The organism is Polynucleobacter sp. AP-Sving-400A-A2 (assembly GCF_018688155.1).
GTDB lineage: Bacteria > Pseudomonadota > Gammaproteobacteria > Burkholderiales > Burkholderiaceae > Polynucleobacter.
The window spans coordinates 684,936-742,606 of sequence record NZ_CP061312.1 but is presented as its reverse complement, the minus strand read 5'-3'; the positions used below and the strand labels follow the sequence as shown (position 1 = coordinate 742,606).

At 46.1% G+C, this 57,671-nt stretch carries 58 protein-coding genes and 2 tRNA genes (2 of these 60 cut by a window edge); 28 read left to right on the top strand and 32 right to left on the bottom strand.

Features of this window, described 5'->3' with window-relative positions:
* The 3 genes from pnp to C2758_RS03915 form a co-directional block, all read right to left on the bottom strand.
* A protein-coding gene (pnp, locus tag C2758_RS03925) for a polyribonucleotide nucleotidyltransferase (RefSeq protein WP_215329685.1) crosses the window boundary here: on the bottom strand, positions 1 to 2,061 show its 5' portion. Its footprint begins 93 nt before the window's first position; the window shows 2,061 of its 2,154 coding nt (coding positions 1-2,061); its start codon is at positions 2,059 to 2,061; its stop codon lies off the left edge, out of view.
* A gap of 271 nt (positions 2,062 to 2,332) precedes the next feature.
* Positions 2,333 to 2,602 (bottom strand): 30S ribosomal protein S15, encoded by a 270-nt coding sequence (gene rpsO, locus C2758_RS03920; RefSeq protein WP_112204355.1) that lies wholly within the window; start codon positions 2,600 to 2,602, stop codon positions 2,333 to 2,335.
* A gap of 226 nt (positions 2,603 to 2,828) precedes the next feature.
* On the bottom strand, positions 2,829 to 4,034 hold the full coding sequence (locus C2758_RS03915; protein WP_215329684.1) for a patatin-like phospholipase family protein: 1,206 nt from the start codon (positions 4,032 to 4,034) through the stop codon (positions 2,829 to 2,831).
* A gap of 85 nt (positions 4,035 to 4,119) precedes the next feature.
* On the opposite strand from C2758_RS03915, the gene C2758_RS03910 reads away from it, so the two are divergent.
* The gene (locus C2758_RS03910; RefSeq protein WP_215329683.1) at positions 4,120 to 4,713 is read left to right on the top strand and encodes a YSC84-related protein; all 594 of its coding nucleotides are present in this window, start codon (positions 4,120 to 4,122) and stop codon (positions 4,711 to 4,713) included.
* A gap of 40 nt (positions 4,714 to 4,753) precedes the next feature.
* Here the strand turns inward: C2758_RS03910 and C2758_RS03905 are convergent, their stop codons facing one another.
* The 6 genes from C2758_RS03905 to C2758_RS03880 form a co-directional block, all read right to left on the bottom strand.
* Positions 4,754 to 6,301, bottom strand: coding sequence for a 2-isopropylmalate synthase (locus C2758_RS03905; RefSeq protein ID WP_215329682.1), 1,548 nt, complete (start codon positions 6,299 to 6,301; stop codon positions 4,754 to 4,756).
* A 251-nt stretch (positions 6,302 to 6,552) separates the two neighbouring features.
* The gene (pssA, locus tag C2758_RS03900) at positions 6,553 to 7,416 is read right to left on the bottom strand and encodes a CDP-diacylglycerol--serine O-phosphatidyltransferase (protein WP_215329681.1); all 864 of its coding nucleotides are present in this window, start codon (positions 7,414 to 7,416) and stop codon (positions 6,553 to 6,555) included.
* Positions 7,417 to 7,443: 27 nt separating this feature from the next.
* The gene (locus C2758_RS03895; RefSeq protein ID WP_215329680.1) at positions 7,444 to 8,091 is read right to left on the bottom strand and encodes a phosphatidylserine decarboxylase; all 648 of its coding nucleotides are present in this window, start codon (positions 8,089 to 8,091) and stop codon (positions 7,444 to 7,446) included.
* Positions 8,092 to 8,143: 52 nt separating this feature from the next.
* The gene (ilvC, locus tag C2758_RS03890) at positions 8,144 to 9,160 is read right to left on the bottom strand and encodes a ketol-acid reductoisomerase (RefSeq protein WP_215329679.1); all 1,017 of its coding nucleotides are present in this window, start codon (positions 9,158 to 9,160) and stop codon (positions 8,144 to 8,146) included.
* 51 nt (positions 9,161 to 9,211) lie between these two features.
* On the bottom strand, positions 9,212 to 9,703 hold the full coding sequence (gene ilvN / locus C2758_RS03885; protein WP_046329932.1) for an acetolactate synthase small subunit: 492 nt from the start codon (positions 9,701 to 9,703) through the stop codon (positions 9,212 to 9,214).
* Complete coding sequence (locus C2758_RS03880; RefSeq protein WP_215329678.1) at positions 9,703 to 11,490, bottom strand: acetolactate synthase 3 catalytic subunit; 1,788 nt, start codon at positions 11,488 to 11,490, stop codon at positions 9,703 to 9,705. Before C2758_RS03880 ends, ilvN begins: the two co-directional genes overlap by 1 nt.
* 193 nt (positions 11,491 to 11,683) lie before the next feature.
* Here C2758_RS03880 and C2758_RS03875 point away from each other — a divergent pair, with 193 nt between their 5' ends.
* Genes C2758_RS03875 through C2758_RS03860 form a run of 4 tightly spaced genes read left to right on the top strand, consistent with a single transcriptional unit; the run spans position 11,684 to position 13,916 of the window.
* Positions 11,684 to 12,253 carry an RNA polymerase sigma factor gene (locus C2758_RS03875; RefSeq protein ID WP_215329677.1) on the top strand — a complete coding sequence of 190 codons (570 nt, stop codon included), beginning with the start codon at positions 11,684 to 11,686 and terminating at the stop codon, positions 12,251 to 12,253.
* Positions 12,250 to 12,714, top strand: a complete 465-nt coding sequence (locus C2758_RS03870; protein WP_215329676.1) for a DUF3619 family protein — start codon at positions 12,250 to 12,252, stop codon at positions 12,712 to 12,714. Before C2758_RS03875 ends, C2758_RS03870 begins: the two co-directional genes overlap by 4 nt.
* Positions 12,715 to 12,740: 26 nt before the next feature.
* A complete protein-coding gene (locus tag C2758_RS03865; protein WP_215329675.1) occupies positions 12,741 to 13,373 on the top strand; it encodes a DUF3106 domain-containing protein in 633 nt (210 codons plus the stop codon).
* 3 nt (positions 13,374 to 13,376) lie between these two features.
* Positions 13,377 to 13,916 carry an RDD family protein gene (locus C2758_RS03860; protein WP_251369254.1) on the top strand — a complete coding sequence of 180 codons (540 nt, stop codon included), beginning with the start codon at positions 13,377 to 13,379 and terminating at the stop codon, positions 13,914 to 13,916.
* Here C2758_RS03860 and C2758_RS03855 read toward each other — a convergent pair.
* From C2758_RS03855 to C2758_RS03825, 7 genes are all read right to left on the bottom strand, one after another.
* Positions 13,913 to 16,390: an ABC transporter permease gene (locus C2758_RS03855; protein ID WP_251369253.1), complete on the bottom strand. Its 2,478-nt coding sequence runs from the start codon at positions 16,388 to 16,390 to the stop codon at positions 13,913 to 13,915. The genes C2758_RS03860 and C2758_RS03855 overlap by 4 nt on opposite strands.
* Positions 16,391 to 16,394: 4 nt before the next feature.
* A complete protein-coding gene (locus tag C2758_RS03850; RefSeq protein WP_215329673.1) occupies positions 16,395 to 17,180 on the bottom strand; it encodes an SDR family oxidoreductase in 786 nt (261 codons plus the stop codon).
* Between the two features lie 42 nt (positions 17,181 to 17,222).
* The gene (locus tag C2758_RS03845) at positions 17,223 to 17,879 is read right to left on the bottom strand and encodes an ABC-type transport auxiliary lipoprotein family protein (RefSeq protein WP_251369252.1); all 657 of its coding nucleotides are present in this window, start codon (positions 17,877 to 17,879) and stop codon (positions 17,223 to 17,225) included.
* On the bottom strand, positions 17,876 to 18,790 hold the full coding sequence (locus tag C2758_RS03840) for an MlaD family protein (protein ID WP_215329672.1): 915 nt from the start codon (positions 18,788 to 18,790) through the stop codon (positions 17,876 to 17,878). Before C2758_RS03840 ends, C2758_RS03845 begins: the two co-directional genes overlap by 4 nt.
* Positions 18,787 to 19,554, bottom strand: a complete 768-nt coding sequence (locus C2758_RS03835) for an ABC transporter ATP-binding protein (protein ID WP_215329671.1) — start codon at positions 19,552 to 19,554, stop codon at positions 18,787 to 18,789. The genes C2758_RS03840 and C2758_RS03835 overlap by 4 nt, the downstream gene beginning before the upstream one ends.
* A complete protein-coding gene (locus C2758_RS03830; protein WP_215329670.1) occupies positions 19,554 to 20,726 on the bottom strand; it encodes an ABC transporter permease in 1,173 nt (390 codons plus the stop codon). The genes C2758_RS03835 and C2758_RS03830 overlap by 1 nt, the downstream gene beginning before the upstream one ends.
* A gap of 89 nt (positions 20,727 to 20,815) precedes the next feature.
* A tRNA-Arg gene (locus tag C2758_RS03825) sits at positions 20,816 to 20,892 on the bottom strand.
* Between the two features lie 18 nt (positions 20,893 to 20,910).
* On the opposite strand from C2758_RS03825, the gene greB reads away from it, so the two are divergent.
* The gene (greB, locus tag C2758_RS03820) at positions 20,911 to 21,411 is read left to right on the top strand and encodes a transcription elongation factor GreB (protein WP_215329669.1); all 501 of its coding nucleotides are present in this window, start codon (positions 20,911 to 20,913) and stop codon (positions 21,409 to 21,411) included.
* Between the two features lie 17 nt (positions 21,412 to 21,428).
* On the opposite strand, the gene C2758_RS03815 is transcribed toward greB, so the two are convergent.
* The 4 genes from C2758_RS03815 to C2758_RS03800 form a co-directional block, all read right to left on the bottom strand.
* The gene (locus tag C2758_RS03815; protein ID WP_371817715.1) at positions 21,429 to 23,726 is read right to left on the bottom strand and encodes a bifunctional (p)ppGpp synthetase/guanosine-3',5'-bis(diphosphate) 3'-pyrophosphohydrolase; all 2,298 of its coding nucleotides are present in this window, start codon (positions 23,724 to 23,726) and stop codon (positions 21,429 to 21,431) included.
* 63 nt (positions 23,727 to 23,789) lie between these two features.
* Positions 23,790 to 23,993, bottom strand: a complete 204-nt coding sequence (rpoZ, locus tag C2758_RS03810) for a DNA-directed RNA polymerase subunit omega (protein WP_011902918.1) — start codon at positions 23,991 to 23,993, stop codon at positions 23,790 to 23,792.
* Positions 23,994 to 24,038: 45 nt separating this feature from the next.
* A complete protein-coding gene (gmk, locus tag C2758_RS03805; RefSeq protein ID WP_215329667.1) occupies positions 24,039 to 24,689 on the bottom strand; it encodes a guanylate kinase in 651 nt (216 codons plus the stop codon).
* Between the two features lie 21 nt (positions 24,690 to 24,710).
* A complete protein-coding gene (locus tag C2758_RS03800) occupies positions 24,711 to 25,649 on the bottom strand; it encodes a YicC/YloC family endoribonuclease (protein ID WP_215329666.1) in 939 nt (312 codons plus the stop codon).
* A 32-nt stretch (positions 25,650 to 25,681) separates the two neighbouring features.
* Here C2758_RS03800 and rph point away from each other — a divergent pair, with 32 nt between their 5' ends.
* From rph to hemW, 3 genes are read left to right on the top strand one after another with little or no spacing between them, the layout of a single operon-like run.
* Positions 25,682 to 26,413: a ribonuclease PH gene (gene rph, locus C2758_RS03795; protein WP_215329665.1), complete on the top strand. Its 732-nt coding sequence runs from the start codon at positions 25,682 to 25,684 to the stop codon at positions 26,411 to 26,413.
* Positions 26,414 to 26,430: 17 nt separating this feature from the next.
* Positions 26,431 to 27,030: an RdgB/HAM1 family non-canonical purine NTP pyrophosphatase gene (gene rdgB / locus C2758_RS03790; RefSeq protein WP_215330074.1), complete on the top strand. Its 600-nt coding sequence runs from the start codon at positions 26,431 to 26,433 to the stop codon at positions 27,028 to 27,030.
* Entirely contained in the window at positions 26,987 to 28,204 is a 1,218-nt protein-coding gene (hemW, locus tag C2758_RS03785; RefSeq protein WP_371817710.1) for a radical SAM family heme chaperone HemW, read from the top strand. Before rdgB ends, hemW begins: the two co-directional genes overlap by 44 nt.
* 26 nt (positions 28,205 to 28,230) lie before the next feature.
* Here the strand turns inward: hemW and C2758_RS03780 are convergent, their stop codons facing one another.
* Positions 28,231 to 29,034, bottom strand: a complete 804-nt coding sequence (locus tag C2758_RS03780) for an enoyl-CoA hydratase/isomerase family protein (protein WP_215329664.1) — start codon at positions 29,032 to 29,034, stop codon at positions 28,231 to 28,233.
* 74 nt (positions 29,035 to 29,108) lie between these two features.
* Positions 29,109 to 30,107, bottom strand: a complete 999-nt coding sequence (locus tag C2758_RS03775) for a tripartite tricarboxylate transporter substrate binding protein (protein ID WP_215329663.1) — start codon at positions 30,105 to 30,107, stop codon at positions 29,109 to 29,111.
* Positions 30,108 to 30,187: 80 nt separating this feature from the next.
* Between C2758_RS03775 and C2758_RS03770 the strand changes: the two genes are divergently transcribed.
* Positions 30,188 to 31,402: a CaiB/BaiF CoA transferase family protein gene (locus tag C2758_RS03770; RefSeq protein ID WP_371817714.1), complete on the top strand. Its 1,215-nt coding sequence runs from the start codon at positions 30,188 to 30,190 to the stop codon at positions 31,400 to 31,402.
* Positions 31,403 to 31,578: 176 nt separating this feature from the next.
* Positions 31,579 to 31,887, top strand: a complete 309-nt coding sequence (locus tag C2758_RS03765) for a chorismate mutase (protein WP_215329661.1) — start codon at positions 31,579 to 31,581, stop codon at positions 31,885 to 31,887.
* Between the two features lie 185 nt (positions 31,888 to 32,072).
* On the opposite strand, the gene C2758_RS03760 is transcribed toward C2758_RS03765, so the two are convergent.
* The 3 genes from C2758_RS03760 to C2758_RS03750 form a co-directional block, all read right to left on the bottom strand.
* Complete coding sequence (locus C2758_RS03760; RefSeq protein ID WP_215329660.1) at positions 32,073 to 34,175, bottom strand: alkyl/aryl-sulfatase; 2,103 nt, start codon at positions 34,173 to 34,175, stop codon at positions 32,073 to 32,075.
* A gap of 94 nt (positions 34,176 to 34,269) precedes the next feature.
* A complete protein-coding gene (locus C2758_RS03755; protein WP_215329659.1) occupies positions 34,270 to 35,709 on the bottom strand; it encodes a sensor histidine kinase in 1,440 nt (479 codons plus the stop codon).
* A gap of 47 nt (positions 35,710 to 35,756) precedes the next feature.
* Positions 35,757 to 36,431 (bottom strand): cytochrome b/b6 domain-containing protein, encoded by a 675-nt coding sequence (locus tag C2758_RS03750; protein WP_215329658.1) that lies wholly within the window; start codon positions 36,429 to 36,431, stop codon positions 35,757 to 35,759.
* Positions 36,432 to 36,734: 303 nt separating this feature from the next.
* Between C2758_RS03750 and C2758_RS03745 the strand changes: the two genes are divergently transcribed.
* The 6 genes from C2758_RS03745 (at position 36,735) to C2758_RS03720 (ending at position 40,699) form a co-directional block, all read left to right on the top strand.
* Complete coding sequence (locus tag C2758_RS03745) at positions 36,735 to 37,316, top strand: hypothetical protein (RefSeq protein ID WP_215329657.1); 582 nt, start codon at positions 36,735 to 36,737, stop codon at positions 37,314 to 37,316.
* Positions 37,317 to 37,610: 294 nt separating this feature from the next.
* A complete protein-coding gene (locus tag C2758_RS03740; RefSeq protein WP_215329656.1) occupies positions 37,611 to 38,822 on the top strand; it encodes an integrase arm-type DNA-binding domain-containing protein in 1,212 nt (403 codons plus the stop codon).
* Between the two features lie 25 nt (positions 38,823 to 38,847).
* Complete coding sequence (locus tag C2758_RS03735) at positions 38,848 to 39,408, top strand: hypothetical protein (RefSeq protein WP_215329655.1); 561 nt, start codon at positions 38,848 to 38,850, stop codon at positions 39,406 to 39,408.
* Between the two features lie 86 nt (positions 39,409 to 39,494).
* Positions 39,495 to 39,716, top strand: coding sequence for an AlpA family transcriptional regulator (locus C2758_RS03730; RefSeq protein ID WP_215329654.1), 222 nt, complete (start codon positions 39,495 to 39,497; stop codon positions 39,714 to 39,716).
* 58 nt (positions 39,717 to 39,774) lie between these two features.
* Positions 39,775 to 40,140: a hypothetical protein gene (locus tag C2758_RS03725; protein ID WP_215329653.1), complete on the top strand. Its 366-nt coding sequence runs from the start codon at positions 39,775 to 39,777 to the stop codon at positions 40,138 to 40,140.
* 364 nt (positions 40,141 to 40,504) lie between these two features.
* Complete coding sequence (locus C2758_RS03720; protein WP_215329652.1) at positions 40,505 to 40,699, top strand: hypothetical protein; 195 nt, start codon at positions 40,505 to 40,507, stop codon at positions 40,697 to 40,699.
* A gap of 94 nt (positions 40,700 to 40,793) precedes the next feature.
* On the opposite strand, the gene C2758_RS03715 is transcribed toward C2758_RS03720, so the two are convergent.
* Both C2758_RS03715 and C2758_RS03710 read right to left on the bottom strand, forming a co-directional pair.
* Complete coding sequence (locus tag C2758_RS03715) at positions 40,794 to 41,519, bottom strand: bifunctional 2-polyprenyl-6-hydroxyphenol methylase/3-demethylubiquinol 3-O-methyltransferase UbiG (protein WP_215329651.1); 726 nt, start codon at positions 41,517 to 41,519, stop codon at positions 40,794 to 40,796.
* A gap of 192 nt (positions 41,520 to 41,711) precedes the next feature.
* A tRNA-Ser gene (locus C2758_RS03710) sits at positions 41,712 to 41,801 on the bottom strand.
* 165 nt (positions 41,802 to 41,966) lie between these two features.
* Here C2758_RS03710 and C2758_RS03705 point away from each other — a divergent pair.
* Both C2758_RS03705 and C2758_RS03700 read left to right on the top strand, forming a co-directional pair.
* Positions 41,967 to 42,227 carry a type II toxin-antitoxin system Phd/YefM family antitoxin gene (locus C2758_RS03705; protein ID WP_215329650.1) on the top strand — a complete coding sequence of 87 codons (261 nt, stop codon included), beginning with the start codon at positions 41,967 to 41,969 and terminating at the stop codon, positions 42,225 to 42,227.
* 8 nt (positions 42,228 to 42,235) lie between these two features.
* The gene (locus tag C2758_RS03700) at positions 42,236 to 42,646 is read left to right on the top strand and encodes a type II toxin-antitoxin system VapC family toxin (protein ID WP_215329649.1); all 411 of its coding nucleotides are present in this window, start codon (positions 42,236 to 42,238) and stop codon (positions 42,644 to 42,646) included.
* A gap of 6 nt (positions 42,647 to 42,652) precedes the next feature.
* Here the strand turns inward: C2758_RS03700 and C2758_RS03695 are convergent, their stop codons facing one another.
* The gene (locus C2758_RS03695; RefSeq protein WP_215329648.1) at positions 42,653 to 43,789 is read right to left on the bottom strand and encodes an NAD(P)/FAD-dependent oxidoreductase; all 1,137 of its coding nucleotides are present in this window, start codon (positions 43,787 to 43,789) and stop codon (positions 42,653 to 42,655) included.
* 139 nt (positions 43,790 to 43,928) lie between these two features.
* Here C2758_RS03695 and pgi point away from each other — a divergent pair, with 139 nt between their 5' ends.
* From pgi to C2758_RS03655, 8 genes are all read left to right on the top strand, one after another.
* On the top strand, positions 43,929 to 45,419 hold the full coding sequence (gene pgi / locus C2758_RS03690; protein WP_215329647.1) for a glucose-6-phosphate isomerase: 1,491 nt from the start codon (positions 43,929 to 43,931) through the stop codon (positions 45,417 to 45,419).
* A gap of 85 nt (positions 45,420 to 45,504) precedes the next feature.
* Positions 45,505 to 45,765, top strand: coding sequence for a PbsX family transcriptional regulator (locus tag C2758_RS03685; protein ID WP_215329646.1), 261 nt, complete (start codon positions 45,505 to 45,507; stop codon positions 45,763 to 45,765).
* Entirely contained in the window at positions 45,765 to 46,133 is a 369-nt protein-coding gene (locus tag C2758_RS03680; RefSeq protein WP_215329645.1) for a type II toxin-antitoxin system PemK/MazF family toxin, read from the top strand. The genes C2758_RS03685 and C2758_RS03680 overlap by 1 nt, the downstream gene beginning before the upstream one ends.
* Before the next feature lie 17 nt (positions 46,134 to 46,150).
* On the top strand, positions 46,151 to 47,536 hold the full coding sequence (locus C2758_RS03675; protein WP_215329644.1) for a phosphomannomutase/phosphoglucomutase: 1,386 nt from the start codon (positions 46,151 to 46,153) through the stop codon (positions 47,534 to 47,536).
* A gap of 50 nt (positions 47,537 to 47,586) precedes the next feature.
* Complete coding sequence (gene nadA / locus C2758_RS03670) at positions 47,587 to 48,714, top strand: quinolinate synthase NadA (protein WP_215329643.1); 1,128 nt, start codon at positions 47,587 to 47,589, stop codon at positions 48,712 to 48,714.
* A 45-nt stretch (positions 48,715 to 48,759) separates the two neighbouring features.
* Positions 48,760 to 49,614: a carboxylating nicotinate-nucleotide diphosphorylase gene (gene nadC, locus C2758_RS03665; protein WP_215329642.1), complete on the top strand. Its 855-nt coding sequence runs from the start codon at positions 48,760 to 48,762 to the stop codon at positions 49,612 to 49,614.
* Between the two features lie 234 nt (positions 49,615 to 49,848).
* Positions 49,849 to 50,061, top strand: a complete 213-nt coding sequence (locus tag C2758_RS03660) for a BrnT family toxin (RefSeq protein ID WP_251369282.1) — start codon at positions 49,849 to 49,851, stop codon at positions 50,059 to 50,061.
* A complete protein-coding gene (locus tag C2758_RS03655; protein WP_215329640.1) occupies positions 50,021 to 50,293 on the top strand; it encodes a BrnA antitoxin family protein in 273 nt (90 codons plus the stop codon). Before C2758_RS03660 ends, C2758_RS03655 begins: the two co-directional genes overlap by 41 nt.
* Positions 50,294 to 50,298: 5 nt before the next feature.
* On the opposite strand, the gene nadB is transcribed toward C2758_RS03655, so the two are convergent.
* From nadB to C2758_RS03635, 4 genes are all read right to left on the bottom strand, one after another.
* On the bottom strand, positions 50,299 to 51,960 hold the full coding sequence (nadB, locus tag C2758_RS03650) for an L-aspartate oxidase (RefSeq protein ID WP_215329639.1): 1,662 nt from the start codon (positions 51,958 to 51,960) through the stop codon (positions 50,299 to 50,301).
* A 95-nt stretch (positions 51,961 to 52,055) separates the two neighbouring features.
* Positions 52,056 to 54,950, bottom strand: a complete 2,895-nt coding sequence (gene fdhF / locus C2758_RS03645; protein WP_215329638.1) for a formate dehydrogenase subunit alpha — start codon at positions 54,948 to 54,950, stop codon at positions 52,056 to 52,058.
* Between the two features lie 37 nt (positions 54,951 to 54,987).
* Positions 54,988 to 56,790, bottom strand: coding sequence for an NADH-ubiquinone oxidoreductase-F iron-sulfur binding region domain-containing protein (locus C2758_RS03640; RefSeq protein ID WP_215329637.1), 1,803 nt, complete (start codon positions 56,788 to 56,790; stop codon positions 54,988 to 54,990).
* A 199-nt stretch (positions 56,791 to 56,989) separates the two neighbouring features.
* Positions 56,990 to 57,214: a hypothetical protein gene (locus tag C2758_RS03635; RefSeq protein WP_215329636.1), complete on the bottom strand. Its 225-nt coding sequence runs from the start codon at positions 57,212 to 57,214 to the stop codon at positions 56,990 to 56,992.
* A 130-nt stretch (positions 57,215 to 57,344) separates the two neighbouring features.
* Between C2758_RS03635 and C2758_RS03630 the strand changes: the two genes are divergently transcribed.
* Positions 57,345 to 57,671, top strand: partial view of a DUF1080 domain-containing protein gene (locus tag C2758_RS03630; protein WP_215329635.1) — the 5' portion only. The gene runs 267 nt beyond the window's last position; the window shows 327 of its 594 coding nt (coding positions 1-327); its start codon is at positions 57,345 to 57,347; the stop codon falls past the right edge of the window.

Here is a 57,671-nt window from a genome sequence, read left to right as displayed (position 1 = left end):
ACGTAAACGACCACGCTCATCAGCAGCTAACAACTTCACGCGCACAACTTGGCCTTCCGCTAAATAATCTTTAACTTCTTTTACACGCTCATTAGAGATTTCTGAGATGTGCAAGAGACCGTCTTTACCTGGAAGAATATTTACTAAAGCACCGAACTCAAGCAATTTCACCACTGGGCCTTCGTAGATCTTGCCTACTTCAGCTTCTGCAGTAATGCCTTCGATACGTGCTTTGGCTTCAGCCATGCCTTCAGCAGAAGTAGAAGCGATTGTTACGGTGCCATCATCTTTAATGTCGATGCTGCAACCAGTTTCTTTAGTCAAGGCTTGAATTGTTGCGCCGCCCTTACCGATGACTTCACGAATCTTATCTGGATGAATCTTGAAAGAAACCATGCGCGGAGCATGTGCAGACAATTCAGTACGAACTGAACCCATCGCCTCTTGCATCTTGCTCAAAATGTGCAAGCGACCTTCTTTGGCTTGAGCCAATGCAACTTGCATAATTTCTTTAGTGATGCCTTGAACTTTAATGTCCATTTGCAAAGCAGTAATGCCGTTAGCAGTACCTGCAACTTTAAAGTCCATATCACCTAAGTGATCTTCATCACCCAAGATGTCTGTCAACACAGCAAAACGGTTGCCATCCAAAATCAATCCCATCGCAACACCAGCAACGTGTGCTTTAACTGGAACACCAGCGTCCATCATTGCCAAACAGCCGCCGCAAACGGAAGCCATCGATGAAGAGCCATTAGACTCAGTGATTTCTGAAACCACACGAATGCTGTATGCAAAATCTTCTGCACTTGGCAATACCGGAATCAATGCACGTTTAGCTAAACGACCATGACCAATTTCACGACGCTTAGGGCTACCTACACGACCAGTTTCGCCAGTAGCAAACGGAGGCATGTTGTAGTGGAACATGAAGCGATCACGGTACTCACCTTCGAGCGCATCAATGATCTGCTCATCACGTGCAGTACCTAAAGTAGCTACTACGAGAGCTTGTGTCTCACCACGGGTAAACAATGCTGAACCGTGTGTACGTGGCAATACACCATTGCGAATTTCAATCGGACGAACAGTGCGTGTATCACGACCATCAATACGTGGCTCGCCATTCAAAATCTGACTACGCACAATCTTCGCTTCGATTTCAAACAAGATGTCGTTAACGGCAACAGCGTCAACATCACCCTCTTCAGCAAGCTTAGCAATTACTGCTTTAGTAGTTTCTTTAAGCTTGTCTGAACGAGCGCCTTTTTGACGAATCTGATATGCCTCGCGCAATGGCGCTTCAGCCAATGCAGTGACCTTAGCAATGAATGGCTCATCTTTAGGAGCAGCAGTCCAATCCCACTCTGGCTTGCCAGCTTCGGTTACCAATTCATTAATTGCGTTGATTGCAGTTTGCATTTGGTCATGACCATATACAACTGCACCCAACATAATTTCTTCAGACAGCTGATTGGCTTCTGATTCCACCATCAATACAGCAGCTTGTGTACCAGCAACAATTAAATCCATTTCGCTAGTAGCTTGCTCTGTACGAGTTGGATTCAAGAGATATTGGCCGTTAGCGTAACCAACACGGGCTGCGCCAACTGGACCGGCAAATGGGATGCCTGAAACAGCTAAGGCTGCAGAAGCCGCAATTAACGCAGGAATATCAGCAGGAACATCCGGGTTGATAGACAACACATGAATGACTACCTGAACTTCGTTCAAGAAACCTTCAGGGAATAATGGACGCAATGGACGATCGATTAAACGGGAGATCAATGTCTCACCTTCGGATGGACGACCTTCACGACGGAAGAAACCACCAGGAATTTTTCCTGCGGCGTAAGTTTTCTCTAAGTAATCAACAGTCAACGGGAAAAATGACTGGCCTGGCTTAGCGGATTTAGAGGCAACTACTGTGCCCATCACCACTGTGTCATCCACGTTAACGATAACAGCACCACCAGATTGACGAGCAATCTCGCCTGTCTCCATAACTACCTGATGATTGCCCCATTGAAACGTCTTTACTGCTTTTTTAAACATAGTCATTCTGATCTTCTCCAAATTGTTCACGCAAAAGCCACATGGATTTCACGCTTGTCGTGGGATAAAGCAGTGTCACGACAACACTGGAGCGTTTGAAGATCACAAGGGATGCCATTCCAGGGAGACACTGGATTTCACAACCCAGAAACTCATTGGAATGACACGATCCCCTACACAAATAATCTTGAAGCGCCCAAAAAACATGCCATCTGCTTAAGACTGATTCGGTGAGGAAACAACCCTAAGATAGATGGCATTGCAATACCGATAAGAATTACTTACGGAGACCTAATTTCTCGATCAATGCGCGATAGCGACCCAGATCCTTGCCCTTGAGGTAATCCAAAAGGCGGCGGCGGCGTGAAACCATCTTCAACAAACCACGACGGCTGTGATGATCTTTAGCGTTAGCTTTGAAATGGGGGGTTAATTCATTGATGCGGGCTGTTAGCAATGAAACTTGAACTTCAGGGCTACCCGTATCGTTTGCGCTGCGCGCGTTGTCTTTGACGATTTCCGCCGTTTTAATATCAGCAACTGCCATTTTCATACTCCTTACTTGCGAACACCTGAGCTTTCACCCAACTTGTGTCGTGCATTTATTAATCAAATAAAACAAAAAAGCTTTAAGAATCAAAGCCATCGAATTGTAGCAGATTCACCTTAAATCCATGGCCGAGGGGCTAGGCGCTCAATTTAGGGCTGAGCGGTGAATATTCTAGCAAGCCCTTGATTTATATCGGAATGATGATGGAAACACTTATAAATGCCTATTTTTTAGGCAATTCCATATCAAACCCCCGCCTATAGCCTGGAGGGTACTTTTGCCACTCCTTGCCGCCAAGGCCCTGTTTGTAGCCGTAATCAAAAAGAGCCTGCATATAGGCAGTATCAAACTCCGTCTGATGCGGAAACTTGAAGTCTGGCCCAATAAAAGCCAGGTTGAAGCTGACTCCATCAAGCTGAGTAGTGTGATAAATGCGGTACAAATCCCCAATACCCTGGGTCTGAATCATGCTGGAGATTGCCCTCTGGATGATGCTTAGGGTGCCCCGCTGGGTCTCGCGCCACTCAGGATCTAAGCGTGCATTGCGAATAATGTAAGCATTGCGTTCCTTTTGCAGCTTGACATTAAGCTCTTTTCCCCTTTGGGATAAGGCGCTGGGATATAGGAATACTTGGGTAATAGCACCGCCATCGACATGCATCTCCTGAAAGCTTTGGCCAGAAACCTCAAAATCAAACATCACCGGAGAAAAGGCCCCAGGAATGGATGCCGAGGCCAGCATGACTTTTCTAAAAAGCTCTAAAGCCTCTGGAGTGGCAATACTGGCAATCTTGCCCATGTTCCAGACTACGGGTACGCCTGCGTCTAGGTTCGTTGTCCCAATCAAAAGCCAGCGGTTTTTGGTGGTGTACTCATGTGCCACCTTCTTCAGAAAATCTTGATCGATGTATTTTGAAATCAGTTGAAACAAGGGGGTCGTGTCGGATAAGCCATCACTCAAAATGCCAGAGATCAATCCGCGCTCAATGAAGATATCTTGGGGGCCATATTTTGTATAAACATCGCGCAAGACGGGATCATATTCTTTTCCCATATAGGCAAAGGGAGCAATTAATGCGCCAGTACTGATACCGGTGACTAAGTTAAATTGTGGGCGATCGCCGCGCTCAGCCCATCCGATCAATAATCCCGCGCCATATGCACCATCATCGCCACCACCTGAGAGCGATAGGTAATTGGCTGGTGCATTTAAGGTTTTTTCATCCCTCACCTTAAATCCCGCCTGAATATCTGCGGCCATTTGATCGATACTGGGCTGACTGGCCACCATATATCGCGCACTACTGAGGCCCGCTATTTGAGCCTGTCCCATCTGCTGCGATGGCACTGCCGCTTTGCGCTGCAAGCTGCTACAGCCTATCAATGACAGTATGAAGAGAGTAAAGATGCAGCGAGTTAAGAGAGTCATATTGGATCGTTATTGGACAAAAGGGCTTGTTGGAGTATAAGGATGGAATTCATTCATTGCGAAAATGCAGCAAAGGAAAAAATCCATGCGAACTAAATTTGTCCAAGCATTAGCCTATAGTTTATTAGCTCTATCCCCATCACTGAGTTTTGCGCAATTTTCAAATCCATTTGCTGCTGAACAAACAATTGCCCAGCAACGCCAGGACATTCTCAAAAAGAGCGAAGGTACTCTAAAGGCACTCTACCAAGCTCAACCCAAGGCAAAAGAGTTAATTGAGAAATCCGTTGGCTACGCGACCTTCAGCAACTTTGGTATGAAGATATTGATTGCTGGTGGAGGCACAGGAAGCGGTGTCGTTATCCAAAAAGATGGTGCTAAACCGATCTATATGAATATGGCAGAGATTCAGGCCGGCTTAGGCCTTGGAATTAAGTCCTTCCAAAATATTTTTGTTTTTCAAACACAAGCCGCACTGAATGACTTCATAAATTCTGGATGGACATTTGGCGGTCAAGTTACGGCAGCAGCCAAATATGGAAAGGATGGTGATGCCTACCAAGATTCAGTGGTCGTGGCGCCAGGGGTATTGATGTACCAGCTCACAGACTCAGGCATTGCGGCAGAAATCACTGGCAAGGGCACTAAGTACTACAAGAGCTCAGACCTGAATAAATAAGAGGCGCATTGCAAAAGCTGCAGATGTCGCCAAGAATTTCTTAAGGCGTCATCTGCGCATTGAGCTTAGCTTGGCTAGGATCATGTAATTTATTTAAGGCTGATAAATAGGCTTTCGCTGAAGCCGCAATGATGTCCGGATCAGTACCGACGCCATTAACAATACGTCCACCCTTTGCAAGCCTGACAGTAACTTCGCCCTGAGATTGCGTACCTGAGGTAATGGCATTTACAGAGTAAAGTAATTGCTCTACCCCGCTCTTCACGATCTGCTCAATAGCGTTCAAGCTCGCATCAACCGGGCCGTTACCCTCAGCCTCAGAGCTGGCCTCTTTGTCGCCCACCCGGAAAGTCACTCTAGACTTTGGTCGCTCACCCGTTTCAGAATGCTGACTCAAGGATATGAACTTATAAAATTCACCTTCTTCAGCTGCAGCAGAGTCTGACATGATGGCAATAATATCTTCATCAAAGATTTCTGACTTTTGATCAGCCAGCGTCTTGAAGCGGACAAAAGCTTCATTCAAATCTGCTTCGGCTTCAATCGCAATACCTAACTCTTGCAAACGCTGTTTAAAAGCATTGCGACCAGATAACTTGCCGAGCACAATCTTATTAGCAGACCAACCTACATCTTCTGCACGCATGATCTCGTAGGTATCACGGTTCTTTAAGATGCCGTCTTGATGTATTCCTGAAGTGTGAGCAAACGCGTTGGCGCCTACAACTGCCTTGTTGGGCTGAACAACAAAACCAGTAATTTGCGAGACCAACTTTGATGCAGGAACAATTTGAGTCGCATCAATACCGCACACCATATCAAAATAATCTTTGCGCGTGCGCAAGGCCATGACAATTTCTTCTAATGCTGTATTACCAGCACGTTCACCCAAGCCGTTAACAGTGCACTCAATTTGACGCGCACCACCAATTTTGACACCAGCTAAAGAGTTGGCGACAGCCATACCCAAGTCATTATGGCAATGTACAGACCACACAGCTTTATCAGAGTTAGGAACTCGGGTACGCAAGGTCTTGATGAACTCACCATATAACTCAGGGGTAGCGTAGCCTACGGTATCCGGAATGTTGATGGTGGTAGCACCCTCATTAATGACGCCTTCAACTACCCTGCACAAGAAATCCATTTCTGAGCGATAGCCGTCCTCTGCTGAGAACTCCACATCCTCAGCTAAGTTTCTTGCAAAACGAATAGAACGTTTAGCCTGCTCTAAAACCTCTTCTGGAGACATGCGCAATTTCACGGCCATATGTAATGGACTGGTTGCCAAGAACGCATGGATTCGTTTTGCATTAGCGGCTTTCAACGCATCAGCGGCCCGAGTAATGTCTTTATCGTTAGCGCGTGCGAGTGAGCAGACAATGGAATCCTTCACGGCTGCTGCTACTGCAGAGATAGCCTGGAAGTCACCTTCGGAGCTCGCCGCAAATCCAGCCTCGATCACATCAACCTTGAGGCGCTCTAACTGGCGAGCGATACGAACCTTCTCATCCTTGGTCATAGAAGCGCCAGGTGATTGTTCACCATCGCGTAAGGTGGTATCAAAAATGATTACTTTGTCGCTCATCACTACTCTCCGGTTCAATATTACTTAATTATGCTGACTGCTGATTCGTGCTGACTAATTATCAATTGCTAAGCCTAAAAACAAAAAACCCCAGCAATTTGCTGGGGCTGGTATGTCGTGGCTAATGAATTACTTTAATCTCATTAGCTTAGGCCTTACCTGCCCCAAGCTGTAGGCTTAGTGCGAGTAGAAGCAATTTAGAGAGGGGGAAATTCATCAACATGGATTAAATATAACCTAAATATTGCAAATTAGCTAAAACGACGGCCGCTTAGATGCTCCCAAGCCCAAATCACATAACCCGAGATGGAATACACCACAAAGAGACCAAACAGGGTTAAAGGCGGATTAGAAGAAATCAGAACAAAGGTCAGAATCATCAGAACCATGACGCCAAAAGGTACGCGGTAGCGCACATCCAAAGCCTTGCCACTGTAAAAGCGAGCATTAGATACCATGGTCAAGCCAGCATAAACAGCTAAAAAGAAAGTGATCCAAGGGATGGCACTGTCGCGTACTGGAATTTTATTGTCATCAGCCAGCCATATAAAACCGGCCATTAAAGAGCCAGCGGCTGGACTAGGTAGGCCCTGGAAAAACTTCTTATCTACCACGCCAGTATTAACGTTGAAGCGCGCCAGACGCAAAGCTGCTCCTGCACAGTAGGTAAAGGCAGCCAACCAACCCCACTTACCTAAGTCTTTTAAAGCCCATTCGTAAGCAACTAAGGCTGGCGCCACACCAAATGAAACCATGTCAGCCAAAGAATCGTACTGCTCACCGAAAGCACTTTGGGTATTCGTCATACGAGCAACGCGACCATCCATGCCATCCAAAACTAAAGATGCAAAGATGGCAATAGCAGCCATCTCAAACTGGTGGTTCATCGCATTAACGATGGCAAAGAAACCGCAGAATAAGGCTGCGGTAGTAAATGCATTGGGAAGTAAGTAAATGCCTTTGCTACGTTTACGTGGCTTATCTACGTGCAACTCTTCCACTTCAAAATCAATCCCATCTCCCAAGTCCTCTGCCCACTCACCCTGAGTGCGATCAGTACGGGAGTTCGCTAGGCGACTGCGATCGATACGGCCACGACGGCGAAATGTAGGCAAAGAATATTCCTAGTTAGAGCGGCTTAATTAATCTAAGCCGGGTACACGAGCTAATGCGGTGTTCGTAGCGAAAACTTTATCGCCAACGCTGACTAAAGGCTCAGCTGTTAAAGGTAAATATACATCGACACGGGAGCCAAAGCGAATAAAGCCATAACGCTCTCCCGCTTTAAGTTTATCGCCAACATGGATATAACAAAGAATGCGGCGAGCAATCAGACCTGCAACCTGAACCAGAGTCACGATTTGGCCATTGGCATCAATCACAACGGCATTACGTTCATTCTCAGTAGAGGCTTTATCTAAATCGGCATTGACAAACTTGCCAGGGAAATACTGAATCTCTTTTACCGTACCGTTGACTGCACTACGGTTGGAGTGAACGTTAAATACGTTCATAAAAACACTAATCTTCAAAGCTTCACGACCCGCATAAGGATCGTTTGCTTTTTCTACTACGACGATACGACCATCAGCAGGAGATAAAACTAGATCACGACCTATGGCAGCAATACGCTGCGGATCGCGGAAGAACTGCAGAACAAAGATAAAGATGATCCACAAAGGCCATGACCATGCAATGCCACCAAGATAGTGGACCAGCAAAGTAACAGCCCCCACTAATGCCAAATACGGCCAACCTTCTTTCGCAATAATGGGGTGCGGATACATCATCTTTGTTCTGAGCCTTTTTAATTACTGCTATTAGTTTCTAACTACTATTTACTTAGTTCTTTGTTTGATCAACTAGCTTGTTCTTTGCGATCCAAGGCATCATGGCGCGCAACTTAGCGCCAACTACCTCGATGTCATGCTCAGCATTCAAGCGACGACGTGAAATCAAAGTAGGCGCACCTGCTTTGTTTTCCAAGATGAAGCTCTTAGCGTACTCACCAGTCTGAATATCTTTCAAGCACTGACGCATTGCGTTCTTAGTATCTTCTGTAACAATACGCGGACCAGTGACATACTCACCATACTCAGCATTGTTAGAGATAGAGTAGTTCATGTTGGCGATACCACCTTCGTAGATCAAGTCCACAATCAACTTGAGCTCATGCAAGCACTCAAAGTAAGCCATCTCAGGAGCGTAGCCAGCCTCAACCAAAGTTTCGAAACCGGCTTTGATCAACTCTACTGCGCCACCACAGAGAACAGCCTGCTCACCGAATAAGTCAGTTTCAGTTTCTTCGCGGAAGTTGGTTTCAATGATGCCGGCACGGCCGCCGCCGTTAGCTGTTGCATATGACAAAGCAACATCACGCGCTGAACCAGATTTATCTTGGTACACAGCGATCAAATGGGGAACACCGCCGCCTTGAGCGTAAGTACCACGCACAGTGTGGCCTGGTGCTTTAGGAGCAATCATGATCACGTCTAAGTCAGCGCGTGGCTGAACTTGACCGTAGTGAACGTTAAAGCCGTGAGCAAATGCCAATGCAGCGCCCTGCTTGATATTGCCATGAACTTCTTTGCTATATACTTCGGCGATTTGCTCGTCAGGCAAGAGCATCATCACTACGTCAGCATCTTTAACTGCTGCGCCAACTTCTTTTACTGTCAAGCCAGCATTTGCGGCTTTGCTCCAGGAAGCGCCATCTTTACGCAAACCAACAGTCACGTTACAGCCTGAATCTTTCAGATTCAAAGCGTGTGCGTGGCCCTGTGAACCGTAACCAATGATGGTTACTTTTTTGCCTTTAATGAGGGACAAATCGGCGTCTTTATCGTAAAAAACTTTCATGCTCTTTCCTTGTTTTGAAAATGTAGTTAATGCAGTAATTAGTTAAAAAAATTAAACCTTCAGAATGCGTTCACCGCGCCCAATACCAGAACCACCCGAACGGACAGTTTCTAAAATCGATGCACGATCAATCGAATCAATGAAGGCATCTAATTTGGCGCCATCACCAGTTAATTCAATGGTGTAACTCTTATCAGTCACATCAATGATGCGACCACGGAAGATATCCGTTGTACGTTTCAATTCTTCACGCTCTTTACCTACTGCGCGCACTTTGATCATCATGAGCTCACGCTCAATATGAGGACCTTCAGTCAAATCAAACACCTTCACCACCTCAACTAAGCGATTCAAGTGTTTAGTGATTTGCTCAATCACATCCTCAGAGCCAAGAGTGACAATTGTCATGCGGGACAAGGATGGATCTTCGGTTGGTGCAACGCTCAAGGCTTCAATGTTGTAACCACGCGCAGAAAATAAACCGACCACACGAGATAGTGCCCCCGGCTCGTTCTCTATCAATACAGAAATAATGTGTCGCATTAGAGATCCTCGCTGCCCAAAAGCATTTCAGTAATACCTTTGCCTGCCTGAACCATCGGCCAAACGTTTTCTTCTGGGTCTGTCTGGAAATCCATAAATACGGTGCGATCTTTTAAACGAATAGCTTCTTTGAGAGCACCTTCAACATCAGACTTCTTTTCGATGCGCATACCCACATGCCCAAAGGCCTCTGCCAACTTCACGAAGTCCGGCAATGAATCCATGTATGAACTGGAATAACGCTTGTTATAAGTTAGCTCTTGCCATTGGCGAACCATACCGAGGTAACGATTATTCAAAGACACAATCTTCACGGGTGTGTTGTATTGCTTGCAAGTGGAAAGCTCTTGAATACACATCTGGATAGAGCCTTCGCCAGTGATAGCGAATACATCGTTATCTGGGAATGCTTTCTTAATACCCATGGCATATGGCAAACCTACACCCATGGTGCCTAGACCGCCGGAGTTAATCCAACGACGTGGCTTATCGAACTTGTAGAACTGTGCAGCCCACATTTGATGCTGACCAACGTCAGAAGTAATGAATGCATCACCACCAGTGAGTTCCCACAGCTTCTGAACAACATACTGTGGCTTGACGATTTGGGAAGCTTCGTCATATTTCAAGCAATCTTTTTTACGCCACTCATTAATCTGCGCCCACCATGCCGCCAGCTTAGCGTCATTCTTACGTGGGCCGGCAGCTTTGAGCTGAGTAGTCATCTCCTGTAGTACTTCCTTGAGATTACCAACAATAGGTACATCCACTTTCACCCGCTTCGAAATCACGGATGGATCGATGTCAATATGAATAATCTTGCGTGGATGACTTGCGAAGTGCGCAGTATTACCAATCACACGATCATCAAAACGTGCGCCAACTGCAATCAACACATCGCTGTGCTGCATCGCCATATTAGCTTCATACGTACCGTGCATACCAAGCATGCCCACAAACTGAGGGCTAGTGCCTGGGAAGCCGCCAAGACCCATTAAGGTATTGGTAACGGGATAACCCAGCAAGTCAGCAAACTCTTTTAATTCTGGAGCGGCATCAGCCAAAATTACGCCACCACCGGTATAAATGAATGGGCGCTCAGCTTCTTGCAATAAAGAAACCGCTTTACGAATTTGTCCACTATGGCCCTTGACTACTGGGTTGTATGAACGCATCTCCAATGTTTCTGGGTAGACGAATGGTCCTTTGGCTGCAGATACATCCTTAGGGATATCAATCAATACTGGACCTGGACGACCTGTCTGCGCAATATGGAAAGCCTTCTTAATCACTAAAGGGAGGTCTTTCACATCTTTTACCAAGAAGTTGTGTTTAACCACTGGGCGAGTAATACCCACGGTATCGGCCTCTTGGAAAGCATCTTCACCAATCGCGTATGTTGGTACGTTACCGCTGATGACCACCATCGGGATTGAATCAGTGTAAGCAGTCGCAATTCCGGTAACCGCATTGGTTACTCCAGGACCTGAAGTTACTAGGGCAACTCCAACCTTACCGGTTGCGCGCGCATAGCCATCAGCCGCATGAACAGCTGCTTGCTCATGACGAACCAGAATGTGCTCAAACTTGTCCTGCTTAAAAATTTCATCGTAGATAAAGAGAACGGAACCACCTGGGTAACCCCAAACGTATTCAACACCCTCTTTGTGCAAGGCCTTCACCAACATCTCGGCACCAATCATTTCTGGTGGAGTTGCTGCGGGATTTGTATTTGTTGTGTCTTGGTTAGCTTTAGAAGCTAAAAATTCGGCGCTGCTTGTATTCATTTTCTTTCGTCCTTTGCAATTTTCGGCAAAAAATTGTTTGGTCTGTTCTGTCTCTTGCTTGTGGCCCGAGTTCGAACGGCGCTGCTACCGGAAAAAACCACTTCTTGAATGAGATTCTAGGTAGTAAGCCCTATATTCTATAGCAATCCCCTAAAATGGATGAATTCTCTCTGATTCAGGTCTAATCTACTGAATGGCTTCACCCCAAGAACTTTCTGACTTTCTGAGCAGTGTTGAGCAGCGCGCTTTCAAGCAAGCGGTCTATGCTGTGCGAGATGACGATGCGGCCTTAGATATTGTTCAGGATGCCATGATCAAACTGGCTGAAAAGTATGGCGATCGACCTGCCGCTGAATTACCTCTAGTTTTCACCAGAATTCTCCAAAACCGCATTCACGACTGGTTTAGGCGTCAAAAAGTTCGTAATACTTGGGTCACCCTGTTCTCGAATATGGGTAAGAAATCCGATGAAAGTGACGATTTTGACCCCCTGGAGTCACTTTCAGCTCCAGATGATAGTGAAATTCACCAAGATGGTGCATTTAAGCTTGAACGGAGTCAGCTATTAAAGGCCTTAGAGTCAGAAATATCAAAATTGCCTGCCCGTCAACGAGAAGCCTTCCTGATGCGTTATTGGGATGAGCTGAGCATTACTGAAACTGCCCTTGCGATGAGATGTAGCGAGGGAAGCGTCAAAACCCACTGCTCAAGAGCCACTCAGGCTCTAGCTAAAGCATTGAAATTAAAAGGAATTACCCTGTGAACCGCAACGAAGACATCCTTAGCACAACAGAATCAGATCAATTTGGTCTGAATGCTGCCGCCCTGCTCCGCCAAGGATCCCAATCCCTGCCAGCCGGGATCAAAGATCGCCTTTATTCAGCACGCCTTAAAGCCCTTTCTGTGAAAAAACCAGAGAAAGTGCGTATTGCGCAGCATGTTTTGGCGAGCTCTAGCGGGAACTGGTCTTATGGTTCACGCTCATTCTGGGATAACGTGGGTTGGGTTGCCCCATTGGCCGTTCTAGTATTCGGTCTCATCGGCATCGCCCAATGGCAGCAAGATTCCCGCATCAACGATATTGCTGAGCTCGATGTCGCTCTCTTAACTGACGATGTCCCACCTGATGCTTATGCTGATAGCGGCTTTTTGGGCTTTCTCAAAAACGGTCCTTTGGCGGAATCAGATCAAGATAGCCTCAGCTCAGCCAAGACTCCGTCCTAACTGTCATAGCGAGCTACAGTTAGCGCATGCTAAAAAATCTACGGTCCTTGAGCGCTTCACTGAGCATCAGCATGATGCTAGTGATTGGCGCCCTAGGATCGGCACCAAGCTCAGACGCATTTGCCCAAACATCGGCAGCAGGCCATGGAAAAACTACTGGCATCCCAGAGAAAAAACCAGATGGCACTTGGGAGAGCCTTAAACCAGGGCAACAAAAAATCCTCGCTCCACTGGAAGACGATTGGGACTACATGCTCCCAGACAGTCGTAAAAAATGGATACAAGTTGCTAATCTGTATCCTAAGATGAGTGAAGCTGATCAACAGCGACTGCAGTCCCGCATGACGGGCTGGTCTAAGCTCTCTCAAAAAGACCGCCGCATTGCACGCGAAAACTATTTAAGCAGTCTCAAGTTCCCCGCTGAAAAAAAAGCTGAGGCTTGGAGTGCCTATCAAAAACTGAGTGATGAGCAAAAGAAGAAGCTAGCTCAAGCAGAGGTCAATAAGAAAAAGCCTACGGCTGTAAGTGCACCTACATTGCAACAGCATCCGATTAAACAACAATCGAACTTAGCACCGCCTCCAACAGCCAGCAGCGCTCCTGCTTCAGAGCCTCCTGCAACGAACAGTAGCCCCGATAGCGGCTTAAGCAATCCGTAAGTCGTGATTAGCCCCGCTGAATTAAACCTACTCCCTGCTCCCCAGTTTTGGCGACGGGTCTCTTGCATTCTGTATGAGCAATTGGTTTTGTTGGGCGTCATCGCTCTCACCTTCCTGCTTCCCAATTTGGGATTGGGTATTCTGTTTGGTGTATCCCTCCCCAGTTGGCTTACCTTCCTTTATCTCTATGCTGTTCTAGGCGTTTACTTTATTTGGTACTGGACTAAGTCGGGGCAGACCCTGGCAATGCAAACATGGCGAGTGCGCATGGTTGGTCCAGGCGGCTATAGCCTAACTCGTAAGCAAGCGATTTGGCGTTATTTTTTTGGATCTTTGTGGCTGGTGCCTTGCGTGATTTTGCAGTGGCTGTTCGATCTGCAAAGATGGCAAATTATTGAAATGCTATTTGCGGTGGCTTTATTTTTGTGGCCACTGAGTATTTACTTGGATCGCGTTAAACCTTCAATGCGTCAAAGTCTGCCAGACCGCTTTAGTGGAACGCGCTTAGTGGAATTACCGAAAAACTTAGTTAAACTGAACTAAGTTTCACGTAAACATTCCATTGCAGTAGCAGTTTGAATTCTTCTCTGAAAGCGATAACCCGCTAGCAGGCAAGCAGTTACCCCAAAGCCGATACCCATCGCTAGAGACTGCCCAAATGCATTGAACTCAATCTCCAGCACAAAACGGCCAAGCGCCCATGCTGCAATTCCAGCAGCGAGTCCAGCTAAAGCTCCTGCCAGCACTCCAATAATCAGCAGCTCAGATAATGCAATCTTCCCCAGTAGATAGCGCGACGCACCCACTGCCTTTAACAAGGCCGCGCTCCTGAAACGCTCATCTTGTGTTGCCGCTATCGCAGCTACTAAAACTAAAATCGCTGCCGCAATCGTGAAGGCAAACAAGAGACCTAATACAGAAGACAGTCGATCTAGTACATCTTGTATCTGCTTTAGCGATGTCCCCACATCCACGATGGTGAGATTAGGATAGGCCTGTGCAAGTTGATAATCCAAACCTTCAATTGCGGTGCCTTGGTAATACGAGGTAATCCAAGACTGGGGCATCTCTGCGAGCATTGCAGGCGGCATGATGACAAAGAAATTCACTTTCATCGAGCTCCAATCCAACTTACGTAAAGAAGTAATGGGCGCTGTGACTTTTTCACCGGCAAGCTCAAAGGTCATTTGATCGCCCAGCTTTAACTTCAAAGTCTTTGCAATTCCCACCTCCAAGGAAACTTGCGGCGTACTCCCTTCAAGCCACTTGCCGGAAGTAATCCGATTACCTTCAGGCAACTGCTCGGTGTATGAGAGATTAAATTCTCGATCAACTAAGCGGCGTGCATTTTCATCAATGTAGTCATTGGGTCCAATAGACTTTCCATTGACTTCCACTAAGCGCGCACGAACCATCGGGCTAAAGCTCGGCTTTGCTACTCCCGCATCCAGCAGTGAGCGAGTGATGCTAGGCTTTTGATCTTCCTGAACGTTAATCATGAAGCGATTGGGCGCATCGACTGGGATATTACCCTGCCAGGTAGCCAATAAATCTTGTCGGAGCAATAGGATAAGTAATAAGGCCATCAAAGCAATACCTAGCGCCGTAATTTGCATGACTGCGAAGCCAGAGCGACGTGCTTGTACTGTCAGTGCAAAACGTAATGCGAAGCTGTGACTACTCCACCTTGTAAATACGATTTTAAGTAAGCTTAGGCACAACCAAGAAACTACGGCAAAGACCACAATAGCTGAGCCAAAGCTTGCGGCAACCCAAGAGGCCAGCTTCCAATCTTGAGCTGCAAACGCGATCAAGACAAGACAAGTACTCAATCCAAAAAGTGCAACCCACAACACCTTGATGTTTACCGAACCCAACTCTTTACGAATCAGTCGTACCGGTGAAATCATGACTAAACTAAATAGGGGCGGACCAGCAAAACCAATTAATAGGCACGAGGAAAACAAAATACTCCAGACTAAGGGCCAGAGTGAGAGTGCGGGTAGATTGGCAACTAGTAAATTACCCAAGATCCCAATCAATATCTCTTGAACGCCATAAGCAATCGCAGCGCCCATCACAGCAGCCGATATACACAGAGCACCCAATATCTTGACTTGGTTTACTAGGATAGTCTTTTGGCTTGCGCCAAGGCATTTCATAACAGCGCAAACATCAGCCTGCTTTAAGACATAGCGACGCGCTGACAAGGCAATTGCTACCGCAGCCACCATGGCTGTCAGTAAGGCAACCAATGATAAGAAGCGCTCTGCCCGCTCGAGAGTTTTACGCATGACAGGCTGAGCATTCTCCAAAGTCTCGATACGTAATCCCCTAAGCCCTTCGGATTGAATCGATTGCGCAGCCCATTGCTCATAGTCAGAGATCGCTGAATCATTTCCGGCTAAAAGAAGTCGATAGGTCACGCGGCTGCCCAGACCAATCAGGCCGGTAGCTGGTAAATCGTCCAGCGACATCATGACGCGGGGTGCGAAGTTCATAAAGCCAGCGCCTCGGTCAAGTTCGCGCTCCAAGATACCGCTAATGAGGAATGTCTTATCACCCAATAACATCGGATCACCGACTTTTGCCTTTAGCGCACTGAGCATTGCCGGATCCACCCAGACCGAACCTGCTGGTGGAGTTGAGCTAACTGATGAAGGTGATACCTGTAAAGAGCCTCTCAGGGGATAGGAAGAACTTACCGCTTTAAGGGAAGCCAGCTTACTTTGCGACCCTACCGTGGCCATACTCGGAAAGACAATCGTTTGAGCTGAGCTCAGCTGGAGTCTCTTGGCTTGCTGAATGAAGCGCTCAGGCAGAGCTTGATCAGCAACGAGCAACAGATCCGCAGCAAGCAGCTGGCGAGCATCGAACTGAAAGGCCCGCTGCATTCGGTCGGCTAAGAAGCTGACGCTCGATAAGGCAGCTACAGAGAGCGTCAGCGCGACCAATAGTGTTACTAGCTCACTAGAGCGTAGGTCTCGCTGAATGGCCCGTAGAAAGCTACTTAACACTGCTTTAGATCGCCTGAATCTGACCGCCATCCACACGAATCACTGACCCAGTGATGAAGGAGGCATTTTGACTGGCCAGAAAGGCTGCAGTATCTCCATACTCCTGTGGATCACCATAACGTCCCATCGGAATTTGTCTCAAGCTAGCTTGAACAACCGAGTCATAGCTCACATTTTCACGTTGGGCACGTGCTTCGTCCAACTGTCGGAGGCGATCGGTTGCCACACGACCCGGCATGATTACATTCACAGTAATGCCATCGGCTGCCACTTCTGCCGCCAAGGTTTTAGACCAAGCTAGTAATGCGGCACGCAAGGTGTTGGAGATCGCTAGATTTTTAATCGGGGCAATGGCACCTGAAGTGGTACTCGTAATAATGCGACCCCATTTACGTTGACGCATTCCTGGCAGAACTCGATCGGTAATGCTGATGAGTGATAGCACCATATCGTTAAAACTCTTTTGCCACAAAGCGGGATCTTGTCCTGCCGCTAATGTCGGTGGAGGTCCACCGGTGTTGTTTACCAAGATATCAATCGGGCCCAGTTCTTTCTCCACCTTACTCACCAAGCTATCGATCAGGGATGTATCAGAAAGATCCCAGCTCAAAGCTAAGGCTTTTCCACCCGCAGCCTCAATCATTTCAACCGATTTTTTTAATCCCTCCGGATTACGGCCAGTCACCGCCACTTTGACGCCCTCACGCGCCAAGGAAACGGCCATCGCCTGACCTAAACCCCGGCTAGATGCCATCACTAATGCAACCTTACCTTTGAGCCCTAAATCCATGTCTTCTCCAATATTTTTATAGATGTTGTCATTCTAAATTGCCTACTGCCCTAAAGGTGGAGGCAGATTACCAGCGTACTTATAAAGTACCACCTCATACTCTTTCAAAATTTGTGCCAAGGCTTCCTGCTGGCCTTGCACCAATGCCTGAGGAGTGCTGTCTTTAAGTGCAACTCTCTTGGTATAACGGTTTTTACCAATCACCGGATTGCGCTTTTGGGGATCAGTTGCAGTAAGGAAAAATTCAATCGTAACAACAGCCTCTGGACGAACCCGGTAATCACCGTAGAACTCTTCTATCGATGTCTGCAAAATGTAATACGGAAAGAAACTATTACCCTGACCTACGGTCATAGAGAAGATCTGGGCATTATTCAACCACTGACGTGTTGCGTTACCGACCATTTCATTTGGTAAAGCAGAATACGTATTATAAAAATCCTTTTCATAGCGCTGATCACCCAAGCGATAAACCAAAGACTTACCATCAAAAGGTGGCGTTGTAGATGATGAACCCATCTTGAGCCACAAATCACTTCGCGGCTTATAGGGGGCGCCAGTACGCTCTGGGGCGAGCATCCAACTGCTGGTCTCTAATGCTGGTCTTTTGGGTAATGAGCATGCGCTTAAGGCTGTAATGATTAGTAATAAAGCAGCAAGCTTAGTGAGGCGTAAATTCTTCATCATCTGCATTCTCATTTTTGGACTCCATTCATTGGAGGCGTAATACGTGCAGGTGGCTCACCCCAAATCAGAGTAGACGGTGATTGACTGGCAACACGGGTAAATTCATTTAACTGTTCACTAGCCTGACGCAGATTCTCCAAGGTTGCAGTGGTGTCACCCTGAACGCTAGTGACGGTTTGACGCAAAGAAACCATAGTGGCAACTAATTCACGCATCAGAATATTAAGTTGATCTTTATCGGTGACTTTAGCAATTCGATCCAACAAGATATTGAGGTCTTGAACTGAATTAATCAGACCCGCATTATTTTTACCATCGCCACCTATTAATTGATTCAGATTACCCAATAAGGCATCAAACTTCTTCTGAGTTCCCTCAACATCCAAACCGTTAAGAGCACCAATCAACTTTTGAACACCTGAAATAATTTCATCCGCCTGATTGGGCATTGAAGGGACAACTGCATACTCGGGCGTCCATGGGTAAGGCAAGGCGGTGTATTGGGTAGCACTTGGATAAAAATCTAGCTCAACATAATTTACACCGGTAATGCCCATCGACCGTATGCGCGCACGTAAGTTATCTTTAATAAATGTTTCAAGGTGACTTTTCTCAATAGCATCACCATAGATTTGCATTCTCACAACGACATACTCTTGCTTCTGCACCATCGGGACTTCCTTTTCGTACAAGTCACCCGATAGAGCAATCATCGTCACCTGCCCAATCTTGACACCCCGAAAGCGGACTGCTGCACCAGCATCTAAGCCCGTCACTGATTGCTTGACATAGGTTTCGACTATGAATGATTTTTTAAAAAACTGCCCTGAGCCAAAGATCAAGATCACGGTGAGTAATGCACCGATTGCCGCGAGAACAAAAATGCCAAGACGAAAGTAATTTGGGTTGGAGTTATTACTCATGCTGCGTCCTTGCTCATGATGCGATTAAAAAATTGATGCACTCGAGGGTCTTTGCTGCTATCTCTTAATACCTTAGGATCGCCTTCGGCAATAATGCCCTTAGCATCCTTATCCAACATAATGACTTTGTCGGCGATGGAATAAATACTGGCTAGCTCGTGAGAGACGATCACAAAGGTAAATCCTAAGTTTTTTGAAAGATCTAAAATCGTACTATCGAGATCAGCTGAGGTAATCGGATCAAGACCCGCTGAAGGCTCATCCAAAAATAATATTTTAGGATCTAAAGCCATCGCCCGTGCGATTGCAGCCCGCTTTTGCATGCCACCGCTAATCTCGCTAGGCATATACGTTTCATAGGGAAGTAAGCCCACCAAGTCCAGTTTGCATCGGGCTAATAAATTCATCTGATCCCTAGTTAGCTGGGTGTACTCTTCCATAAAGAGTGTCACGTTATCCAGCAGATTCATGGAGCCGAATAAAGCACCCTGCTGATACATGACCCCAAAGCTCGTCATGATTTTTTGACGCTCAGCACCTTGGGCGGTAGTGATATTTTGACCCTCAATCAGAACTTCGCCAGCAAGCGGTTGATATAGGCCGAATAAATTCTTTAAGAGGCTCGATTTACCACAACCCGATCCACCCAAAATCACAAAAATCTCGCCGCTCTGGACAGAGAAGTTCAGGTTCTGTAGCAACACTTTTGAGCCATAGCCCACAGTGAGGTTTTGCACGTCAATCGATTTACCCAGTGCATCCATCAGAAACCTGTCCTGTAAGAGATGTAAGCAAAGATGCCGTCTACCAACACGATCATCACAATGCTACTCACCACTGCCCGAGTTGCAGAAATGCCTACAGCCGCTGCACCAGTGCCAGTTTGCATACCCCGTAAACAACCCATTGCAGAAATAACCACGCCGAAGAGCGTGGCCTTAATAAGACCTGATAAAACATCCTCAACACCGACTGCAGCTAACATACCGTTGTAGAAATTAATAAAGGGAATGCCATAAATTTGCATTGTCAGCATGGAAGAAAAAATACTGACGACATCGGCAAATAAGGTCAATATTGGCGCCACCAATATTCCGGCCAATACTCTTGGCACAACTAGGAAGCGGATCGGACTTAAGCCGCCAGTGACTAATGCATCAACTTCACTATTTACAGTCATCGTACCAATCTCAGCTGCAAATGCTGCCGATGAGCGGCCGGCAAGCAAGATCGCAGTAATCAGTGGGCCCATCTCCCTGACGATACCTAGCGCAGCGAGTGGCCCAACAAATGAGACGGCGCCAAATTGTTCCATACCAATCGCAGCCTGAAAGGACAGAATGACGCCAATCAAAAATGCAACTAGGCCAACAATAGGTAGTGCAGCAATACCTGCCTCTACAGCAGCGTTCACAAAGTCACCCCAGCGAACTTGCCTGATATTTCGGATTGACCAAGCTAAATCTGCTGACAGGTGGCCGGTAAATGTCACCAGGCCGCGGGCATCATCCATCAAATTTTGTGCAGCCATGCCGATACTCGCCACAAAACTTCTTTTTTGTTTTGCAGCAGGTGCTGGGAATAATTTATTAATTGGATCGAATTCACGTAAAAGCGGCTGATACTTGGGATCTAAACCTTGAATAGCAAACTGTCCGCCTGCTTTGTTCTGCGCCTCTTGCATATCAATTAAAAATGCAAATGCCGATCCATCTAAAGAGCTGACTTTTGATGCATCAAAAATCAATGAGTGTGCTTGTGCATTTCCTTGCTCTAACCACTGATTTTGCTGTTTCCGAACATCACTCCACACTCCAGCTAGGGAATATACATTGACTGCACCATTCAAACTAACTTGAGCATGGCTTGCATCGACTTGCGCCCAAACCGCCACTGGGGAGATTAAATTTGAAGAATTGGAGTCCGAAATACTCATAAGCAAACTATAAGGGATCTATATGAAACCACTACGAAATGCCCAAAAAAGAAAAAGGGCCCAGTTTTTCAACTAGGCCCTGTAAGGGTTGGTGCGGCTGGCAGGAATTGAACCCACGACCCCTTGGTTCGTAGCCAAGTACTCTATCCAGCTGAGCTACAGCCGCAACAGCCATAATTATGCCATGGAAGAGAAGAACTACATCACACCCGCCGGTCACGAGCGCATCAAAAAAGAGCTTTTACAGCTCTTAAACCTTGATCGGCCAGAGGTTGTCAAGGTTGTTCACTGGGCTGCCTCCAACGGCGACCGCTCCGAGAATGGTGACTATATTTATGGAAAAAAGCGACTTCGGGAGATAGACCGCCGAATTCGCTTCCTCAACCAGCGCCTTGAATTTGCTGTAGTGGTCGATAACCAGGCTCGAAAATCAGGTGAAGCCGATGCCGAGCAGGTCTTTTTTGGAGCTACCGTGACTTACGAGAACTTGGAAGGCGCCGATGCTGGCAAAAAGACGAGCATCACGATTGTGGGCGTCGATGAAGTTGATTTAGATTTGGGTTACGTCAGTTGGGTGTCACCCATTGCTAAAGCCTTAATCAAGTCGCGCCTGGGTGATTGCGTCAACATTCAGACGCCAACGGGCCCAACTGAGATTGAAATCCTGGACATTCAGTACAAGTAAAAGAGATTTACAGGAGCCTAGCTAACCCGTACGCGAGTCACGCGCATCACATCATGGTTCGCACGCAAACTACGCATGACTTTAGCGAGATGTAAGCGGTCTGATACTTGAATGGTGAAACGAATAGTGACGGCATCTTCTTTATAGCGATCATCCATCGATACGTTCATGATGTTGGAATCTGCAGCAGTCACACTACTCGCCACTCTAGCTAATACACCTTTACCTTGATGTGTATCAATCTCCAGGTCAACCTCAAACTCCCGATTAACCTCTTTACCCCACTCGACCTCTACCCACTTATCACTATCTTTGGAGAGCATTTTGAGCGCTATTTGGCAGTCATTGGTATGTACCTGCAAACCCTCACCTTTACCAAGATAGCCAATGATGTTATCGCCCGGAATCGGATGGCAGCAGGTTTGAAAATGAATCGAGTTTCCTTCGCGACCATCCACCAAGATGGCTTGGCGCTGATGATGGTGCGAGCCAATTTCTTGCTGGGGAGAGACCCAGTCTGCCGCGCCCAAGCGCATTTGATCAGAGCCACCCTCATCATCAATCAAAATATTTAAGCGAATTGCCAGCTCTTGAGAAGACCTGCGGCCCAAGGCAATATTGACGCAGGCCTCTTCACGCGTTTTATCGCCAGTCCAATGTAATAACTTTTCCCACAACTCTGGTGATAGCAGTCCAGCATCAACTCCCTGCTGACGCAATGCGCTAGCCAAAAGACGTTCGCCTAACTGTAAAGACTCGGCATAGTGCTTAGTTTTGAGTGAATGACGAATCGAGGCACGGGCTTTACCTGTCCTCACAAATGCTAACCAACCTGGATTAGGTTGAGAGTTCGCCGATGTCACCACCTCAACGATATCGCTATTCTTTAACTCACTACGGAGAGGTAACTGCATGCCGTTAATCTTGACTGCTACGCAAGTATTACCTACATCGCTATGAATGGAGTAAGCAAAATCGAGGGCAGTAGCGCCACGTGGCAAAGCTCTAATCTGCCCTTTCGGCGTAAAGACATAAACCGCATCTGGGAACAAGTCAATTTTGACGTGCTCTAAGAATTCTTGAGAATCCCCGCTGCTATCTTGAATATCAATTAAGGATTGCAGCCACTGATGTGCACGGTTTTGCACCTCACTCATATCAGGGCCGCCATCTTTATAGGCCCAGTGCGCAGCAACGCCTGCTTCAGCAACCGCATGCATATCACCGGTACGTATCTGGAACTCTACCGGTACCCCTGATGGGCCTAATAGAGTCGTATGCAAAGACTGATAACCATTGAGTTTAGGAATGGCAATGTAATCCTTAAACTTTCCAGGCATCGGCTTATACAGCGCATGCAAAATACCGAGCGCACGATAGCACTCATCAATTGAATGGACGGTTACCCTGAAGGCATAGACATCGAGCACTTGAGAAAAGCTCAAATGCTTACTGCGCATTTTGTGATAAATACTAAAGAGCGTTTTTTCTCGACCTTGTAAATCCACCTCGAGATTGACTTTTGCAAAGGCCGTCCGAGCATTCTGCAAAATCTTCTCTACCATCTCCTTGCGATTACCACGCGCCCGCTTCACTGCATCCTCAATCACCCTAAAGCGCATGGGCATGGAGTAACGGAAACTCAAGTCCTGTAAGTCGCGGTAGATAATATTCAGGCCTAAGCGGTGTGCAATCGGAGCGTAGATCTCAATTGTTTCAGCGGCTACCCGGCGACGCTTTTCCATTGGGACAGCATCAAGCGTGCGCATATTGTGTGTTCGATCAGCGAGCTTCACCAAAATCACCCGGACATCGCGCGCCATTGCCATAAACATCTTACGAAAGCTTTCAGCTTGCGCCTCAGCATGACTTTGGAACTCCAACTTATCGAGCTTTGTTAAACCCTCTACGAGCTCTGCCACTTTGCTGCCAAACTTACCCACTAGGTCTGCTTGAGTGCAACCCGTATCCTCAATCACATCATGCATTAAAGCTGCCATGATGGAGGACGCATCTAAGCGCCAAGTAGCGCATAGCTCAGCCACTGCTACCGGATGGGTAATGTAAGGTTCGCCACTATGGCGATACTGACCTAGGTGAGCCGCATCAGCAAAATGAAAGGCCTGTTTAATGAGAGCAACTTCATCAGGCTTGAGATAACCCAATTTAGAAATCAATCCATCAATCGAAACAACTTGATGTTTTAGAGGTAATGCAGGCGCCGAGGTTGGGCCAAATAGGTGTCGACTCGATTGAGCTAACAAAGTTGCGATGATGGAAGACTTATCACCACTAGCGATCTCTTTAGGCGAGATCTGACCTTTGAGTTCCGATGTGTTTGGGTCGCCTAAGGGGAGCTCCACAACGGAACCCCTAAATTACAAAGGTACTTTGGTCAACATGTCACGGTCGGTTACACCAGCAGCAACTTCACGCAATGCAACAACGGTAGCTTTATCTCTGGACTCAACACGTGGGGAGTGACCTTGAACTAATTGACGTGCGCGATAAGTCGCTGCCAATACCAGCTCAAAACGATTGGGAATAGTTTTTAGACAATCTTCTACAGTAATACGGGCCATGCTGGACTCACTTAAATTTAGCTTTGATACCCATAGGATAACTGATTAGACTCCGAGGCGCTTTAAAAGCGCAGGGTTACGAGCCATAATCGGCCCTGAGCGTAGGCGGCTGGCTGCAACCACATGGCGTAAATCAATCAATGCCCGCTCAAAATCATCGTTGATCACAATAAAATCGGCTTCGTGAGCATGCTGGAGCTCTAAATGGGCCGCAGCCAATCTCCTCTGAATAGTGGCCTCATCATCTTGACCCCGTTTGCGTAAGCGCTCCTCCAGAGCTTCAAATGAAGGCGGGAAGATAAAGATCCACTGCACTTCCGGAATGATTTGACGAATCTGCTGCGCGCCCTGCCAGTCGATTTCTAACATCACATCGCGGCCGGTTTTCATCTGCGTCTCAATCCAGGCTTTGGATGTACCGTAAAAATTGCCGTGTACTTCGGCGTGTTCTAAAAAATGTCCCTGATCACGCTCTGCAATAAATTCTGCTCTCTTGATGAAGCGATAGTCCTTACCATCTACCTCACCCGGTCTTGGCGCACGTGTTGTCGTTGAGAGTGACAGCTTGAGGGCGGCATCCTCTTGCAACAGCGCATTGACTAGGGAGGATTTACCGGCGCCCGATGGAGCGACGATCATCAGCATGCTACCTTGGTAGGCAGGAGTTAAATTTGCTTTAGGTTTAGGGCTTGCCATAATAATTTATAGAAATAATGGTTACTCTAAATTTTGCACTTGTTCACGCATTTGCTCAATCAAGAGCTTGAGCTCTAAAGCAGCTTGCGTGCATTCTTCTGAAACCGACTTGGAGCTCAAGGTATTGGCTTCACGATTGAGCTCCTGCATCAAGAAATCCAAACGCTTACCCACTGGGCCCTTACCTGCTAAGGCAGTGTCAACTACTTGAAGATGAGTCTTCAAGCGCGCAAACTCTTCTGCCACATCGATACGTACTGCATAGAGCACTACCTCTTGACGGATACGCTCCATCAACTCGGTACCAGACCCACTACTTTTGCCTTGCTCTTGAGCAGCCAATGCTTCTGCCAAGCGCTCGGTAAGCTTCTCTTGATACTGGGCGACATAGACTGGAACCTTAGGCTCAATCACTTTAACAATCTCACGCATCTTGCTGGTGATAGTAGTTAGGACTGTTACCAAGGCTTTACCTTCAGTATGGCGACTGTCCATTAAGGCGGCCAAGGCAGCGCGGCCCGCTTCCACAGTAGCGGCAATCCAGCCCTCTTCTTCACCCCTGGGCTCAGAAACAATCCCGGGCCAACGCAAAATATCGGAGATACGTAAAGCTTCGGCATTAGGGAAGGCTGCTTGAGCCTGTTCTTGAAGGGTATAGAGAGCGTCTAGGCGATCCTTATTTAAGGCGCCCAAAGCATGGGGGTTGGCTTTAGCCGCTCCAGCGGCACCCGAATTTACCCGCCAGGCAGCCCGAAACTCGACCTTGCCCCGTGACAGGCTTTGGGTAGCCAGCTCTCGTAAGGCGGGCTCAGCCCCGCGACATTCATCCGGAAGACGAAAGCCCAAATCCAGAAAGCGGCTATTGACAGCCCGACATTCCACTTGCAGATCAGCTACTACGCCAGCCCCTAGGGAGACTTGGCGAGAAGCGCTGCCATAACCAGTCATGCTCGATATCATAGGGACATTGTAGATCTTTAGGAACACACCCCATGACTCAGCACAACATCACCCGTCCGAGCGGCCGCGCCCCAGCCCAGTTACGCCCGGTGAGTATCAGCCGCGCCTTTACCAAGCATGCGGAAGGCTCCGTCCTGATTGCTTTTGGCGATACCAAAGTACTTTGTACGGCCAGCGTCCTGGAAAAGGTGCCTCCCCATAAAAAAGGCTCTGGTGAAGGTTGGGTTACTGCCGAGTACGGCATGCTGCCGCGCTCTACCCATACCCGCAGTGACCGTGAAGCAGCTCGCGGCAAACAATCCGGTCGCACACAAGAGATTCAACGCTTGATCGGCCGTGCGATGCGTAGCGTCTTTGATTTAAAAGTCTTAGGCGAAAGAACAATTCATTTAGATTGTGATGTCTTGCAAGCCGACGGTGGGACACGAACTGCATCGATTACCGGTGCTTATGTTGCAGCACGTGATGCGATCAACACGCTACTTGTAAATGGTGCCCTTAAAGCTGACCCCATCATCGACAGCGTTGCCGCGATCTCTGTTGGCATCTACCAAGGAGTCCCCGTACTCGATCTAGATTACCCAGAAGACTCTTCTTGCGATACCGATATGAATGTGGTCATGACAGGAAAAGGCGGCATGATTGAAGTTCAAGGTACTGCTGAAGGCCCTGCCTTCTCTCGCACTGAATTAAACGCATTGTTAGATCTGGCCGAAGAAGGTATCCGTGATTTAACTCAGCTACAAAAAGAAGCCTTCAAATAAAAGAGCAAAGGTAGATGGTGCAAAAGCTCGTTCTCGCCTCTAACAATGCCGGTAAGGTCTGCGAATTTCAGGAACTCTTGGAGCCGTTTCACTTTCAAGTCATCCCTCAAGGTGAGTTGGGCATTCCGGCGGCAGAAGAACCGCACCATACATTTATTGAGAATGCCCTTGCTAAGGCGCGTCATGCCAGCGCTGCAAGCGGCTTACCTGCACTTGCAGACGACTCTGGGATTTGCACCCATGCCTTAGATGGAGCGCCTGGAGTGTACTCAGCGCGTTATGCTGGGCTTGATGGTGATAATGCAGCCAATAATCAAAAGCTGATTACAGCATTAAAGGGCAAATCTGATCGTGGAGCGCACTATGTTTGCGCGCTGGTGATGGTCAATAGCGCTAAAGACCCAGAGCCACTGATTGTGCAAGCCCGCTGGTATGGCCAAGTTATTGATGAACCTCAAGGTGATCATGGTTTTGGTTACGACCCCCACTTTTTTATACCAGATCTGGGCAAGACTGTCGCCCAATTAGAGCCCTCCGAGAAAAACCAGATTAGCCATCGAGGCCAAGCCTTGCGTGAACTCATTACTCAACTCCAAATCCGTGCTCAATACGCTTAATTCTGTTTTGGCTACGCAGCCAAAACTCACTGCCCTACCCCCGTTGTCTTTGTACATTCACTTTCCGTGGTGCGAAAAGAAATGCCCTTACTGTGATTTCAACTCACATCAAATTAAGGATGACAAGCAAGGCTTTGATGAAGAGCGCTACATCAAAGCACTCATTGCTGATTTGGAGACAGAGCTACCTCGCATCTGGGGTCGTCAAGTGCACAGCATCTTTATTGGTGGTGGCACCCCTAGCCTGTTATCTGCCCATGGCATGAATGAACTCCTTTCAGCCGTTCGAGCACGAGTGAACCTAGAGCCCGATTGTGAGATCACTATGGAGGCTAATCCTGGATCTGTTGAGACTGAGAAGTTTGCTGGCTTTGCTAAGGCGGGGATTAACCGCGTCTCTTTAGGCATTCAGAGTTTTCAGGATGCGCAACTCAAAGCTTTAGGGCGTATACATAATGGTGAAGAAGCTAAGCGCGCAATTGCGATTGCTCTACAACACTTTAAATCCGTCAATCTGGATCTCATGTTCGGCTTACCCAATCAAAGTTTAGAGGCCGCAAGATCTGATATTGAAACTGCCCTCTCGTTTAAGACGCCTCACCTGTCTTTCTATAACTTGACGCTAGAACCTAATACCTACTTTGCGAACTTTCCCCCAAAGCTTCCTAGCGAAGATGAGATTGATGCGATCTTTGAGCAGAACCTGAAACTTCTAGAGGCGGCAGGCTATCGACGTTATGAAGTATCGGCGTATGCCAAAAAAGATCAAGAGTGCAAACATAATCTCAATTACTGGCGCTTTGGAGATTACATTGGGATTGGCGCAGGCGCACATGGGAAGATTTCATTCCCAGACAAAATTACGCGTCAGGTACGAGAACGTCATCCAGAAACTTATATGCAAGCGATTGAGACCAAGGGTAATGCCTTGATCGAAGCGAGAGAGATTTCCGCCGAAGATCTCCCTTTTGAATTCATGCTCAATACCTTGCGCCTGACTGATGGTGTGGATACCGTTACATTTGGAGAGCGCACTGGTTTGCCACTCAATGTAGTGTCTAAAGGATTGGACGAGGCAAGCAAAAAAGGTTTATTAGATTCAAACCCCAATAAGCTCAAAGCAACTGAACAAGGATTGCGCTACCTGAATAATCTTCAAGAGATATTCTTATAAATCTCTGATATGTCTAAGAGCTGGACTTACTTTCCAGACCAGGATGGTGGCTTACCATCCAGAAACGAAGCTACGCCATTCCTAAAGTCATTGCTGCCATAGCACTCTCGAATGAGATCATTGCAATCGGGTAAATTATTTTTGATGATTCTTGCAAGAGTTTGTTTACTAGATTTTTGCGTAATTGGCGCCAAACTCATTAAGCGCTCAGCTAGCTGATTTGCTTCATGCTCGAGCGCTTCAGCCGGATAAGCACCCAGTAGGTAACCCTGTTTGAGCAGCTCGGGCGCAGTTACCAACTCCGCTAATAACAACATGCGCTTAACGATATTGATACCCAGGTGCGCAACGAGCCAGGCGACGTTGCCAGCAGATAAACAATTGCCCAGTGTTTTAGCAATAGGCACTCCAAAGCGCGCATCGGGCGTGGAGATTCTGAAATCGCAACAACTAGCAATTGCTAGCCCTCCGCCAATCGCCATACCATCAATGACTGCAATCGTTGGAATAGGCAACATGGCTAAAGGTGCTAGGTAAGCATCAATACCCTCTTCGTAACGAATGCCATCTTCACCAGAGTTAAATCCAGAGAACTGGGCGATATCACTGCCCGAGACAAAGGACTTACCGCCGGCACCTCTCAGAATGGCAACTCTGGCCGAAGAACTCTTAGCCAAATCCTCGCAAATCGATTTGAGACTTTGATACATTTCTACCGTCATTGCATTGCGAGCAGCAACATGGTCAAAAGTAATGTGCGCAATATTATTGCGAAGCTCTAAGCGAACTTCGGCAATACGATCTGGAGTGGAGTCTATGGCTGTTGTCATGAAATGAAAAACCCTCCCTCATATCAGAGAGAGGGTTAATGAATACTATAGCCCAATCAGATAACTTGGTTGAATTATTCAGCCTTGATGTTTAAGCTCTTTACCAAGCGCTGATACTTCGCCAACTCACCTGCCAGGAACAAATTAAAGGCTGCCGGTGTTGCTGGACCCTCTGGTTGCAAGCCTTGAGCATCCAATGTTTTCTTAATCTCTGGATCATTGGTGGCTGCTTTTACGGCCTGATCAATCTTATTTACAACTGCAGGATCCATGCCTTTGGGCCCCATCACGGAATACCAGTTGGTCACATCAAAGCCAACAATACCTACCTCATTAAATGTAGGGACGTTCGGTAGTAATGCCAAGCGTTTCGGGGTAGAGATTGCCAGAGCTTTTAAATTGCCTTGACGAATCTGCTGCAAGTTTGGCGGCAAAGTATCAAAGTTCATGGTGATTTGACCACCCAATAAATCCACAATCGCCTGACCACTACCCTTGTAAGGTACGTGATTCATTTCTACGCCAGCAATCTTCGAGAACAAGGCACCGGCTAAATGCTGCGTACTACCAATACCGGAAGAGCCGTAAGTCATCTGGCCTGGGTTCTGCTTCGCCAAGGAAATCAATTGCGCCACCGTGTTTACTGGTAGAGAAGACTTAACTACCAACACGTTTGGTACATAGCCTAAATAGGTAATTGGCGTGAAGTCAGTGGCTGGGTTGTATGGCACATTCTTCAGAACGTATGGAGAAATCGCATTGGAGTTGGAGTGGCCCATGAGTAAGGTATGACCATCTGGGTTGGATTTGGCAACCAGGTCTGCGCCAATCGTTCCGGCCGCACCAGATTTATTTTCAATAATGACACTTTGCCCTAAGATCTCACTCATCTTAGGAGCAATAGCACGAGCCACAATATCCGTACCGCCACCAGGAGCAAAGCCTACAATTAGGCGAATAGGTTTTGTTGGAAAGGCCTGTTGGGCATTAGCAGTCAACGACAAAGCACTACAGATACCCAGCGCCAAGAAAGCGAATCTGCGCAAAATTCGTTTGGGGGCTTGATTGATCATACGGTCTCCATTTTTTGTTTTATATTCAGTGCTGTAAATGAACTTTGCAATATAAACATATAAAAACTATTGAGACAATGATGAAAACACCTACCAGCAAGCCTTTGCCCCTAGCTGGAGTTCGAGTTCTTGACGTAAGTCAAGTTATGGCAGGCCCTTACTGCTGCATGTTGTTAGCTGACTTAGGTGCCGATGTCATCAAAATTGAGCCGCCTGGTACTGGAGATCAAACTCGCGGGGCAATGGGATTCAAGATGAAAGGTTCAGATAGCATGGGCTTTCTGAATATGAATCGCAACAAACGTAGCGTAACGCTCAACCTCAAAACAGAAGCCGGGAAAAAAGTATTTTTTGAGCTCGTGAAGACCGCCGATATCTTGGTGGAAAACTATCGTCCCGGTGTTATGAAGAAACTGGGTATCGATTACCCCTCCCTGAAAGATCTCAACCCAGGACTAGTCTATGCCAGCATCTCAGGATTTGGGCAAACAGGACCGTGGGCAGATCGCCCTGGCTTTGACCTGATGGCACAAGCCATGTCTGGTGTCATGAGCGTGACAGGCTATCCAGATGGTCCTCCTGTAAAGGCTGGTGTTCCGGTGGCGGATATTGGTTGTGCACTCTTTGCAGTCTATGGAATTTTGTCGGCCTATATTGGTAAGACTAAATCGGGTGAAGGTCAATTTATTGATGCCTCCCTATTTGATTCTGCTTTGGCCTTTTCGATCTGGGATACAGCGCAATATTGGGGTACCGGTATTGAGCCTTATAAATTGGGTACAGCCAATCATATGAGCGCACCCTATCAGGCCATGAAAGCCGCCGACGGTTATTTTGTGATGGGTGCAACCAATCAAAAACTCTGGAAACTCCTCTGCGATAAGATTGATCGCCCAGAATTATTTGAAGACCCACTTTTTAGAACCAATCCATTGCGTCTAGCCAATCGCTTGATACTGGCTGCTGAGCTTGAGAAAACGTTTATCGCCAAAACTAGTGAAGAATGGATAGATCTCTTGTTGGCGGCAGGCATTCCGGCCGGACCGATCAATACCTACCCACAGGCATTTGATAGTGAGCATGGGCAGCATCGCCAGATGCGCATAGAGATTGATCACCCGATTGAAGGCAAAGTTCCCAATATTGGCTTTGCAGTGAAGATGATGGGCACTCCACAACAAGTGACTCGTCACCCTCCTTTGCTCGGTGAGCACACCGATGAGGTACTGAAGGAATTAGGTATTGCAGGGCAAGAACTCAAAGCACTGGAAGATGGTGGCGCTTTCAATCCCTAAGTAGCAAGAAATTCTTACAAGCAAGATACAGTTTGCTCGAATAAATCTGAATCAATTATCACTGCATTTACTATTGTTTTGACAATTGCAATTGCTATGCAAATATAGGCCTCATGGCTGTGAGGACTCTCTTTACTCGACAATCAAGATCCATCAAGAATAAATATGAGAGCGTTATGCAAAAGTCAAACATAGAAACATGTACGAACATAGTTGATGTTAGAAGAAATATTGATTCAATAGATAAAGAGCTAGTAGCTCTAATTGCCAAGCGAGGCGCCTATGTAAAGCAGGCGGCGCAATTCAAGGCCACAACTGCAGAAGTTGAGGCACCAAAACGAGTAGATCAGGTCATAGAGAAAGTAACAAGCATAGCGCTCGCAGAAGGTGCAAATATCTGCGTTATTGAAGCAGTATGGAGATCTATGATTAGCGCTTTTATTGAGGCAGAAAAAGAAGAGTTTGCCAAGATAACATCCACTTAATTTGACTTCCTATTTTAGATAAGTTTTCAATTAATTTTCTCGCCACCCTCCTTTGCTTGATGTAAATACCAATGAGGCGCTAAGGATAGTGGCGCTTTCGCAAGCTAAGTAACTAACTCTTCCAGATAAAAGAAATGGGCTCCTTGGAGCCCATCTTTCCCCTTACCACCTATCACTTACCCAACTCAAGCACCATCTGAATTAGCAATTGGAGGAGCTTCAAACGCTTCCTTGCTTGGTTTAGCGGCAGGAGCTTTTTTGGCTTTCGTACCAGGCATCAACTCAAAATCAGGAGTGAAGGTAGTCATCGTGCTGCGCAGTTGCTCAAATGCTTTGCGATCACCTTCAAACTTGGCCTTGCCTTCGGTCTGTAGTTTTTCAAAAGTAGTTTGTCCGCCCATCACTTTTTCTAAGTCGCTACGATTTACGGTGATAGTCAGGTTTGGCTTTGTATCTTGGTAACCCTTGATATTGCTTAGCGCAGAATTACTCATCTCTACGACAAACTTTTCACCATTGTCAGGGGTACTCAGGTTGATGGTGAACTTCATGCCGGCAGCTTTTTTACTGTCCATGCTGATAGCTAAAGCATTCAACCAAAGCTCTGTGGTCATTGCCTTGATCATGTCAGGGCCGTTAGTCTTTGGTGATGCTCCAGAAGGCATACCATGACGTAGTTCATAAGCGGCACCCAAGAAACTATTACGCACACTTGGGCTTTCTTTTTGATAGCCAATTTGCTCAAAAATATCTGCTAGCAAATCTTTAGCTGCCGTGTTGTTTGGCTCTGCATAAACCAACTTGTTCACGATCTCCATTGCTTCACGGTATTTGCCCTGCTTATAGAGCTGCTTGCCCTTTGCCATGATCTTGCCTGAACCCCCCATCATCTCTACGTAGAGTGGCGCAGAATCTTTTGGTGATAAGGGGATCAAGGTCGCAGGATTTGCATCCCAGTAGCCCAAATAGCGATTAATGACAGCGCGACTGTTGTGCTCTTCTGAGCCGTGGTAGCTGTGAGCAGCCCATTGAGACTTTAGGCTATCAGGTTGTTTGTAGACGTTATGGACTTCATTAATCGTCACACCATTGTTCGCCAAATGCAGAACCTCATTGTTCAGGTGTGCATAGCTATCACGCTGTGTGCGCATGACTTCTTGCACGCGATCATTACCCCAGCGCGGCCAAGAGTGTGAAGCAAACATCACTTGCGCCTCAGTGCCATAACGATATAAAGCATTATTGATGTTCTTTGACCATGCCAAGGCATCACGTACTAATGCGCCGCGCAAGGTATAGATGTTATGAATGGTGACGGTGATGTTTTCAGCAGCCCAGAATGCTTTGAGCTGCGGGAAATAGGTATTCATCTCTGCAGGCGCTTCTGTACCAGGGGTGTTCTGAAACTCCATCTCTACGCCATCCACCATCATTTTTTCAAATGGCTCATTAATCAGAATGGTTGGTTCGATTAGGCCTAGGTTACCGGCCGCAGTATTTTTACCAATCGACTGGTCAACGTGACCAAATGGACTACGTGGTAATAAAACGCCATACTGGAAATACAAACGGCGTGTCATGGCATTACCAGCGTATACGTTTTCAGCTACGGCATGGTCCATAAAACCAGCTGGGGCAATAATTTTCACTTTGCCGCTCTTCACATCTGCTTCATCTACTACGCCGCGCACACCACCAAAATGGTCAGCATGTGAATGGGAGTAGACCACCGCCACTACTGGGCGCTTACCTAACTTCTCATTAACTAACTCCAAGGCTGCTCTAGCAGTTTCTTTTGAGGTCAATGGGTCAAAGACAATCCAGCCGGTATTTGTTTTGACAAAGCTGATGTTGGATAAGTCAAAACCACGCACTTGATAAATCTTTCCTGGCACGACTTCATAGAGGCCGTAGCCCATATTCAGAATCGCTTGACGCTGTAATGATGGGTGAACGCTATCAAAGTCTTTACCTTGCAAGAGGAAATCATAGCTACCCATATCCCAGGCGACGTTACCGGCATCCGCCATGATGGTCTTATAAGTAGGAGCAGCAATAAATCCTCTCTTAGACTCTTCAAAATCGCGCTTATCTTCAAATGGCAGAGTTTTACGTAAGCCATTTTGTAGATCGACCGTAAATGTGGACGGTGCCTTACCCTTGGAGTCAAAGTGCTTACCCTGCATTGCGCCTGGGTCAGCAACTACACCGCCACCGCCAGCGGCAATAGCGGGATTGCCGGAAATGAGAGTAATAGATAGGGCAATGAGGGAGAGTTTGGTTTTCATGAAAGCCTTGATGTAATACAAGTATTAGTAAAAAAGATATTTCACGAATGTAAAGATTGCTACACCTATAGGCAATTAGCTATAGGGCTAATACCTAGCCTTGTATTGAGGGTAAGAAGATCGTAAATTGAGCGCCCCCACTTGGGGCATCTTGAAAGCGCAAATGACCGCCATGACGAGACACAATGTGTTGGCAAAGCCATAAACCCAAGCCCATGCCGGAGCACTTATTGCTTGAGAGCAATTCAAATAGATGAGACTGGGCATCTGAAGAGATGCCAGGGCCACTGTCAATGACCAGTATTTGGACGCCTCCTGCAACGCGAGAGCATTCTATCTGCAAGGTCCTAGGCTTGACGCCAGAATCTGCAAGCGCTTGAGTGGCATTGTTAATTAAATTGAGGAGGACCTGCTGAATTTCTACTCTGTTGACATTGGCCCATGTTCCTGGTGCGAGCCTAAGGACAATCTGGATATTTTTTGATGCAATTTCTGGCTTGGTGATCTTCAGAACAGATTCGATTAATTCGCCAAGCTCGGTTTGTTCAGTGCCAACTTTTCCATCGGAGAAGATAGATCGGAGTGACCGAATGATATTTGACGCCCTTTGATTATCAGACAGTAGCGCAGATAAGATCTCTTGATTATGTTCAAAGCTTAAACTTCCTTCAGCGAGCTTCTTTTGCAAAAATTGAATATTTAAAGATGTAGCGCCCAATGGCTGATTAAGCTCATGGGCAATCGAAGCAGATAAGGCGCCAGTTGCGACTGTTTTGTTAGCTTTGAGTAACTGGGATATTAAACTCTCTCGCTCAGCTAGGAGCGCCTTGATTTCATCATTCTCAGTCTGGGATTTTGCATTTGCTAAGACAACCTTTTCCGTCCAATACCCCCCTAGCGCAATGTAAGAGAGTGTATTGATCACTAACTGACCAATAGTGAGCAGGATCAATAACTGTGGAATTTGCTCCAGCCTACTAATGGTAAAACCGGTAGAGGCTAGAACCCCTAAACGCCCTAATGCAAAAAGAAGCTCGGCAGCAGTTGCGTATTGCAAATACATTAATTGTCTGGAAAGCTCTAAACCTCTTTTTTGCCTGAGTATCGCAATTTGCCACGAGAAGAATATGACGGCTATTGCACACATAAGTATGGTGCGGATCTCGTAGCTTCCATAAAGACGAAAATATTCAAAAGTCGGCACAAAAATAATGACAGAGAGCGCAAAGCCATATTGCATTCGCTTACTGACCGGTCCAATCAGAGATTGACAAAACAGGAGTTGAAAAACAGCAGCGATATAAAGTAGAGAGTTGGCTATGGTGAAATTAAATTCGGGCTTTTGTAGATCTTGGATGACGAGAATGCCGCTAGCAAAGATGAATAAGCCAGTGATATTTATCATCAAAGAGCCCATCCAGTATCGATTTGGCCTGAGCTCGCTCTGAGAGCGGTGATAGTGATAGATACCCAATAACAAGCCCAACTGAATCGTGGCTAGGATAAAGAAATAAAGGGCAATCAAAAGCTTCATACTGTCTATCGTACAACGATCATCAGCCCAGACAACAACGGCCAATCTTACTGAGTCAGACTAGGCAAGCCACTGCTCAAAATCAGATAGAAAAAGTAAAGCGCGCCCAAAAAGATCAAGGCGCCAATGACATATTGCGGATAACGTATCCCCTGCTCTGGCATACCCTGTTTTTTACCATTCACCATGGATCTGACGAGATTCTGTCTTTCGATCAGGCTCATGCCAATGGCCGCAATGATGTGGATGATGACTAAGCCAAGCGCCAAACTGGCAACTGCTTCATGAGCCTCTGATGCAAAGTTACCTAAAAATTCTTTAACCGATAGATAGCCTGTAAAGCCAATCAACAGTATGAGCAACATCAGCACAAGCATGACTAAAGCACCCGCTGGATTGTGGCCAATATCGTGATGGGGGTGGCCACGTAACATGGCCATAAAGTGCTCAATGACTGCCCGAGGACTTTTGAGAAATTGACTAAATCTAGCGTAACGGGTACCAATCAATCCCCATACCAATCGGATGAGAACCAGCAGGCATGCTGTGTAGCCAAATGCATAGTGAATCAAGATCCAACTCTCACTCTCTGAGCTGAGCCAAGCGCCTGCAAAACAAATTACTAGAAGCCAATGAGATACCCTCACCGGTATGTCCCAAACCATAATGGCTTGCTTCACTTTTCCAGTAGCGCCAACTGCGTCATTTGGGGGATTATTCATTTTGCTGGGATCTTGATGTTTTTTCACTAAAGATGCCATTAGCAGCTTCGATATGGTAAGCATCACTATGTGCTCCGATTAATGTCATTTACCCAGTATGTACTCAGTACAAGGCTAAAGGTTGAGGAATACCCATAAATAGCGCGTAATTAGGCCTGTTTAAGCAAATTAACCCTGAAAACTCATTCTGATTAATAACATGAGTAATACAATCTCCATAATTGTTAAAACAACTACATTTATCAATTACCCCATTACCGCTCATTGGCAATGTGACTCAATTTATTAAGGATTAATACTGTTATGAAAAAAATAATTATCATTGTTGTTCTTGCTGCTATCGCGGTCGGAGCCTACGTTTTCCTCACCAAGCCAAAAGCTCCAGTAGCTGCTGTTGCAGCTCAAGAATCCGCTCTCATTTATGACGGTGAAGTGATTAAGGTTGATGCTGCGACTCGTACTGTTACCCTAAAAAACCAAGATGGCGAGACCTCAATCGTTGCTGGTCCAGAAGTAAAAAACTTTGCTGAAATTAAAGTTGGCGACCGTTTCGATGTTGTTTATGAAATGGCTGTTGCGATTGAATTAGTTAAAGTAAAAAACCCAGGCGCACCTAGCGAGCAAGTTACTACTAGCACTGCTACTGCACCACAAGGTGACAAGCCAGGCATCATCACTACCAATACGATTACTGCTACTGCCAATGTTGAAGCGATTGATGTAACTAAAAATGTCGTTTCTTTAAGAGGCCTTCAAGGCAACGTTTTCAAAGTTAAGGTTCAGAACCCAGACTTGATGAAAGACATTGCTGTTAATGAGCAAGTTAGAGTGGTTTATACAGAAGCGATTGCTGCTGTAGTAAGCGCACCAGCTGCCAAGAAGTAATGTAATAACGCTTCTCTTGTTACTAGAAAGACAAAACCCCAGCAAGTGATTGCTGGGGTTTTTTATTTGGCGGAAGAGGTGTCGAATCACACCTATGTAGGCTTTAGACGGTTATGCATAGGAATATGAGTGGATAGACGCCCAAAACTATCTTGATTTCTAAAAATAATTCGTATCACTCAAGTGCTGTAAGTGCATCACCCTCTCTAAAACCCTACATTGGTCGCTAACCCCATCCAGCTTATTGCAAGCATTAGCGGTGGGAACAACTGTGGGATATAGAAAGGAAACAAAATGCCAACAAACCTAGATTACCGTACCACCCTGAACCTAAAAAAGCATGGTCGCTATACCGATTCGGTTACAAAGGGCCTACAACTACTTTATAAGCCCTCTGAAACTAAGTATTGGCTTTTGAGGTTTGCCTTCAATGGCAAGCGTCACGAGCTTGGAATCGGGCCATTCCCTGACCTTTTGCCCAAAGAGGCTCGGCAAATCGCTCAAGAAGCAAGAACCTTGATTGCTAAAGGTGAAAATCCGCTTACAAGCAGACTTGCTCAAAAAACCCAGCGTAAGGCCCTTGAAAGTAAAAAAATAACCTTTAGGGACTTTGCCCTTACATGTATTGAAGACAAGCAATCAGAGTGGTCTAGCGATAAGCATGCTGCTCAATGGTCATACTCGCTGGAACAGTTCGCCTTTCCGGTCATTGGGGATATGGCACTTGATGAAATTGATACTGACGACATCTTGAAAATATTGACCCCAATATGGAAATCCAAGACCGAAACAGCCTCTAGACTGCGAGGACGATTGGAATGGATTCTTGCTGCCGCTTGCACAAGAAAATTGCGAGATGGTATGAATCCAGCCTTATGGCGTGGCCATCTACAAACAATCTTGCCAGCACCAAAAAAGATGATGGAAGTCAGACATCACCCTGCACTAGCCTACCGAGCCTTGCCTGAATTTTTAATACGCTTACGCAATACAGAGGGTGTTGCAGCACTTGCACTTGAATTTGCCATCCTTAATGCGTCAAGAACTGGTGAGGTGCTAGGCGGCCTTCGGTCGGAAGTTAATGGCGACATCTGGACAATTTCAGCGAATCGCATGAAGGCACGCAAAGAACATCGAGTGCCGCTTACAAGTCGGGCATTGGAAATTTTAGCGATTGCAAAAGCTATGGATGAAGGTAGCCAGTATCTATTTTCAAGAAACGGTAAGCCCCTAAGCAATATGGCGATGCCGATGCTATTAAGGCGGCTTAATAAAAGCGTTACCGTTCATGGTTTTCGCTCTACCTTTAGGGACTGGGTTTCTGAAGAAACCGAGCACTCTCCAGAAGTTGCCGAAATGGCTCTGGCACACACCATCAAAAATAAGGTGGAAGCAGCATACCGAAGAAGAGACCTTTTAGACCGTAGACGCAACCTGATGCAAGATTGGCTCGACTTCTGCAACTCCCAGCAGTTTAATAATGTAACCACTCTTTTAGCGGCATAAGCAAGGTTCTCATAAGGAGCAGACGATGTCAGGACAATACATAGGCGGCAAGTTACAAATGCCAAAACCCAAAGCACCCAAACGTAAGAGTGCTGACGAATTATTTGTCGAACACAACACCGCCCTGCTCCTTCAAAAACTCAATTTATTACAGCAAAACATTGCTGATGATTTTTTAGACGACCAAGCTAGGAGTCAAAAGATTGTTGAGCGTGCCATTCATTTAGCCACTCTTCACCCCTTTGAAATGCTTATTAAATTAGCATCCACAGAGCTTCATTTAGAAACAACTCTGTTTTTATACGAGGAAACCTTTAAGCAGAAACAGTTTTTAGAGGCGGCATATCTAAAATCAGGTAAAAAAAGTTTAGATAATGCTGTCAAAAAATCTACAGGAAAAGCAAAAGTCAGCCAAAAATATATACAAGCAAAAGAATTTGCACGCCAAATAATTGCTGATATAAAACAGCGAGATTTCAAAGTTTTTTGCAGAAAGATGCGTGCAAAGTTTCCTGCAACTGAAGTATCTGATAGTGCGATTAGAAATTACTTTAAAGAAATTACGGGTTTGAAATCTACAAAATAACTCATATCACTTATGTGATGTGAGAGACATATTCATTCCAAGTTCTTAAGATGTAGTTGTTATCAATACATCCTTAAGGATTGCAAATGGAATCGAATGTACGACTGCTGCGGATTGCTGATGTATCAAAAAAGACTACCTTAGGTAAAAGTACTATTTGGCTAAAAATGGGGCAAGGTTCATTCCCAAAGCCAACCAAGCTATCGCCAGCAATTAATGTATGGAAAGAATCAGACATTGACGCATGGATTGCTAGCTGCTTTGAGTCAATACCTCAAAATCAAAAGGTTGGTCAAAGTGAAACCTAGCATTAATGAGATAGTGAGGTTTCTTGATAATCAGGGGCCATTTGATTGGGCTGTGACCATGAACCTGAAGAAACGCCATCCCTTTTATCAAACCTACATAACACCCCAAATATTTGAGCAGACTGGACGCCATTACCTTTCGTTAGTGAACAAAGGTTTATTTAAGCGTCAATATCGCTATGGTCGTGCAAAGCTAAATGGTATTTTCTGCATGGAGCTTGGTGGATTAGAAAAACGTCCTCACCTACATTTTGCAATCGGAAGTCACGACAAGTTACATAAAGATGAAATATTAAGACATCTTAACAAGGCATACAAAAAGATGGATTGGGTTAAAGGCGATATTCACATTGCACCCTATCAAGATAAGGGTTGGCTGAACTATTTGCTAAAGACAGGGTTTAGCAGCGTTGTATTTCACTAGCAGGACATATGGCATGGGCCTGATAGGTCGTGGCATGTTTTATAAAAAGAGGGCTCTATCAGTCTTTAATCTATCTATTCCCACAACCATATCTAGCACAACAACTCTGCACAATAAATTGACTGCTTATGTATACAGATACTGAAGTTAGTGAAGGCCCTACCCCTCGCATCAATCTATCAACCTCTGAAGACATCAGGCGTGAAATGGCGAAGGTCTACCGAGAAACACGGTGCAATAAAATATTGCCCAGCAACGGTACAAAACTCGTTTACATGCTGATAAACATCCTCAAAGCATACGAAGTCACCGAAATAGAAAGAAGGCTCACAGACCTCGAATTAGCCCATTTAGAGGGTGCTAAATGAGGCTCAAAAGTCGCCTACAGAAGCTGACTAATAAGCTAAAGCCTGAATCAATCAAAATCTACTACATGGGATGGGCTGATTGCACTTGGAGTGAATCTGAGGGGCTTTTTAGGCAGACTGGTGAGTCTAAAGAAGCCTTCTGTAGCAGGGTCTACCAAACTACTAAGAAACAGTACCTGTGGTTTGATTAAACCCAAAGAATCACCATCGGAATATTCATCCCATAACAAAAATACCCCAATTTATCTTGTGAATTTATTTATTTTGGCGAGGATGGCTGAATGACTAAATCTTAGGAGCAGGATATCTCGTACCCTCTACTATGCTATCCATCTCAACCTTATTCCACTCAAAATTATCTACATCACATCTTTTTCTGCAAAAAATTTCACTATGGCAATAAAGCTCATTTACAGCGGAATATCTTAAGTATTTATCAGATTCACCGTTAAAAAATCCTGATATTGGATTGCTCAATCCGCTATCTATCAAATCAAAGCCAAGTGAATCATTAAACAAAGCCCTTAACCCCATATCTGAGAACTGGAAAAAGTGCCATGGTCGCTCATGTGATGAAAAAGAAAAATGCGTTTCAATAAATACATGCCCTCCAACTTTGAGCATTTTTTGTATTTCTACCGCAGCAACCCAAGGCATATGCAAATGCTCAAATACAGCGGAGGAAAAAATCAAATCAAACTTTTCTTGGCCATTAAAATAAGTTGATAATTTATGTGCATCACCAACAATATCTACATTTTCTCCGCCATAAAAATCAAAACCTATGTAAGTAGCTTCAGAAAATCGCTCTCTCAGATTAGTGCCAGTTACATTCCTTGACCCTAATTCAAGAATTCGCAACCCTTTTTTATTAAAATGTTTTGGTAAATAGGACATCCATTTTGAATGGGAAACATTTAAAGGAGGGGCTATTTCACTCTTTTTCGCTTTACTGCCTAATGTAGAAAAATACCCATGCAAAAGATTTTTAGCGGTTCTTAAGTGGCCCATTAAACAATTTTCCTAGGATTTATCAAATAAGATTAATAATATAACTTTTATAACTAGGTTTATGGAGGTGCGGTTTGTATTTACCCTCCCCATAAGAACTATTAGTGAACAGCACAAAAAAACTCTAACGAGGGAACATCTGTGGGAATAAATAGTAAAAGGGGCAATTAAGCCCCTTTTTACTTGACATATTGGCGGAAGAGGTGAGATTCGAACTCACGGAGGACTTTCATCCTCGCCAGTTTTCAAGACTGGTGCATTCAACCGCTCTGCCACTCTTCCTTTGCGAATTGAGTCCTAGATTATAAGGAATTCAGAAGTGCTCTACGTAAAACTCAAATAGGCCCTACTTTATTTCTCCACTCGCACCGCTCTAATATCCTCTAGCGCCCTTTATTTATTGTTGACACCCTGATAAACTAGTCAGATATCTAGTCAGGAGAAAAAATGACAAATAACCATTGGGCAGTTCAAGACGCTAAGGCTAAATTTAGCGAATTATTAAACGCCTGTGTTGAACAAGGGCCTCAGGTAGTTACAAAAAGGGGGCATGAGACAGCCGTTCTAATCACTATTAAGGAGTGGAATACATTGAAGCAGCTTGCAAAACCATCTCTTAAATCACTTCTTCTCTCCGAAGAGGCAAAGGGAGATTTAATTCTGCCAAAGCGCGGGCAAGGTTTAGCTCGCAAACCCATCAAACTTTAATTGCCAATATGTACTTACTAGATACCAATGTCATCTCAGAATTACGCAAATCAAAGCCTCATGGTGCAGTTTTAGAGTGGCTCAGCACCGTAGCAGATGAGGATCTATATATTTCTGCCGTATCTATTGGAGAAATTCAGACTGGAATAGAGCTAACAAGAGTACAAGATCAAAATAAAGCAGAATCTCTTGATGCTTGGTTAGAAGACATTCTCAAGAATCAAAATGTTTTGGCTATGAGTGGAGCGGCCTTTAGTTTATGGGCAAAACTGATGCATTCTCAATCAAATACAGTACGAGAAGATGCAATGATTGCAGCCACAGCCATTGAAAAGAGACTTATAGTAGTCACCAGAAATACAAAGGACTTCAAACGCTTTAAGGTTAAGCTACTAAATCCATTTGGTTCCGTGCATTAGATTGATTTATTTAGACTCTTTAATCAAAACTTCTAGATGCCCTGCAATTGCCAAACAAGAGGTAAGTCCCGGGGACTCAAAGCCATAAAGGTTGTATAAGCCGTTCAGTTGATGCTGTTGGGGTCCTTCAAAGTAAAAGTCTCCTGCCGAGGCATTTGGCGGGACGATTTTGGCCCTGACGCCAGAATAGTCTGCTTGCAAGGAGCCATCTTTTAGACCAGGCCAATATTTTCTGACGGCTGCATAAAAGCCATCTCCCCGCCCTTGATCAACTGTGTAGTTAATCTGACTTTCCTCATCAATATCAAGCCACTCGACGTCTGGTCCAAACTTCGCTTGTCCACCCATGTCGAGGGTCAGGTGAACGCCCAATCCGCCGGGCTCAGGTATTGGATATATCAAGTGGCTGAATGGCGATTTGCCAGATAAGGAGAAGTAATTACCTTTTGCGAAGTAGGCTTTGGGTATGAGGTCTTTTGAGAGTCCCTCAATTTTTTGCGCCAGTGCTGGAGCACTGAGTCCTGCGCAATTAATTAATAACTTGGTCTGAATAGTCATGCCATCAGCACCGCCAATGGTGAGCTCAAAGCCACCTTCAGCATTATTACCAATTGGCTTAGCGCTGAGTAAAGGTGATTGATAAGCCACCATACCGCCTGCATCTTCAAAGCCACCCAGTAGTGACAGCATTAATCCATGACTATCAACTACACCGGTTGAGCTGGAGAGCACTGCAGCCTCGCACTGTAGCTCTGGTTCTAAGGCTTTAGCTTGCGCCCCAGAAATCATCTTGATATCAGGCACTTGGTTATTTTGAGCCTTGTAAAGAATTGCCTGAAGGTCATCTAACTGACTAGCATCTACAGCAACGATTAACTTACCGTAGGCTTGCGTGCTCACTTGATGACTTCGGCAGTATTCATACAAGAGACGATTACCTTCTACGCAGAGCTTAGCCTTTAGAGAGTCCTTAGGGTAATAAATCCCTGCGTGAATCACTTCACTGTTGCGTGCACTACTGATGGTTCCAAAAGAATCCTCACGCTCGAGCAAAATCGTTTCTCGGCCCTGCAAAGCCATCTCGCGAGCAACTGCCAAACCAACTACTCCAGCGCCTACCACCACGCAATCAACCTGCTCCATCCGCTATTCCTGACCTGATTTCAGATATGTCTCAATTTTGTAATAGCTTTTAGCTAAGCTAAAGCGCTTATATTACTCAAATCGTAACATTTTCAGTGTTTTAGGGTGATTTGAATGCCCTTATTGATAAAATCCAGCCATGTCTGCGCACGCCGAATTAGCTAACCAAAATATTCACTCTGCCCTTGATGTGGTGCTCGACACCGCTTATCAAGGAATCGATACGGCCAGCTGGAAAAAACTCTTTGCTTCCGCTCGCCAAAGTCATCTAGAGCAATTTATTGCAGATATGTTTGCTGGTAAGCACATCAACAATAGCGAAGATCGTCCCGCCCTTCACTCTGCGTTGCGCAACTTAAGCAAAACGCCAGTCATGATCGATGGCAAAGATGTCATGCCCGCGGTTTCTGAAGTTTGGCATCGCATTGATGCGCTGTGTAATACATGGGTAGGCGTAACCGATGTCATTCATATTGGCATAGGCGGATCAGACTTTGGTCCTCGCTTAGCAATTGAAGCACTCGCCCATGTTCCCGGGATTGTAAGCCGCGGTATGCGGATGCATTTTTTGGCTAATATTGATACAGCTGAGTTAGCGCGTATCCTCGCTCGCGCTCAAGCGCATAGCACTCGCGTCATCGTGGTCTCGAAGTCATTCACGACTCTTGAAACCTCCATGAATGCTAAAGCTGTTGTTGCCTGGCTTAAAGACAGCGGTTGTTCTTCCAGCCAAATTATTGATTCTTTGTATGCAGTCACTGCCAACATCCCTGCCGCCAAAGACTTTGGCGTAAGCCAAGACAATATCTTTCCTTTCTGGGATTGGGTGGGTGGTCGCTACTCTGTATGGTCGGCAGTAGGTTTACCGATTGCTTTGCAATATGGCTTTGAGACATTCAAACAATTTTTAGCTGGCGCCGAAGCGATAGATTTGCATTTTAAGAATGCACCCCTTGAAGAAAATCTCCCCGTCATCATGGCACTCTCTTTGCTCCACCAGCAAGAGAAATATCAGATCAAAGCCTATGCCGCTATTCCGTATGCAGATGCTTTAGATTGGTTTCCAAAGTGGTTGCAGCAACTGGACATGGAAAGTAACGGCAAGAGCGTGGATCGGGATGGCAAGGCAGTTAAGCATTCTTCACCAGTGGTATTTGGCAGCGCGGGTAGTAATGCCCAACACTCGTACTTTCAGCTCTTTCATCAGGGTACGGAGATCATTCCAATTGATTTCATTGCCGTGCGTGAACCCATGAGTGATCGACCTGAGGCTATTGCGCATCATCGTATTCTACTTTCGAACTGTTTAGCGCAAGCTCAGGCATTGGCAAATGGTAAGTCTGCTGCAAATCCAAATGATGTCTATCCAGGTAAGCGCCCAAGCAATCTCTTGTTGCTACCTAAACTCAATGCGTTTTATCTTGGCGCTCTACTCGCTTTATACGAAAACCGCACTGCGACATTAGGCGCTTTGTGGAATATCAATAGCTTTGATCAGCCTGGCGTTGAATTCGGCAAAGTGCTAGCCAAGCCAATCGAGAAAGCACTTGCAAGTCATCAGAATGATATCGCTGCCAGTGCAGATATTGATGCTGTGACTGCCGCTCGTATTAATTTATTAAATTCATAGAGTACCAATCCGCCTAAGTCTGATCAAATTGACATTGCCAGGCATATTGTTTAAACTTGTATAAACATTTATCTAGGGGGTGCCTATGGCTCCAGCATTAAAGGTACAGCAAACCATTCAAGAATGGGGGAATGGTCTTGGTGTTCGAATCACCTCACCAGTGGCTAAGGCTGCCCATTTCTCTCAAGGAGTCCCTATCTCAGTTGAGGTTGTTAAGGATGGTGTTTTACTCCGGGTGGTTGGCAAGCCTAAACTGAGCCTCTCTCAAAAGCTAAAAGCCTTTGATCCAGAGACACATGGTGGCGAAGTAATGACATCAACACCCATTGGGAAAGAAATTATTTAATGGCAGAAAAATTGAAGGCTTGGGTTCCTGAGCGTAGGGACATGATTTGGATTAACTTTAATCCCCAATTGGGAAAAGAAATGAAAGATGAGCATCCCATGCTCGTCCTCTCACCTAAAGCATTTAATGAAAAAACTGGCCTTGTTATTGGGCTCCCTATGACGCACGCAAAGTCTAATGAAACCAATCCATTTGCAATCAAATTTTCTATTGGTCGCAGTGAGCCCGTCTTTATCTTGACACATCAGCCAAAATCTTTTGACTGGCGCCTGCGCTCCGCAAGACCCCATCCATGGAAGAATCTGCCGCCCGCTCTCTTTCAGGAGGCTTGTGAGGGTCTAAACTCAATCATCGAAATTGCTCATTAATACCACCAGGAATCAAAGTGAAACTATCCCCTTCAATTTTTAAAGCGTATGACATCCGCGGCATTATTGATGAGACCTTAGATCCCTCTATCGCTAAACTGATTGGCCAAGCTTTTGGCACTGAAATGCGTGAGCTTGGTGAAACCGATATCGTTATTGGTCGTGATGGTCGTCTTTCTGGTCCTAGCTTAATTGAAGCTTTAACAGAAGGCCTACTCTCTACCGGCATCAATGTGATCGATTTAGGTATGGTGGCTACTCCAATGGTCTACTTTGCTGCCAATCACACCATCAACGGTAAGACACCCAAGTCCGGCATCATGATTACAGGTAGCCATAATCCACCGAACTACAACGGCTTCAAAATGGTCTTGGGTACAGCTGCGATTTATGGTGAAAAGATTCAGGATTTGCGTAAACGCATTGAAGCTAAGAAATTTGCTATCGGCCAAGGTACACGGAGCACCTTTGATATTTTCCCGATGTACCTCAACTATATTGTTGGCGATGTGAAGCTGGCTCGCCCCATGAAGATTGCAGTGGATTGTGGCAATGGTGTTGGTGGCGCTTTTGCTGGCAAGCTGTTCAGAGCTTTAGGATGCGAAGTTCAAGAATTATTCTGCGAAGTCGATGGTCATTTTCCCAATCACCATCCGGATCCAGCCCATATTGAAAACCTGCAAGACCTCATCAAGAACCTGCAAACTACCGATAATGAATTAGGCCTTGCTTTTGATGGTGATGCTGATCGTTTAGGCGTAGTCACTAAAGACGGCCAAGTCATTTTCCCAGACCGCCAAATGATGCTCTTTGCAAAAGATGTACTCTCCCGCAATCCAGGTGGTCAAATTATTTACGACGTGAAGTGCACTCGCAACCTAGCCACCTTCGTGAAGGAACATGGTGGCGAACCCATCATGTGGAAAACAGGCCACTCTTTAGTCAAAGCTAAGCTCAAAGAAACTGGCGCCCCGCTGGCTGGTGAGATGAGTGGTCACATCTTCTTTAAGGATCGTTGGTTTGGCTTTGATGATGGTCTTTACACCGGCGCACGCTTGCTAGAAATTCTTAGCAAAGAGAAAAATCCAAGCGACACCCTCAACGGCTTACCAAATGCAATCTGCACCCCAGAATTGCAACTCGCTTGCGCCGAAGGTGAACCTTTTTCCCTACTAGAAACAATTAAAGCCAATGCGAAGTTCCCAACATCAGAGTCAATCAATACGATCGATGGTGTGCGAGTCGAATACGCGGATGGCTTTGGTCTGGCCCGACCTTCCAACACAACACCAGTTGTGGTGATGCGCTTTGAGGCAGATAGTGAAGAGGCTATCCAGCGTATACAGGCCGAGTTTAAGGCGGTATTGTTAGCCGCAAAGCCAGAAGCAAAGCTACCGTTTTAAGTAATTGAGGTCAGCTGTCGCAAGCTCGCATAATAGAGATAAAATTACCTATGACTTCCACTGTTAGCACTTCTATAGCTTTTGATTACCCCCAGCAGAATGCTGCCGGAGCTACCTGCACTGCCCAAGCTTGGGCCAAAATACCCCCACAACTCCATGGCACCGAGAAAGCTGCTGTCATTGCCCGCATTAAGAAATTGCTGATTGAGAAAGATGCTGCTTTAGTTGCTCATTATTACGTCGATGGTGATATTCAAGATCTTGCAACAGAAACTGGTGGCTTTGTTGCTGATTCTTTAGAAATGGCACGCTTTGGCAAAAACCACTCTGCTAAAAACTTGATTGTTGCTGGCGTGCGTTTTATGGGTGAATCTGCCAAGATTCTAAGTCCAGAAAAGCGCGTCTTCATGCCAGACTTGGAGGCAAGCTGCTCTTTAGACTTAGGTTGTGATGCTGCTGACTTTGCCGCCTTTAGAGCACTGCATCCGGATCGCACTGTAGTTGTCTATGCCAATACGAGTGCAGCTGTTAAAGCCCAGGCTGATTGGATGGTAACAAGCTCTTGTGCTTTAGCTATCGTTCATCAACTCAAGCTTGAAGGTAAAAAAATCTTATGGGCACCTGATCGTCATCTAGGTCGCTATATTCAGGAGCAGACTGGCGCTGATATGTTGCTATGGAATGGCGCATGCATTGTTCATGATGAATTTAAAGCGGTTGAATTAGAAATGCTAATGGCAGCACATCCCAATGCCATGGTTCTAGTTCACCCCGAGTCTCCACAAGCGGTTGTAGATTTAGCAGATGTCGTTGGCTCCACATCTGCCATGATTAAAGCCGTAGTTGAAGGCTCTACTTCTGAATACATTGTGGCTACCGATAATGGCATCTTGCATCGCATGCGCCAATTGGCTCCTAATAAAGTCTTGATTGAGGCTCCCACTGCTGGTGATAGCGCCACCTGCAAGAGCTGCGCCCACTGTCCCTGGATGGCGATGAATGGTTTGCAAGGCATTCTCAATTGTCTTGAGAACGCCTCTGGTGAAATTTTTATCAAAGAAGATATTCGTGTCAAAGCATTGGGTTGTATCGAACGAATGTTAGATTTCACAAAAAATCATCCCGATCTTCTGGCTAAGGCTCAACATGGCTTTGTGAAGCATATTGGTGCCGCCTAATCTAGTTTTGATATTTTTCTTGATAGTAATTTTGATTGAATATGCATGTTTGATTACAACGAAACTGTAGAACAAGCCCGCCAACGCAATATTGCGGATGCGCTGATGGAAGATATTGGTAGGTGCGATTGGACTGCGCAACTGGTTCCCAGCAAGCCTGTACATGCGCAACTGATCGTGCGCCAAGAGGCTGTGCTCTGTGGGATAGATTGGTTTGAAGGCACCCTCAAAATATTAGATCCAACAGCAAAAGTCACTTGGCATTACCAAGAGGGTGACTTGATGAAGCCTGATACCAAAGTTTGTGATATTGATGCAAATTCTCGCGCCCTACTCTCGGCTGAGCGTCCCTGTATTAATTTTTTACAAACACTATCTTGGACTGCCAGCAGTGCGCGTCAGCATGTTGATGCGATTGCAGGAGTCAGTCCAAACCCAAAGGGTTGTGCAGTACTCGATACTCGTAAGACCGTTCCGGGATTACGTCAAGCGCAGAAATACGCAGTGCGCGTCGGTGGTGGTCAAAATCAACGTCTAGCACTTTGGCATGGCATCTTAATTAAAGAAAATCATATTGCTGCCGCAGGTAGCATTGCTGCCGCAGTAAAAGCTGCACAGGCTTTAAATGCTGGGGTAGATATACAGGTGGAAGTAGAAAACTTCGCCGAACTGAAAGAAGCTTTAGATGCTGGCGCCAAAAATATCTTGATCGATAACTTTACTACCGAGCAAATGAAAGAAGCTGTCACCTTTACTAAAGGTCGCGCCTTACTAGAGGCTTCTGGTGGAATCGACTTGGATCAGATGAGGGCAATTGCAGCCACTGGCGTTGATCGCATCTCTCTCGGAAAACTGACTAAAGATATCAAGGCGGTGGATTTTTCTATGAGAATCTTGTAAGTAATCTACTAAGCAATGTCAGCCTACAGCTGACACCATTACAAAACCCCTCCGATATTCGGCGGGGTTTTTCTTTTCTAGGCTAAGCAGATACATTTACGGGCATTTCAGTTTTTAGGGCCTTAATTTATGTATTGACATTAATTATTTTTGTATATACATTAATAGGGTGGCTTAGTGATTGAATTTGACGATGCAAAGCGACAGATAACCTTATTTACACGCGGTCTTGATATGGCTAGGGCGAACGAAATATTCGACAAATCTCACTTGGATCAAATTGATGTCAGACAAGATTATGGTGAGATAAGGATTAGAACTTTTGGCTATTTAGACAAGCAACCAGTCTTTATTGTTTGGACTTATAGGGGCAACATCAAAAGAATCATCAGTATGAGGAGAGCAAATGAACGTGAAATTAAAAAATATGAAGGAAGATTGGGTTGATCCAGATGATGCACCAGAGGCAGATGAGCAGTGGTTTCGAGATGCCCACGTCTATGTTGGTGACACCCTTATCAAAAGAGGCGTTGGTAGACCACCCATTAAAAATACTAAAGAGATGCTGAGTCTCAGAATGGACTTAGATGTACTGGAAAAACTGCGGGCAAGTGGTAAAGGCTGGCAAACTCGACTCAACAATTACATTAAAGAGGCCGTTTTAAAAGGCGACCTTTAATGAGTTTAGGTCTCAGGATTTTCTGAGGTACCATCTGCCTGAGGCGTCAAAATAGTTGGATAAGAAACTGCCCAAGTTCCTGGGTAATCACGGCTGTAATGCAGCCCCCTACTCTCTCTACGCATTAAAGCTGATCTCACAATGAGTTCCGCACACTCCAACAGATTACGAAGCTCAATTAAGTCACGTGTTACTTTAAAGTTAGCGTAATACTCTTGCACTTCGTATCTGAGGAGTTTGATACGATGTAATGCTCGCTCTAGCCTTCGATTGGTTCTCACGATACCGACGTAATTCCACATTAATGAACGTAGCTCATCCCAGTTATGGGCAATCACCACTTGTTCATCTGCATCTTCTACCTGACTCTCATCCCACAGCGGCAGTTTTGGCATTGCTGGTGTTTTCATTGCAGAGATATCTGCAGCAGCTGATTTACCAATAACAATGCACTCCAATAATGAATTACTTGCCAAGCGATTAGCGCCATGCAAGCCGGTATAAGTAGCTTCACCTACCGCATACAGACCAGGCAAATCAGTACGCCCCTTGAGGTCAGTCACTACGCCACCACAGGTGTAATGCGCTGCCGGTACAACAGGTATCGGCTCTTTAGTAATGTCTAGCCCTAAGCTCATACAGCGCGCATAGATCATCGGGAAATGCTCTTTAATAAAAGCTTCGCCTAAGTGAGTGGCATCAAGATGCACGTAATCGAGGCCATGCTTTTTCATCTCAAAGTCAATTGCTCTAGCCACAATATCGCGCGGCGCTAACTCATTGCGCTCATCATGCTCAGGCATAAAGCGAGTACCGTTTGGCAGCTTGAGTAAGCCACCCTCACCGCGCATCGCCTCAGTAATTAAAAAGGTTCTATCGCTAGGGTGATACAAGCACGTTGGATGAAACTGAATAAATTCCATATTACCTACACGGCAGCCTGCACGCCAAGCCATAGCAATACCATCACCTGTCGCAGTGTCCGGATTGCTGGTGTACTTATATACCTTGCCAACACCGCCGGTAGCTAATACCACCGACTTGGCCTCAATTGTTTCTACACGATTATTTTTAATATCAAGGGCATACACACCATAGCAACGATTCGGCTTAGTACGTTGCGTCTTTGCATCCAAGTGCCGATTGGTAATCAGATCTAAAGCAATCCAGTGCTCTAGCAGTTGAATATTTTTATGGGCTCGTGCCTTATCTAACAACACCTCATGAATTGCCTTACCAGTAGCATCCGCAACGTGCGCAATGCGGCGTTGACTATGGCCGCCCTCACGCGTGAGATGTAAACCCATAGGACCAGTCTCATCGGCGGTAAATGGAACGCCCTGCTCAACTAGCCAACGAATGGCTTCAGCACTTTCTTCAGCAATATATCGAGCAGTAGACTCCACCACGAGTCCTGCGCCAGCATCTAAGGTATCAGCCACATGAGAATCAACACTGTCATGCACTTTATCGACCACCCCAACAATACCGCCCTGCGCCCAAGCAGTTGCCGCCTCACCCAGACCGCGCTTGGCCATCACAATGACCGGTTGGGTCTCTGCCATATGCAGAGCTACGGTCAGGCCTGCTAATCCCGCTCCAATAATCAGAACAGGTAGTTCTGCTTTGGTATCGGATGGTGGGGTTTGGGGTTTTGAACTAGCCATGATTGATTCTAAAGGGCAAACGAAAAATATATATTAAGAGATTTAAAGCAACAAAGCCCCTAGTAAGGGGGCTTTGTTAGGTTTCACTAAATAGCTTAGGAAGTGAGCTCAGACTGCTGCCTACTAGGATCATTCGTTCCATAGCCCATCACTGAAGCAGCCTGACCACCTTTAGCGAGCTTGACTGCACAGTACTTAAACTCTGGAATCTTTCCAAATGGATCTAGGGCAGAGTTGGTAATCAGGTTGGCTGCAGCCTCATAGTATGCAAACGGAATAAAGATCACGCCACGCGGAGTGCCATCATCTCGACGCACGTGGATAGCCACTTCGCCACGACGGGACTGAACAGTGATCACATCTCCAGCAGAAACACCTAACTGGGTCATATCTTCACCATGCATCGACACTGTAGCCATTGGCTCAATCGCATCCAAGACGGTTGCACGACGCGTCATACTGCCGGTATGCCAATGCTCTAACTGACGCCCTGTAATCAAGACAAATGGATACTCCGCATCTGGGCGCTCATTTGCGGGAATGATATCGGCTGGCACTAACTTCACTCTGCCATCTTTGGTATCAAACTTGTCATCAAACACAATGGGGCGACCTGGATCTTCAGCAGATAAACAGGGGTAAGTCACGCTAGACTCTTTTTCTAGACGCTCCCACGTAATGCCATTGATGGCTGCATGCATTGCTTGACGCATCTCGTCATATACCTGCGCAACGCCGTCATCAGCACCCTGGTAATTCCAGTTCAGGCCCATGCGTTTAGCAATTTGCTGAATAATCCACAGATCAGGCTTGGCATCTCCCGGAGGATTAATCGCTTTCTTACCCATCTGGACCATACGATCGGTATTACTAGCAGTACCAACCTTCTCAGGCCATGCGCTTGCTGGCAATACAACATCTGCCAGGAGTGCGGTCTCAGTCATGAAGATATCTTGTACAACCAAGAGATCTAAGGATGCTAAAGCATGACGAGCATGATTCAAATCGGGATCACTCATCGCAGGATTCTCACCTTCGACATACATGCCACGAATCTTATCGGGATCACTGTCCGGTGCAGTAATCTTATGCATGATCTCTACTACGGTGTAACCAGGCTTCTTGTCTAATGGGGTATCCCAGAATTTCTCAAACCAGGCATGCGCTTCTGGATTATCTACACGCTGGTAGTTCGGGAACATCATCGGAATTAATCCTGCATCACTTGCGCCCTGCACGTTATTTTGTCCGCGTAGTGGATGCAAGCCAGAACCAGGCTTACCAATTTGACCAGTAATGCTGACCAAAGCAATTAAGCAGCGAGCGTTGTCAGTACCGTGAACGTGCTGACTGATACCCATACCCCACAAAATCATTGCGGATTTAGTTGTCGCAAATTCTCTAGCGACTTCACGCAAAGTCTCTGCTGGAATACCGCAGATTGGCGCCATAGCTTCAGGGCTATAGCCCTTGATATTTTCTTTGAGTGCTTCAAAGTTATTAGAGCGGTTCTCAATAAAGTCTTTATCAACCAGACCTTCTTCAATGATCGTGAAAATCATGGCGTTGAGCATCGCCACATCGGTATCTGGCTTGAACTGCATGGTACGCCAGGCATGTTTACTGATTTCTGTCGCACGTGGATCGCACAATACAATTTTGGCGCCACGTTTGGCGGCGTTCTTAAACCAGGTAGCAGCAACAGGATGGTTTGCTGTTGGATTGGATCCGATCAAGAAAATAAGGCTTGAGTGTTCAACATCGTTTACTTGATTACTAACAGCACCCGAACCGACTCCCTCTAGCAATGCAGCTACAGAAGAGGCATGGCATAGGCGTGTGCAATGGTCAACGTTATTACTACCAAAACCAGTGCGTACCAGTTTTTGGAATAAGTAAGCCTCTTCATTGCTGCCTTTTGCAGAACCAAATCCAGCTAATACTTTATTGCCGTATTGATCCTTTAGTTTCTTGAGACCACCACCAGCAACTTCTAGAGCCTCTTCCCATGTCGCTTCGCGGAAGATGTCAGACCAATCTTGCTTACCTTCAAGCAAGGCCTCATCTTTAGCAACACCGGCCTTACGAATCAGCGGCTTAGTTAAGCGCTGTGGATTATGAATATAGTCCATACCAAAGCGACCTTTAACGCAAAGGCGGTTGTGGTTGGCTGGGCCATCACGACCCTCAACACTCACAATCTTCTCGTCTTTAACGTTATAAGTAATTTGACAACCAACGCCGCAGAAAGGACATACTGAATCCACTTTGCGATCTACGGTTTGTGAGCCGATCAACCCCTTGGGCATCAATGCGCCTGTTGGGCAAGCCTGCACACACTCGCCACAAGCAACGCAAGTACTATCGCCCATTGGGTCATTCAGATCAAACACGATCTCGCTATGCGAACCGCGCATAGCGTAACCAATGACATCATTAACCTGCTCCTCACGACAAGCGCGTACGCAGCGATTACATTGAATACAGGCATCCAAGTTCACCGCCATCGCTGGATGGGATATGTCATGACTCACTTTTTCACGACGCAATGCTTTGAGCTCAGGTCGAACTGTGACATCTAAGCGCGCAGCCCAGGTGCTCAATTCACCATGTTGATTTTTTTGCTCTTCTTCCTTACTGTCTCCTACCCACTTAAATCCTTCGTCAGGCATATCAGATAACAACATTTCTAGGACGAGTTTTTGACTCTTCAATGCACGCTCGCTATTAGCCTTCACTTCCATACCAGGCGTAGCACTTCTGCAGCAACTTGGCGCCAATGTACGTTCACCATTGATCTCCACTACACACGCGCGGCAATTACCATCAGCGCGATAACCATCTTTGAAGCACAGATGGGGAATATCGATCCCGTGACGCTTAGCGGCCTTGAGAATAGTCTCGCCTTCATAAGAAACGATGGTTTGACCGTCTAGCTTGAACTCAACGGTTTGCAATTCAAGCTCTTTAGGATTTACTGGTGCGTTCATATTTGTCTCGTTTTTCCCTTAGTTTTTTGTGTGCCGGTTAAGCAACTTCTTCTGGGAAATATTTTGCAATACAGCGAATGGGGTTTGGTGCAGCTTGACCTAGACCGCAAATAGAAGCGTCAACCATCACAGTTGCTAAGTCTTCTAGAGTATCTTGATCCCAAGATGAGGACTGCATTAACTTCGCAGCCTTGCTGGTACCTACGCGACATGGCGTACATTGACCGCAGCTCTCATGCTCAAAGAAGTGCATGACATTGAGCGCCATATCACGCGCTTTGTCTTTATCACCAAACACCATGACTGCAGCAGAGCCAATGAAACAGCCATAAGGCTGCAAGGTATCGAAGTCCAGTGGAATGTCATTCATGGTTGCCGGCAAGATGCCTCCTGAAGCGCCACCAGGTAGATAGCCGTAGAACTGATGGCCATCTTGCATGCCGCCACAGTACTCATCAATCAACTCCTGAATCGTAATCCCGGCTGGAGCCAGTTTTACACCCGGGTTTTTAACTCGGCCGCTCACGCTGAAGCTGCGTAAGCCTTTGCGATCATGACGACCAAAAGAACTGAACCACTCAGGACCACGCTGAACAATGTCACGTACCCAGTAGAGAGTTTCAAAGTTGTGCTCCAGTGTTGGACGGCCAAACAAGCCAACTTGAGCAATATACGGAGGACGCATACGGGGCTCACCACGCTTGCCTTCAATACTTTCAATCATGGCAGATTCTTCACCGCAGATATAAGCGCCCGCACCACGTCGTAACTCAATCAGTGGCAATTTAAATGGCGGATTGGCAATCAGCTTAGCCAACTCCACTTCGAGCAATTCACGGCAACCATGGTACTCATCGCGCAAATAAATATAGCAAGCATCGATACCCACTACATTAGCGGCAATTAACATGCCCTCTAAGAAGCGATGTGGATCGCGCTCTAAATATGTACGATCCTTAAATGTGCCCGGCTCACCTTCGTCAATGTTTACTGCCATCAACTTCGGAGCGACTTGATCTCTCACGATGCGCCACTTACGTCCTGCTGGGAAACCTGCACCACCGAGACCACGAAGTCCCGAGCTTTCCATGATCTTGACAATGCTCTCGCCGTCTTTTTTACCTTCAAAAATTTCTTTTGCTAAGGCGTAGCCACCCTGTGCGCGATAAGACTCATAACCTACATAGTCTGGAGAAACCGCTTGATTGTCACCTTGCGGAGATATGCCCTTCTCTACAAAAGCTGCGGGGTCAAAACTCGCGCTGTCCTTAGCCATTGGATGGGTTGTCAGATTATTTTTAACGGCGGCGGCAATTTTATCGGTAGTTGCAAACAATACCGGGTACTGATGTACGACCGCTACTGGAGCCTGCTCACAACGGCCTACACAGGGAGCAGCCTCTACCTTAATTTTTGGATTACCCAAAATTGCCGGTAACTTGGCTAATAGATTTTGCGCACCAGCTAGCTCGCAGGCGATGCCATCACAGACACGCAGGGTAATGTCTGCTAACGGATCATTGCCACGTACCACTTCAAAGTGGTGATAGAAAGTAGCGACTTCGTAAACCTCAGCCATCGGCAAATTCATTTCTTTTGCGAGGGCAACTAAATGACGATCATGCAAAGCACGGTATTCGTCATTGAGCTTATGTAAATTTTCAATTAGCAAATCGCGACGATCAACTGCAGCACCAATTAACTGGCGGACCTCTGCCAAGGACACATCGTCTGCTTGACGACCCTTGAGTTTGCTCTTGCGACGAATGGTTTCCCTTAAATCATCTGCAGTTGCAACAGCAATAGCCTTGACTTCATCCGAGGGTTTTGGGTGATTCATAGTTTTAATCTCTAATTTCTAGTCGCAATAATGGAGCTATTTTTTAATGTCTGAAGCTACGCTTGAGAAGGTCCGAAATGGCAAGAAACAGCTGAGCTTGCTCTATATAGGAAGATTTCAAGAATACCGACGATTTTGGGTCATTTTCAGACTCAAGTCCTTGACGGCGCTCAAGTGAATTTAACTAGGGTAAACCCTATTAAATGACTGATGGGGAGGGCTTACTGCCCGGTGGCAGAGAGTAATCCAGCTTGCGCTCGTAAACACGCGCCTTAAAGCAATCGTTATAGCCTTTGCTGCCGATTTGCCAGCCGATAGAAGTGCAGTCATCTTGGGCTGCTGACTCAATGGAGCCACACCCGGTTAAGGCGATGGCGGCAATAGAAACCAGGATGGCTAAGGGGCGCAATGTAGTTGAACTCATACCCCTAAGTCTACTGGATTCCGGGTTCCAAGTTAAGGGAAAGTGAGTACTTGTGGAATTAGAGATAAGTCAGCAACAATGTATGGGGGTAACTTTGTAGCTATAAAGATAAATATGTTCGGAGATCATGATGCACACAAGCTTAAAACAAGTTCTAGCAATCGCCTTTTCGCTGACTATTGCCCTGTTTTCTATCAACACCCCTGCTCAAGCACAAGATGGCTACACCGACCTCATCGATGGCGTCAGCCTAGACGGTTGGAACATTATTGGCAGCGCAAATTGGGTCATTGGCAAAGGAATAGTCGAGGGCAATAAGCCATCCGGATTTTTAGTGAGTAATAAAAGCTATCGGAACTTCATTATTCGCGCTGAATTTTGGGCTGAATCCAACACCAATAGTGGAATTTTTATCCGCTGCCAGGATCCCAATAAAGTCACCGCTGGTAATGCTTAC

Coding starts and splice junctions, on each gene's coding strand:
- rpsO (WP_112204355.1), bottom strand. CDS start 2,602: ATGGCAGTTGCTGATATTAAAACGGCGGAAATCGTCAAAGACAACGCG.
- C2758_RS03915 (WP_215329684.1), bottom strand. CDS start 4,034: ATGACTCTCTTAACTCGCTGCATCTTTACTCTCTTCATACTGTCATTG.
- C2758_RS03910 (WP_215329683.1), top strand. CDS start 4,120: ATGCGAACTAAATTTGTCCAAGCATTAGCCTATAGTTTATTAGCTCTA.
- C2758_RS03905 (WP_215329682.1), bottom strand. CDS start 6,301: ATGAGCGACAAAGTAATCATTTTTGATACCACCTTACGCGATGGTGAA.
- C2758_RS03895 (WP_215329680.1), bottom strand. CDS start 8,091: ATGATGTATCCGCACCCCATTATTGCGAAAGAAGGTTGGCCGTATTTG.
- ilvC (WP_215329679.1), bottom strand. CDS start 9,160: ATGAAAGTTTTTTACGATAAAGACGCCGATTTGTCCCTCATTAAAGGC.
- ilvN (WP_046329932.1), bottom strand. CDS start 9,703: ATGCGACACATTATTTCTGTATTGATAGAGAACGAGCCGGGGGCACTA.
- C2758_RS03880 (WP_215329678.1), bottom strand. CDS start 11,490: ATGAATACAAGCAGCGCCGAATTTTTAGCTTCTAAAGCTAACCAAGAC.
- C2758_RS03875 (WP_215329677.1), top strand. CDS start 11,684: ATGGCTTCACCCCAAGAACTTTCTGACTTTCTGAGCAGTGTTGAGCAG.
- C2758_RS03865 (WP_215329675.1), top strand. CDS start 12,741: ATGCTAAAAAATCTACGGTCCTTGAGCGCTTCACTGAGCATCAGCATG.
- C2758_RS03850 (WP_215329673.1), bottom strand. CDS start 17,180: ATGGATTTAGGGCTCAAAGGTAAGGTTGCATTAGTGATGGCATCTAGC.
- C2758_RS03845 (WP_251369252.1), bottom strand. CDS start 17,879: ATGAGAATGCAGATGATGAAGAATTTACGCCTCACTAAGCTTGCTGCT.
- C2758_RS03840 (WP_215329672.1), bottom strand. CDS start 18,790: ATGAGTAATAACTCCAACCCAAATTACTTTCGTCTTGGCATTTTTGTT.
- C2758_RS03835 (WP_215329671.1), bottom strand. CDS start 19,554: ATGGATGCACTGGGTAAATCGATTGACGTGCAAAACCTCACTGTGGGC.
- C2758_RS03830 (WP_215329670.1), bottom strand. CDS start 20,726: ATGAGTATTTCGGACTCCAATTCTTCAAATTTAATCTCCCCAGTGGCG.
- greB (WP_215329669.1), top strand. CDS start 20,911: ATGGAAGAGAAGAACTACATCACACCCGCCGGTCACGAGCGCATCAAA.
- rpoZ (WP_011902918.1), bottom strand. CDS start 23,993: ATGGCCCGTATTACTGTAGAAGATTGTCTAAAAACTATTCCCAATCGT.
- gmk (WP_215329667.1), bottom strand. CDS start 24,689: ATGGCAAGCCCTAAACCTAAAGCAAATTTAACTCCTGCCTACCAAGGT.
- C2758_RS03800 (WP_215329666.1), bottom strand. CDS start 25,649: ATGATATCGAGCATGACTGGTTATGGCAGCGCTTCTCGCCAAGTCTCC.
- rph (WP_215329665.1), top strand. CDS start 25,682: ATGACTCAGCACAACATCACCCGTCCGAGCGGCCGCGCCCCAGCCCAG.
- C2758_RS03780 (WP_215329664.1), bottom strand. CDS start 29,034: ATGACAACAGCCATAGACTCCACTCCAGATCGTATTGCCGAAGTTCGC.
- C2758_RS03775 (WP_215329663.1), bottom strand. CDS start 30,107: ATGATCAATCAAGCCCCCAAACGAATTTTGCGCAGATTCGCTTTCTTG.
- C2758_RS03770 (WP_371817714.1), top strand. CDS start 30,188: ATGAAAACACCTACCAGCAAGCCTTTGCCCCTAGCTGGAGTTCGAGTT.
- C2758_RS03765 (WP_215329661.1), top strand. CDS start 31,579: ATGCAAAAGTCAAACATAGAAACATGTACGAACATAGTTGATGTTAGA.
- C2758_RS03760 (WP_215329660.1), bottom strand. CDS start 34,175: ATGAAAACCAAACTCTCCCTCATTGCCCTATCTATTACTCTCATTTCC.
- C2758_RS03755 (WP_215329659.1), bottom strand. CDS start 35,709: ATGAAGCTTTTGATTGCCCTTTATTTCTTTATCCTAGCCACGATTCAG.
- C2758_RS03750 (WP_215329658.1), bottom strand. CDS start 36,431: ATGAATAATCCCCCAAATGACGCAGTTGGCGCTACTGGAAAAGTGAAG.
- C2758_RS03745 (WP_215329657.1), top strand. CDS start 36,735: ATGAAAAAAATAATTATCATTGTTGTTCTTGCTGCTATCGCGGTCGGA.
- C2758_RS03740 (WP_215329656.1), top strand. CDS start 37,611: ATGCCAACAAACCTAGATTACCGTACCACCCTGAACCTAAAAAAGCAT.
- C2758_RS03735 (WP_215329655.1), top strand. CDS start 38,848: ATGTCAGGACAATACATAGGCGGCAAGTTACAAATGCCAAAACCCAAA.
- C2758_RS03730 (WP_215329654.1), top strand. CDS start 39,495: ATGGAATCGAATGTACGACTGCTGCGGATTGCTGATGTATCAAAAAAG.
- C2758_RS03725 (WP_215329653.1), top strand. CDS start 39,775: ATGAACCTGAAGAAACGCCATCCCTTTTATCAAACCTACATAACACCC.
- C2758_RS03720 (WP_215329652.1), top strand. CDS start 40,505: ATGAGGCTCAAAAGTCGCCTACAGAAGCTGACTAATAAGCTAAAGCCT.
- C2758_RS03715 (WP_215329651.1), bottom strand. CDS start 41,519: ATGGGCCACTTAAGAACCGCTAAAAATCTTTTGCATGGGTATTTTTCT.
- C2758_RS03705 (WP_215329650.1), top strand. CDS start 41,967: ATGACAAATAACCATTGGGCAGTTCAAGACGCTAAGGCTAAATTTAGC.
- C2758_RS03700 (WP_215329649.1), top strand. CDS start 42,236: ATGTACTTACTAGATACCAATGTCATCTCAGAATTACGCAAATCAAAG.
- C2758_RS03695 (WP_215329648.1), bottom strand. CDS start 43,789: ATGGAGCAGGTTGATTGCGTGGTGGTAGGCGCTGGAGTAGTTGGTTTG.
- pgi (WP_215329647.1), top strand. CDS start 43,929: ATGTCTGCGCACGCCGAATTAGCTAACCAAAATATTCACTCTGCCCTT.
- C2758_RS03685 (WP_215329646.1), top strand. CDS start 45,505: ATGGCTCCAGCATTAAAGGTACAGCAAACCATTCAAGAATGGGGGAAT.
- C2758_RS03680 (WP_215329645.1), top strand. CDS start 45,765: ATGGCAGAAAAATTGAAGGCTTGGGTTCCTGAGCGTAGGGACATGATT.
- nadA (WP_215329643.1), top strand. CDS start 47,587: ATGACTTCCACTGTTAGCACTTCTATAGCTTTTGATTACCCCCAGCAG.
- nadC (WP_215329642.1), top strand. CDS start 48,760: ATGTTTGATTACAACGAAACTGTAGAACAAGCCCGCCAACGCAATATT.
- C2758_RS03660 (WP_251369282.1), top strand. CDS start 49,849: ATGGCTAGGGCGAACGAAATATTCGACAAATCTCACTTGGATCAAATT.
- C2758_RS03655 (WP_215329640.1), top strand. CDS start 50,021: ATGAACGTGAAATTAAAAAATATGAAGGAAGATTGGGTTGATCCAGAT.
- nadB (WP_215329639.1), bottom strand. CDS start 51,960: ATGGCTAGTTCAAAACCCCAAACCCCACCATCCGATACCAAAGCAGAA.
- fdhF (WP_215329638.1), bottom strand. CDS start 54,950: ATGAACGCACCAGTAAATCCTAAAGAGCTTGAATTGCAAACCGTTGAG.
- C2758_RS03640 (WP_215329637.1), bottom strand. CDS start 56,790: ATGAATCACCCAAAACCCTCGGATGAAGTCAAGGCTATTGCTGTTGCA.
- C2758_RS03635 (WP_215329636.1), bottom strand. CDS start 57,214: ATGAGTTCAACTACATTGCGCCCCTTAGCCATCCTGGTTTCTATTGCC.